55 protein-coding genes and 1 tRNA gene (1 of these 56 cut by a window edge) are annotated in these 56923 nt (G+C 60.5%); 40 read left to right on the top strand and 16 right to left on the bottom strand.

The annotated features are described in order from the left end of the window. A protein-coding gene (locus QKE19_RS08070) for a DUF2505 domain-containing protein (protein WP_049189515.1) crosses the window boundary here: on the bottom strand, positions 1 to 192 show its start. The gene continues 306 nt to the left of window position 1, outside the view; 192 of the gene's 498 nt are visible here — the first part of the coding sequence; it begins with the start codon at positions 190 to 192; the stop codon falls past the left edge of the window. Positions 193 to 277: 85 nt separating this feature from the next. Here QKE19_RS08070 and QKE19_RS08065 point away from each other — a divergent pair, with 85 nt between their 5' ends. After that, positions 278 to 1453, top strand: a complete 1176-nt coding sequence (locus tag QKE19_RS08065; RefSeq protein ID WP_347890770.1) for a UDP-N-acetylmuramate dehydrogenase — start codon at positions 278 to 280, stop codon at positions 1451 to 1453. Between the two features lie 304 nt (positions 1454 to 1757). Here the strand turns inward: QKE19_RS08065 and QKE19_RS08060 are convergent, their stop codons facing one another. After that, positions 1758 to 3593, bottom strand: coding sequence for a long-chain-fatty-acid--CoA ligase (locus tag QKE19_RS08060; RefSeq protein ID WP_347890762.1), 1836 nt, complete (start codon positions 3591 to 3593; stop codon positions 1758 to 1760). 259 nt (positions 3594 to 3852) lie between these two features. Between QKE19_RS08060 and mshA the strand changes: the two genes are divergently transcribed. The 5 genes from mshA to QKE19_RS08035 all read left to right on the top strand — a co-directional run bounded on the left by mshA (position 3853) and on the right by QKE19_RS08035 (position 8614). Beyond that, a complete protein-coding gene (mshA, locus tag QKE19_RS08055) occupies positions 3853 to 5115 on the top strand; it encodes a D-inositol-3-phosphate glycosyltransferase (protein ID WP_172620248.1) in 1263 nt (420 codons plus the stop codon). A 59-nt stretch (positions 5116 to 5174) separates the two neighbouring features. Next, the gene (locus tag QKE19_RS08050) at positions 5175 to 5660 is read left to right on the top strand and encodes a YbjN domain-containing protein (RefSeq protein WP_049172367.1); all 486 of its coding nucleotides are present in this window, start codon (positions 5175 to 5177) and stop codon (positions 5658 to 5660) included. A 70-nt stretch (positions 5661 to 5730) separates the two neighbouring features. After that, entirely contained in the window at positions 5731 to 6477 is a 747-nt protein-coding gene (locus QKE19_RS08045) for a phosphoglyceromutase (protein WP_016421977.1), read from the top strand. A 130-nt stretch (positions 6478 to 6607) separates the two neighbouring features. Beyond that, the gene (locus QKE19_RS08040; protein WP_016421978.1) at positions 6608 to 7915 is read left to right on the top strand and encodes an ATP-binding protein; all 1308 of its coding nucleotides are present in this window, start codon (positions 6608 to 6610) and stop codon (positions 7913 to 7915) included. Between the two features lie 3 nt (positions 7916 to 7918). Further along, positions 7919 to 8614 carry a response regulator transcription factor gene (locus QKE19_RS08035; RefSeq protein ID WP_016421979.1) on the top strand — a complete coding sequence of 232 codons (696 nt, stop codon included), beginning with the start codon at positions 7919 to 7921 and terminating at the stop codon, positions 8612 to 8614. 51 nt (positions 8615 to 8665) lie between these two features. On the opposite strand, the gene QKE19_RS08030 is transcribed toward QKE19_RS08035, so the two are convergent. Next, a complete protein-coding gene (locus tag QKE19_RS08030) occupies positions 8666 to 9598 on the bottom strand; it encodes a hypothetical protein (protein WP_016421980.1) in 933 nt (310 codons plus the stop codon). A 34-nt stretch (positions 9599 to 9632) separates the two neighbouring features. Here QKE19_RS08030 and QKE19_RS08025 point away from each other — a divergent pair, with 34 nt between their 5' ends. The 5 genes from QKE19_RS08025 (at position 9633) to QKE19_RS08005 (ending at position 13687) form a co-directional block, all read left to right on the top strand. Then, complete coding sequence (locus tag QKE19_RS08025) at positions 9633 to 10571, top strand: Ppx/GppA phosphatase family protein (RefSeq protein ID WP_161798518.1); 939 nt, start codon at positions 9633 to 9635, stop codon at positions 10569 to 10571. A 1-nt stretch (position 10572) separates the two neighbouring features. After that, on the top strand, positions 10573 to 11976 hold the full coding sequence (locus tag QKE19_RS08020) for a hypothetical protein (RefSeq protein WP_016421982.1): 1404 nt from the start codon (positions 10573 to 10575) through the stop codon (positions 11974 to 11976). 102 nt (positions 11977 to 12078) lie between these two features. Further along, on the top strand, positions 12079 to 12888 hold the full coding sequence (proC, locus tag QKE19_RS08015; RefSeq protein WP_016421983.1) for a pyrroline-5-carboxylate reductase: 810 nt from the start codon (positions 12079 to 12081) through the stop codon (positions 12886 to 12888). Between the two features lie 263 nt (positions 12889 to 13151). Next, positions 13152 to 13343 carry a helix-turn-helix domain-containing protein gene (locus tag QKE19_RS08010; RefSeq protein ID WP_005509751.1) on the top strand — a complete coding sequence of 64 codons (192 nt, stop codon included), beginning with the start codon at positions 13152 to 13154 and terminating at the stop codon, positions 13341 to 13343. A gap of 242 nt (positions 13344 to 13585) precedes the next feature. Further along, positions 13586 to 13687: an AURKAIP1/COX24 domain-containing protein gene (locus QKE19_RS08005; RefSeq protein WP_003855542.1), complete on the top strand. Its 102-nt coding sequence runs from the start codon at positions 13586 to 13588 to the stop codon at positions 13685 to 13687. Between the two features lie 238 nt (positions 13688 to 13925). Here QKE19_RS08005 and QKE19_RS08000 read toward each other — a convergent pair whose 3' ends face one another. Beyond that, entirely contained in the window at positions 13926 to 15050 is a 1125-nt protein-coding gene (locus tag QKE19_RS08000; protein ID WP_016421984.1) for an HAD-IB family hydrolase, read from the bottom strand. Positions 15051 to 15214: 164 nt separating this feature from the next. Here QKE19_RS08000 and QKE19_RS07995 point away from each other — a divergent pair, with 164 nt between their 5' ends. The 17 genes from QKE19_RS07995 (at position 15215) to rfbA (ending at position 33990) form a co-directional block, all read left to right on the top strand. Continuing rightward, complete coding sequence (locus tag QKE19_RS07995; RefSeq protein WP_016421985.1) at positions 15215 to 15457, top strand: glutaredoxin family protein; 243 nt, start codon at positions 15215 to 15217, stop codon at positions 15455 to 15457. 224 nt (positions 15458 to 15681) lie between these two features. Further along, positions 15682 to 17124 carry a glutamyl-tRNA reductase gene (locus QKE19_RS07990; RefSeq protein WP_042388369.1) on the top strand — a complete coding sequence of 481 codons (1443 nt, stop codon included), beginning with the start codon at positions 15682 to 15684 and terminating at the stop codon, positions 17122 to 17124. Positions 17125 to 17139: 15 nt separating this feature from the next. Next, positions 17140 to 18072 carry a hydroxymethylbilane synthase gene (gene hemC, locus QKE19_RS07985; RefSeq protein WP_049190547.1) on the top strand — a complete coding sequence of 311 codons (933 nt, stop codon included), beginning with the start codon at positions 17140 to 17142 and terminating at the stop codon, positions 18070 to 18072. Between the two features lie 204 nt (positions 18073 to 18276). Continuing rightward, positions 18277 to 19944 (top strand): bifunctional uroporphyrinogen-III C-methyltransferase/uroporphyrinogen-III synthase, encoded by a 1668-nt coding sequence (locus tag QKE19_RS07980; RefSeq protein WP_347890761.1) that lies wholly within the window; start codon positions 18277 to 18279, stop codon positions 19942 to 19944. A 47-nt stretch (positions 19945 to 19991) separates the two neighbouring features. After that, a complete protein-coding gene (gene hemB / locus QKE19_RS07975; protein ID WP_016421989.1) occupies positions 19992 to 21050 on the top strand; it encodes a porphobilinogen synthase in 1059 nt (352 codons plus the stop codon). Positions 21051 to 21095: 45 nt separating this feature from the next. Then, positions 21096 to 21740, top strand: a complete 645-nt coding sequence (locus QKE19_RS07970) for a hypothetical protein (RefSeq protein ID WP_016421990.1) — start codon at positions 21096 to 21098, stop codon at positions 21738 to 21740. Further along, on the top strand, positions 21737 to 22117 hold the full coding sequence (locus QKE19_RS07965) for a hypothetical protein (protein WP_070858388.1): 381 nt from the start codon (positions 21737 to 21739) through the stop codon (positions 22115 to 22117). Before QKE19_RS07970 ends, QKE19_RS07965 begins: the two co-directional genes overlap by 4 nt. Positions 22118 to 22136: 19 nt before the next feature. Next, complete coding sequence (locus tag QKE19_RS07960; protein WP_069359109.1) at positions 22137 to 24728, top strand: HAD family hydrolase; 2592 nt, start codon at positions 22137 to 22139, stop codon at positions 24726 to 24728. Between the two features lie 35 nt (positions 24729 to 24763). Then, positions 24764 to 26110 (top strand): glutamate-1-semialdehyde 2,1-aminomutase, encoded by a 1347-nt coding sequence (gene hemL, locus QKE19_RS07955; RefSeq protein ID WP_049190552.1) that lies wholly within the window; start codon positions 24764 to 24766, stop codon positions 26108 to 26110. 7 nt (positions 26111 to 26117) lie between these two features. Beyond that, on the top strand, positions 26118 to 26816 hold the full coding sequence (locus tag QKE19_RS07950; protein WP_076772585.1) for a histidine phosphatase family protein: 699 nt from the start codon (positions 26118 to 26120) through the stop codon (positions 26814 to 26816). 55 nt (positions 26817 to 26871) lie between these two features. Continuing rightward, a complete protein-coding gene (locus QKE19_RS07945) occupies positions 26872 to 27486 on the top strand; it encodes a TlpA disulfide reductase family protein (protein ID WP_016421995.1) in 615 nt (204 codons plus the stop codon). Between the two features lie 23 nt (positions 27487 to 27509). After that, positions 27510 to 28370: a cytochrome c biogenesis CcdA family protein gene (locus QKE19_RS07940; protein ID WP_042389096.1), complete on the top strand. Its 861-nt coding sequence runs from the start codon at positions 27510 to 27512 to the stop codon at positions 28368 to 28370. A 15-nt stretch (positions 28371 to 28385) separates the two neighbouring features. Continuing rightward, positions 28386 to 30074, top strand: a complete 1689-nt coding sequence (locus QKE19_RS07935) for a cytochrome c biogenesis protein ResB (RefSeq protein WP_016421997.1) — start codon at positions 28386 to 28388, stop codon at positions 30072 to 30074. Positions 30075 to 30246: 172 nt separating this feature from the next. Continuing rightward, entirely contained in the window at positions 30247 to 31257 is a 1011-nt protein-coding gene (gene ccsB / locus QKE19_RS07930) for a c-type cytochrome biogenesis protein CcsB (RefSeq protein ID WP_016421998.1), read from the top strand. A 52-nt stretch (positions 31258 to 31309) separates the two neighbouring features. After that, the gene (rfbB, locus tag QKE19_RS07925) at positions 31310 to 32302 is read left to right on the top strand and encodes a dTDP-glucose 4,6-dehydratase (protein ID WP_016421999.1); all 993 of its coding nucleotides are present in this window, start codon (positions 31310 to 31312) and stop codon (positions 32300 to 32302) included. Between the two features lie 102 nt (positions 32303 to 32404). Beyond that, a complete protein-coding gene (locus QKE19_RS07920) occupies positions 32405 to 33094 on the top strand; it encodes a dTDP-4-dehydrorhamnose 3,5-epimerase family protein (RefSeq protein WP_016422000.1) in 690 nt (229 codons plus the stop codon). A gap of 20 nt (positions 33095 to 33114) precedes the next feature. Then, entirely contained in the window at positions 33115 to 33990 is an 876-nt protein-coding gene (gene rfbA / locus QKE19_RS07915; protein WP_070603557.1) for a glucose-1-phosphate thymidylyltransferase RfbA, read from the top strand. Here the strand turns inward: rfbA and QKE19_RS07910 are convergent. Beyond that, positions 33987 to 34253 carry a hypothetical protein gene (locus tag QKE19_RS07910; RefSeq protein ID WP_070429274.1) on the bottom strand — a complete coding sequence of 89 codons (267 nt, stop codon included), beginning with the start codon at positions 34251 to 34253 and terminating at the stop codon, positions 33987 to 33989. The two genes, rfbA and QKE19_RS07910, sit on opposite strands and share 4 nt — an antisense overlap. 176 nt (positions 34254 to 34429) lie before the next feature. On the opposite strand from QKE19_RS07910, the gene QKE19_RS07905 reads away from it, so the two are divergent. Further along, positions 34430 to 34789 (top strand): DUF4229 domain-containing protein, encoded by a 360-nt coding sequence (locus QKE19_RS07905; protein ID WP_070429275.1) that lies wholly within the window; start codon positions 34430 to 34432, stop codon positions 34787 to 34789. Between the two features lie 26 nt (positions 34790 to 34815). On the opposite strand, the gene QKE19_RS07900 is transcribed toward QKE19_RS07905, so the two are convergent. The 3 genes from QKE19_RS07900 to menE form a co-directional block, all read right to left on the bottom strand. Then, a complete protein-coding gene (locus QKE19_RS07900; RefSeq protein WP_347890757.1) occupies positions 34816 to 35997 on the bottom strand; it encodes an alpha/beta hydrolase in 1182 nt (393 codons plus the stop codon). A 9-nt stretch (positions 35998 to 36006) separates the two neighbouring features. Beyond that, a complete protein-coding gene (locus QKE19_RS07895) occupies positions 36007 to 36903 on the bottom strand; it encodes a 1,4-dihydroxy-2-naphthoate polyprenyltransferase (protein WP_347890755.1) in 897 nt (298 codons plus the stop codon). A gap of 78 nt (positions 36904 to 36981) precedes the next feature. Continuing rightward, positions 36982 to 38148 (bottom strand): o-succinylbenzoate--CoA ligase, encoded by a 1167-nt coding sequence (menE, locus tag QKE19_RS07890; RefSeq protein ID WP_070856770.1) that lies wholly within the window; start codon positions 38146 to 38148, stop codon positions 36982 to 36984. Positions 38149 to 38285: 137 nt separating this feature from the next. Here menE and msrA point away from each other — a divergent pair, with 137 nt between their 5' ends. Both msrA and QKE19_RS07880 read left to right on the top strand, forming a co-directional pair. Continuing rightward, a complete protein-coding gene (msrA, locus tag QKE19_RS07885) occupies positions 38286 to 38942 on the top strand; it encodes a peptide-methionine (S)-S-oxide reductase MsrA (protein WP_070653441.1) in 657 nt (218 codons plus the stop codon). A 99-nt stretch (positions 38943 to 39041) separates the two neighbouring features. Beyond that, on the top strand, positions 39042 to 40220 hold the full coding sequence (locus tag QKE19_RS07880; protein ID WP_347890753.1) for a hypothetical protein: 1179 nt from the start codon (positions 39042 to 39044) through the stop codon (positions 40218 to 40220). Positions 40221 to 40246: 26 nt separating this feature from the next. Here the strand turns inward: QKE19_RS07880 and QKE19_RS07875 are convergent, their stop codons facing one another. The 6 genes from QKE19_RS07875 to QKE19_RS07850 all read right to left on the bottom strand — a co-directional run bounded on the left by QKE19_RS07875 (position 40247) and on the right by QKE19_RS07850 (position 46021). Beyond that, positions 40247 to 41680: a hypothetical protein gene (locus QKE19_RS07875; RefSeq protein ID WP_347890752.1), complete on the bottom strand. Its 1434-nt coding sequence runs from the start codon at positions 41678 to 41680 to the stop codon at positions 40247 to 40249. Beyond that, positions 41677 to 42420: an ATP-binding cassette domain-containing protein gene (locus QKE19_RS07870; protein WP_049190568.1), complete on the bottom strand. Its 744-nt coding sequence runs from the start codon at positions 42418 to 42420 to the stop codon at positions 41677 to 41679. The genes QKE19_RS07875 and QKE19_RS07870 overlap by 4 nt, the downstream gene beginning before the upstream one ends. Before the next feature lie 98 nt (positions 42421 to 42518). Continuing rightward, positions 42519 to 43226, bottom strand: coding sequence for a response regulator transcription factor (locus QKE19_RS07865; protein ID WP_347890750.1), 708 nt, complete (start codon positions 43224 to 43226; stop codon positions 42519 to 42521). 52 nt (positions 43227 to 43278) lie between these two features. Continuing rightward, positions 43279 to 44508: a histidine kinase gene (locus QKE19_RS07860; RefSeq protein WP_347890749.1), complete on the bottom strand. Its 1230-nt coding sequence runs from the start codon at positions 44506 to 44508 to the stop codon at positions 43279 to 43281. Positions 44509 to 44541: 33 nt separating this feature from the next. Next, entirely contained in the window at positions 44542 to 45222 is a 681-nt protein-coding gene (locus QKE19_RS07855; RefSeq protein WP_070546371.1) for an alpha-ketoglutarate-dependent dioxygenase AlkB, read from the bottom strand. A 16-nt stretch (positions 45223 to 45238) separates the two neighbouring features. Then, a complete protein-coding gene (locus tag QKE19_RS07850) occupies positions 45239 to 46021 on the bottom strand; it encodes an SDR family oxidoreductase (RefSeq protein WP_070546372.1) in 783 nt (260 codons plus the stop codon). A gap of 139 nt (positions 46022 to 46160) precedes the next feature. On the opposite strand from QKE19_RS07850, the gene arfB reads away from it, so the two are divergent. Beyond that, entirely contained in the window at positions 46161 to 46604 is a 444-nt protein-coding gene (gene arfB / locus QKE19_RS07845; protein ID WP_070858377.1) for an alternative ribosome rescue aminoacyl-tRNA hydrolase ArfB, read from the top strand. A 40-nt stretch (positions 46605 to 46644) separates the two neighbouring features. Then, positions 46645 to 47571, top strand: a complete 927-nt coding sequence (gene pdxY / locus QKE19_RS07840; protein WP_232250834.1) for a pyridoxal kinase PdxY — start codon at positions 46645 to 46647, stop codon at positions 47569 to 47571. Positions 47572 to 47574: 3 nt separating this feature from the next. On the opposite strand, the gene QKE19_RS07835 is transcribed toward pdxY, so the two are convergent. Beyond that, entirely contained in the window at positions 47575 to 48543 is a 969-nt protein-coding gene (locus tag QKE19_RS07835) for a 1,4-dihydroxy-2-naphthoyl-CoA synthase (protein ID WP_042389125.1), read from the bottom strand. Positions 48544 to 48568: 25 nt separating this feature from the next. On the opposite strand from QKE19_RS07835, the gene QKE19_RS07830 reads away from it, so the two are divergent. The 5 genes from QKE19_RS07830 to QKE19_RS07810 all read left to right on the top strand — a co-directional run bounded on the left by QKE19_RS07830 (position 48569) and on the right by QKE19_RS07810 (position 54003). Then, entirely contained in the window at positions 48569 to 49594 is a 1026-nt protein-coding gene (locus tag QKE19_RS07830) for an o-succinylbenzoate synthase (RefSeq protein ID WP_347890747.1), read from the top strand. Between the two features lie 191 nt (positions 49595 to 49785). Continuing rightward, positions 49786 to 51528, top strand: a complete 1743-nt coding sequence (gene menD / locus QKE19_RS07825) for a 2-succinyl-5-enolpyruvyl-6-hydroxy-3-cyclohexene-1-carboxylic-acid synthase (protein WP_347890769.1) — start codon at positions 49786 to 49788, stop codon at positions 51526 to 51528. Positions 51529 to 51595: 67 nt separating this feature from the next. After that, positions 51596 to 52087, top strand: a complete 492-nt coding sequence (locus QKE19_RS07820) for a DUF3592 domain-containing protein (RefSeq protein WP_049192993.1) — start codon at positions 51596 to 51598, stop codon at positions 52085 to 52087. A gap of 4 nt (positions 52088 to 52091) precedes the next feature. Beyond that, positions 52092 to 53300, top strand: a complete 1209-nt coding sequence (locus QKE19_RS07815; RefSeq protein WP_016422034.1) for a glycosyltransferase family 1 protein — start codon at positions 52092 to 52094, stop codon at positions 53298 to 53300. A 10-nt stretch (positions 53301 to 53310) separates the two neighbouring features. After that, a complete protein-coding gene (locus tag QKE19_RS07810) occupies positions 53311 to 54003 on the top strand; it encodes a demethylmenaquinone methyltransferase (protein ID WP_042388380.1) in 693 nt (230 codons plus the stop codon). A 51-nt stretch (positions 54004 to 54054) separates the two neighbouring features. Here the strand turns inward: QKE19_RS07810 and QKE19_RS07805 are convergent, their stop codons facing one another. Continuing rightward, positions 54055 to 55407 carry a geranylgeranyl reductase family protein gene (locus QKE19_RS07805; protein WP_347890745.1) on the bottom strand — a complete coding sequence of 451 codons (1353 nt, stop codon included), beginning with the start codon at positions 55405 to 55407 and terminating at the stop codon, positions 54055 to 54057. Positions 55408 to 55525: 118 nt separating this feature from the next. Here QKE19_RS07805 and QKE19_RS07800 point away from each other — a divergent pair, with 118 nt between their 5' ends. Both QKE19_RS07800 and QKE19_RS07795 read left to right on the top strand, forming a co-directional pair. Then, positions 55526 to 56581 (top strand): polyprenyl synthetase family protein, encoded by a 1056-nt coding sequence (locus QKE19_RS07800; RefSeq protein ID WP_049172333.1) that lies wholly within the window; start codon positions 55526 to 55528, stop codon positions 56579 to 56581. 180 nt (positions 56582 to 56761) lie between these two features. Then, a tRNA-Tyr gene (locus tag QKE19_RS07795) sits at positions 56762 to 56843 on the top strand. Positions 56844 to 56923: the final 80 nt, after the last annotated feature.

Here is a 56923-nt window from a genome sequence, read left to right as displayed (position 1 = left end):
CTTGTCAGCAGAGACGGTCTGGCGAATCACGACGGTGGTGCCAGCGTCGGTGGTCTCGAACTTTTCCACCTTGCCGTCAGCTGCCGAGAAACGGTTTGCGACCTTCTCCCAGAAACCGGCGTCGGTGAGGGCCTCGTAAACCTTCTCAATCGGCTGGTCGAAGTTGACGGTGTGCGTGTTAGTCGTAGTCATGCGCTTGATGATACGTAATTTGCACTACGCTAGGGGCGTGGAAAATCTCGACCAATCGCCGAACCCAATTCACCTGACCTCCGACATGGAAGAAGCCATCGATGGGCTTGCGGGGCTAGAGGGGGTGGAGCTCAGCACGCATACCGCTTTCGCGGATTTGACGACGCTCCGCCTCGGCGGGGTGCCGCGTGCCGTCGTCCGGTGTAGCACGACGGACGCTGTGGTCGATGTTGTACGCACGCTTGACGACGCTAACGTGCCCCTCCTCATCGTGGGAGGCGGATCCAACCTGGTGGTAGCCGATGAACTCGAGCCGCTGGTGGCCGTGGTAATCGAGGCCGACAACGTGACCATGAGCACTCGCGGACACGGGCTGGAGTCCGTGTCGGCAATCGTGGAGGCCGAGGCCGGTGCGGTTTGGGACGAGGTCGTGGAGATGAGTGTCGACGCAGGTTTTGGCGGCCTTGAATGCCTGTCGGGTATTCCGGGATCGGCCGGAGCCACTCCGGTGCAAAACGTGGGCGCCTACGGTGCTGAGGTGTCGCAGGTCCTGGACGCGGTGCAGCTTTACGACCGCGCAACCGGCTCGGTCGAGTGGGTGGAACCGGAGTCTCTCGACCTTTCCTACCGCTACTCGAACCTGAAGTTCACCGCACGGGCAGTGGTGCTGGCCGTGCGGTTCGAGCTCAGTGTGGATGGCATGTCCGCGCCACTTCGCTATGGCGAACTGGCGCGGCGCCTGGGCGTCGACGAGGCCGAGGCTGCGGCTGGCGAGATTCGCAGGCCGGCTGAGTTGGTGCGCGAAAAGGTGCTTGAGCTGCGCCGGGGCAAGGGCATGGTGCTCGAAGATGCTGACCGCGATACCTGGTCGGCGGGTTCTTTCTTTACCAACCCGATTATTCCGGAGAACTCGGTGGAGGCCGTGCGTGCAAAGGTTGCCGCGCTGCGTGGGGCCGATGAGGCCGCGAATATGCCCGCATTCCCCGCTGGCCCCGGCCACGAGGGAGCCGTGAAGCTCTCGGCGGCGTGGCTTATCGAGCGCGCCGGGTTCCCCAAGGGCTACCCCGGTGACGGTGCGCCCGCGCGACTGTCGACTAAGCACACTCTTGCCCTGACCAACCGCGGGGAGTCCGGCGACGGTACGCCTACGACCGCCGCCGACTTGGTGGCTTTGGCGCGCGATGTGCGCGCTGGCGTGGAAAAGGCCTTCGGCGTGACCCTGGTGCCCGAGCCGGTGTGGATCGGCGTGAGCATCGACTAGGCCCGCGGCGGGTGGCTGATGGCCAGTGGGGGCGGACTGGAGAGGCTGGCGGGACTGCTGGGGCTGACCGGGGCGCTGGGGCTAATAGAACCGCCGGGTAGTCCTCAGTTTGCGCTCCCGGGCCTTCTCCCAATGGCGGGGATAGAGAAAGTGACTAGGTTTATGACATGTGAATAGTATTCACCCTCAGTTTTTTGTCATAAACCTAGTCACTAAGTCTGGGGGGGGGGAGCCGGGGTCCGCCTTAAAGGGATAGGAGCCCGCTCTACTCAGGCCCCTATCCCAACTACAAAACCACCCTGAACTAATGGGACTTGCGGTGGGAAAGCGAATCCACGCTTTGGCCCTTCTGCTCCAGCTGTGTGAGCAGCACGTCGCGGACATCGCGGCGGCGGACCTTGCCCATCTGGTCGCGAGGAAGTTCCTCCAGGTGGAAGAATGCGCGCGGCACCTTGTACCGGGTCAGGTTGTCGTAGCAGTGGTCGCGGTAGGCGTCAGAATCCAGTCGGGCGTAGTCAGCAAGGGTGATCGCGGCTACGACCATCTCGGAGCCGTCGCTCTTCGGCAGGCCGACGACCGTGGCATCGGTGATGTCCGGGTGAGAGAGCAGTACTTCCTCGACTTCGGCCGGGTAGACATTGAAGCCACCTGTGATGATGACCTCCTTGATGCGGGCAACCAGCTTGATGAAGCCGTCCGACTCCATGACTCCGACATCGCCGGTGCGGTACCAACGATCGCCAGCGGGAAGCTCAGCAGGCCCATCGGTGAAGGACTTCTCCGTTGCCTCCGGGAGGTTGAGATAACCGGCGAAAACCTGTGGGCCTCGGACGATGACCTCGCCCTCCTCGCCGTCAGCGCGGAGCTTGGTGGGATCTTCGGGGTCAACGATGGCGACCTCGGTGTCCGGGAATGGCAGGCCAACGTAGCCGGGGCGGCGGTTACCGTCCATCGGGTTGCCGACGATGATCGGTGACGTTTCGGTGAGGCCGTAGCCCTCGACAAGGCGCCCGCCAGTGAGTTTCTCCCACTTCTGCACAAGGGAAACCGGCAGGGTAGCAGCACCGCAGAAGGCGAACTTCACGCCGGAGAGGTCGACATTATCGCGCTCGGCGGCTTCGACAATCTTCTCGTAGAGAGTCGGCACACCAGGCACCCATGTCGGGCGATTGTTCTTCATCACCTTCATAATCAGCGGAATCTCCGGTGCCGGCACCAGCACCAGTTCAGCGCCAATCAGCATGGACAAGTTGGTGACAATGGTCAGGCCGTAGGCATGGAACATTGGCAGGATGCCGAGGGAGATTTCCCGCTCCTTGCCAAGGCCCGGCACCCAGGCCTTGCCCTGCAGAATGTTGGCGACCAGCCCGCGGTGGCTCAGCTGCGCGCCCTTTGGCGAGCCCGTGGTGCCAGAGGTGTACATCATCACTGCAGTGTCATCGGCAATGATGGATTCATCGGCCTGGAGGTCGTGGCCGTCTCCGCCGACGGCGTCGTGAAGCAAAGCGTCAAAACCCATGACCTGCGGTGCGGAGGAGTGCAGCTTAGCGCGGGCGGCGCGGAGTTTCGGCAGCGGGATCGACAGGGCGGTGCGCATGACAAACGGCAGGTCCTGCAGCATATTGACCGCGATGATGGTCTCGAGCGGGGTGTTGTTGCGGAGGTCTTCAAGTACGGGGACGATCTTGTCCCAGCAGATGGCAAAGCGGGCGCCGTGGTCGTTGAATGGGTGGCGCAGTTCGTGGGCGGTGTAGAGGGGGTTGTGCTCTACGGCAACAGCGCCGAGGTGCAGAACTGCCCAGTAGGCGATGACGTGCTGCGGGCAGTTCGGCATGAGCAGTGCCACGCGATCGCCTTTGCGTACGCCAAGTGCGCGCAGGCCGGCGGCAACGCTGCGAACCTTGGCATCCAGCTCGGCGTAGGAGGTGGAGCGACCGAAGAAGGTCAATGCCTTGCGGCGCGGGTGGTTGCTCAGAGTGTGGCGGTAGACGTCTAGGAGGGTGTCGAAGTTGTAGTCGATGTGGGGTGGGGTCCACTCCGGATACAGGTTCAGCCAGGCCTTGGAGGCCGCAGCGTTGGGTGTGGAACCGTGAGCTGGGGCAGAGTCATTTGCAGCGTGTGAGCTGGATGTATCGGCCATGGGGTCCTCCTAAATTTTTGTTTAGCACCTGAATATGTCGTGAGGTGATAATAACCTACGACGTAGTAGGTATCGACCTCTATTGTGCCGTACGTCGCACTGCGATGCCGGAATTCCAATACACGTATTTGAGGTACTCATTTGCGGGGTTGCCCCTGGCGTAGGCACTCTGGGCAGTATGAGCGAAACATTTCCGGCGGCAACGGCGGGCGCAGACGCGGCCGCCTCTAACACCCCGGCGTGGCCGAACCGCATCGCGATGATCTCCATGCACACCTCTCCGCTGGAGCAACCGGGCATCGGTGACGCTGGTGGCATGAATGTCTACGTGCTGCGCACCTGCGAGGAGCTGGCACGACGCGGTGTGAAGGTGGATGTTTTCACCCGCGCCACGCGTTCCAGCGATGGGCCGGTGATTCAGGTCAGTGAGAACTTCCGCGTCATCAACATTGTGGCTGGTCCCTATGAGGGGTTAGAGAAGTCAGACCTGGCTACGCAGATGCCGGCCTTTGCCGGTGGGGTCATTGAATTCGCCCGCAAACAGGGGATTGAATACGACCTGATCCATTCGCACTACTGGCTCTCTGGCCAGGTGGGGTGGCTGCTGTCGGATTTGCTTGACATTCCGTTTGTGCACACGGCGCACACGCTGGCGGCAGTGAAGAATCTCCATCTGGCGGAGGGAGATACGCCGGAGCCGGAGTCTCGGCGTATCTGTGAGCAGCAGATTGTGGACAATGCGTGCCGGCTCATCGTCAACACCGATGCCGAGGCTAAGCAGCTCGCGGATCTCCACGATGCCGACCCGTGGCGCATCAATGTCGTGCCGCCCGGGGTGGACGTGGAGCTCTTTTCGCCGGGCAGTGATCGTGCCACCGAGCGGTCCCGTCGTGAGCTGGGCATCCCGTTGCACACTAAGGTCATTTTGTTCGTCGGTAGGCTGCAGCGGCTGAAAGGCCCGCAGGTATTGCTGCGGGGTGTCGGTGAGCTCATGCGTCGCCATCCCGCCACTAATGTCCGAGTGATTATCTGCGGTGGACTTTCCGGTTCTGGGCTGCACGCGCCCGACGAATTCACCAATCTCGCCGCGGAAGAGGGGATCGACCACCTGGTCCGGTTCATGCCCCCGCGCCCGCCGCAGGACCTGGCGAAGCTCTACCAGGCCGCAGATATTGTCGCCGTGCCCAGTTACAACGAAACTTTCGGGTTGGTGGCGATGGAGGCTCAGGCCACCGGTACTCCCGTTGTCGCGGCGAATGTCGGCGGACTCTCCATCGCTGTCGACGATGGGGTCAGCGGTTTGCTTGTCGACGGTCACGAGCCCGCAGCCTGGGCCGATGCCCTCGGTCGCCTGGTGGAGGACGACGAGCTACGCATTAAATTGGCCACCCAGGCACGCGAGCACTCCCTGGAGTTTTCCTGGCAAAAGACCGTGGATCGGTTGGCCGATGTCTATCATCGAACCGAACTCCAAAAGGAAAATTGTCCCGGCTCTATCCGGGATGCGGGCGGCTCCCGGTAGGTTTCGTTAGCTTCAGTACCGCCAGAGCCGTAGCCACAAAAGCAGGGAGATGATTCACGATGAGCACGGACATCCAAGTACAGCTGAAATCCCTCGGTGAGCAGCTGGAACGCCTCGGTGTCGAGCATGGTATTGCAGACAATGCCGCCGTGGTGGTCCTGCCTGGTAAGAAGAAGCTCAAGACTGTCGTCGGCCTCATCCCGGCACCGGACTCCCTGCGTGTTGAAGCCTTCGTCTGTCGCGCGGTCGAAGAAAACCACGAGGCCGTTTACAAGTGGTTGCTACAGCGCAACCGTCGTCTGTTCGGCATCGGTTACACCATCGACGCCGCCGGCGACATCTACCTGGTCGGTCAACTGCCCGCTGAGCTTTCCGACGATGACCTCGACCGCCTCCTCGGTCAGCTGCTCGAGACGGCCGATGGGGACTTCAACCAGATCCTCGAACGCGGCTTTGCATCGGCAATTAAGCGCGAGTGGGAGTGGCGGGTTGACCGTGGGGAAAACCTGGCCAATCTGGAGCAGTTCCGCCACATGGTTGAGTAGCCGGGGGTAGCAACCCACATAGCGGGGCAACGAACGGCGGGCTTTCCCGTTTTGGGGCACAATTAGGGGTATGAGCAATGGAAAACTGATTCTTGTCCGTCATGGCCAGAGTGAGTGGAACGCATCCAACCAGTTCACGGGCTGGGTCGACGTTGCACTGACCGACAAGGGCCGCGCTGAGGCAGTACGTGCCGGTGAGATGCTCGTAGAGGCAGGCCTGAAGCCGCAGGTTCTCTACACGTCGCTGCTGCGTCGCGCAATTAACACCGCACACATTGCCCTGGATACCGCTGACCTGTTGTGGATTCCGGTTATCCGTGACTGGCGTCTGAACGAGCGCCACTACGGTGCTCTGCAGGGTCTGAACAAGGCAGAGACCAAGGAGAAGTACGGCGAGGACCAGTTCATGTCCTGGCGTCGCTCCTACGACACTCCGCCGCCGGAGCTGTCGGATGACAGCGAGTTCTCGCAGGCTAATGACCCGCGTTACGCCAACCTGGATGAGGTTCCGCGCACGGAGTGCCTCCTGGACGTCGTGAAGCGTTTCATTCCTTACTTTGAAGAGGAAATCCTGCCGCGTCTGAAGGCCGGTGAGACTGTCATGGTGGCAGCTCACGGTAACTCCCTGCGTGCACTGGTCAAGCACCTGGACAACATCTCGGACGAGGACATTGCCGCTCTGAACATCCCGACCGGTATCCCGCTGGTTTACGACTTTGATGCTGAGGGCAAGGTTTTGAACCCGGGTGGCACCTACCTGGATCCGGAAGCTGCAGCTGCAGGTGCTGCTGCTGTTGCTGCTCAGGGCAACAAGTAAAAATGTAGGTGTTTGATAGGCCGATAAGGGGCGCAGCCAAGTGGGGCTGTGCTCCTTGGTCTATTTAGAGCTAGCTAGCGCACTGATTTTCAGCGCGCGCGGATTGTGAAAAGAGCTTAGGGTAAGACCCGTGTCAAAAATCATTATCGCCGCTCTATTAGGTGCTGCGGTTATGGCAGCTGTGCTGATTCTTGGTGGAGTTGTCTCGGGTGCCTATAACGCCGCTCGGCGTCAGAAGAGCGACGAGGAAAGTTCAATAACCACCATGGCGCAGGTCATGCACCTGGCCATTCAGAAGTCTCCGACGGGTGTGGTGGTCGTTGACATCTCACGTGATTTGATTTTGTCGAACTCCATGGCGCACAAGTTAGGGCTGGTCTATGAGCGCCGCCTCAATGACGTGGGCTGGGAAGCTGCGCTCAAGGTCTTTGACTCGCAGGAGGACCAGGAGCTAACGCTGGTGCTGCCGTCGCGCCGGGCGGGGGCGCCGGACACAATTGTCCGCTGTCAGCTAACTCCGTTGTCACTGGTGGACGACCGTTTTGTGGTGATTTATGCGGCGGATGTCTCCGAACAGGCCCGTATGGAGGCCGCGCGACGTGACTTTGTGGCTAACGTTTCCCACGAGCTCAAGACTCCGGTGGGGGCCATCAGCCTCTTGGTCGAGGCGCTGAATGAAGCTACCGACGACCCGGTTGCCGTGCGTCACTTTAGTGAGAGCCTGACGCAGGAGTCCAAGCGGATGTCGACCATGATTACGGAACTCATCTCGCTGTCGAAGCTGCAGGGGGCAGAGCCGCTGCCGGACATGTCTCCCGTGAAGGTTGAAGAGATTGTCCAAGGAGCTGTGCGTCGTAACCAGATGCTCTCGGAGCAGGCGGGTATTGAAATCACCGTTGACTGTGAGCCGGATTTGGTGGTTGAAGGTGAACGCAGCCTGCTGATCACCGCGGTGTCCAACCTGATTTCAAATGCGATCAACTACTCGCCAGAGGCCACGCCTGTATCTGTGACTGCGGTCAAGGAGGATAACGACACCGTCGCTATCCGCGTCACTGACCGCGGTATCGGCATTTCCCAGGCGAATCAGAAGCGTATCTTCGAGCGCTTCTTCCGTGCGGATAAGGCACGCTCGCGGGCGACAGGCGGTACCGGTCTGGGCTTGGCAATTGTTAAGCACGTCGCAGCGAATCACAAGGGAACCGTGAAGCTGTGGAGTCGGCTGGGCACAGGATCGACCTTCACCATTGAGCTCCCGCTGATGGAAAAGAACGGTTCCGCGTCGAATGATGGCGATGTATCTGCACGTTTGCCAATCGGCCACACCCAGCCTGCGGGTAAAATTGCGGCTAAGAAAAACGCGCAGCGCGGTACGGGCAAAACCCGTGGCAAGGATAAGGATTCCCAGAACAAGGATTCCAAGGAAGGAATGAAGTAATCCGTGACTGAGGTACTTATTGTCGAAGACGAGACGGCTTTGGCGGAGCCGCTTGCGTTTCTGCTGCAGCGCGAAGGATTCGAGGTGCGGATGGCCGCTGACGGCCAGGAAGCACTTGCAGAATTCTCCAAGGCAGAACCGGACATTGTGCTGCTGGACCTCATGCTGCCAGGTATGAGTGGCACCGAGGTCTGCAAAAACATCCGCTTAAAGTCCTCTGTCCCAGTGATTATGGTGACCGCCCGTGACACTGAGATTGACAAGGTCGTCGGCCTCGAAATTGGTGCGGATGACTATGTGACCAAGCCGTATTCCTCTCGGGAACTTATTGCCCGTATCCGGGCTGTGCTGCGCCGCGGTCGCCACGACGACTCCGACGATGTCGAGGATATCTACGAGGAGGTCTTGCGCGGCGGCCCGGTCGTGCTGGACGTCGAGCGCCATGTAGTCACCGTTGACGGCGATGATGTCGCAATGCCGCTCAAGGAATTCGACCTGCTGGAGTACTTGCTGCGCAACCGTGGTCGTGTGCTAACCCGTGGCCAACTCATCGACCGCGTCTGGGGCTCCGACTACGTCGGCGACACCAAGACGCTGGACGTACACATCAAGCGCCTGCGCTCCAAGATCGAGCGCAATCCTTCCTCGCCGGAGTTCCTGGTCACCGTTCGCGGCTTGGGTTACAAGTTCGAGGACTAGCTCAGCAGACTGCTGCCGACAATCTCCGCCGTCGGTCTGAGAAACCCCGACTTAAACCTCGTCCGGCGCCAGCCCCTCGGCCGCTGCGCGTGTGGCCGGGTGAATCGCCAGCAGTGGGTAGCCACTCGGCCCGAAAGCCTTGGCCGCGCCCGCTATTTCTCGGGCACGGCAGTGCTCCGCCAGAATTTCGTAGCACTCTTCGCCGATGAGCTCTATTAGCTCGGACTTGTGCGTGCGCCACACCGGCTCGCCACCGGTATGTGTGGCCGGCGCGCCCGTGCAGAACCATTCAAAGTCCTCGCCGCCATCGCCCCAGGCACGACGATCGTATTCGGTAATGGTCGTGCGCAGAATCTCCTGGCCGTCCGGGCGTTCCTCCCAGTCCTCCAGTCGGCGCAGCGGCACCTGCCAACACACATCCGGCTTGACCTTCACGGGGTCAATGTCGTTGGCCATCGCCCATTGGTGGATGGCACAGCCCGCACCATTGCGCCATCCGTCACGGTTGGCAAAAATGCAGGCATTCTTCACGACCTTCGTTTTCAGAGCAGGCTCAGGCTCTCCGTTTTCGTCGTCAAGCTCGTCCCACACTAACCACGGTTCCAACGGTTCGGAGGGGTCGGTTTCGTAGGTTTCAAGCCACTTCAGAGTTTGTTCGGGGCGGTTCTGCCACCACTGGGGCTCTGCGGAGTCGCCTTCCATTCGCTTTACGACGTCAATAACCCTCTCGCGGTCTTCTTCGTCGGTGATAAAGGCGCCATGGCCACAGCATCCGACATCCGCGTTCGCGGAGTCGATGCCCTGGCAAGCGGAGGTGCCGAAAGCGCATTGATAGGAGCTCATCAACCAGGTTAGGTCGCAGGTGATGATATGTTCTGGGTCCTCCGGGTGGGCGAACTCGAACCACTCGCGGGGAAAGTCATAGGCGACTTCAGCGGGAGACGGTTGCGGTCCACGACCGGGGCGGGGGTGGGGTTGATTCACACCAATACACCGTAGACCGTCTAACCTACTAAGAGTGAGATTAGGTGTATTAGATGTAGGTAGTAATACCGTCCACTTGGTGATGGTGGACGCCCGCCGGGGCGGACATCCGACTCCGATGAGCGATTCCAAGTCGACGATGAAGCTGGTCGAGTACCTGGATAAGGACAACAACCTGTCCAAGAAGGGCATTGACAAGCTGACGGGCTACGTCGCTGAATCCAAGGAATTGGTTGAGCAGATGAAGTGCGAAGAGATGATTAGCTTCGCCACTTCAGCTGTTCGCGATGCCACGAATGCGGACGAGGTTCTCGCCCACGTTGAGAAAGAAACTGGCATTAAGCTGCAGATTCTCTCCGGTGAGGATGAGGCTCGTCTGACCTTTTTGGCAGTACGGCGCTGGTACGGCTGGTCTGCTGGTCGTCTAATCAACCTGGATATCGGTGGCGGTTCTCTTGAGCTGACGTCGGGTACTGATGAAGATCCGGAGGCCGCGTACTCGCTGCTGCTCGGTGCGGGACGGTTGACCCACGAGTGGTTCGAGACCGATCCGCCGGAGCGCAAGAAGATTGACCTGCTGCGCGATTACATTGATGCTGAGCTCGCTGAGCCAGCTCGTCATCTGCGTACGCTTGGTGAGCCGGACTTGGCTGTCGCCACCTCGAAGACTTTCCGCACTCTCGCTCGCCTGACCGGTGCGGCGCCTTCCGCTGCTGGTCCCCGGGTTAAGCGCACTCTGACTGCCGCTGGTTTGCGCCAGTTGATTGCGTTTATTTCCCGCATGACGGCGGCTGACCGTGCTGAACTTGAGGGTGTTAGTGCGAATCGTTCTCACCAAATTGTCGCAGGTGCTCTCGTTGCAGAGGCTAGTATGCGAGCATTGGGATTAGAGAAGGTCGAGATTTGTCCTTGGGCGCTGCGTGAGGGCATTATCTTCCGACGACTGGACAGTGACCTATACGGAAAGGGTTGAGATGAGCGAGGAAAAGCTCACCGTTGCCGAACTGCTGGCGCGGCGGCAGAAGGAGGGAGCCCCCTCTGAACCACCGCGGCGCCGCCGTCGACGCAGCCTTGAAGAAGGCGGTGTGTCTGTTCAGGAGCTCACCGGCTCAATCCCTCGTGTAAAGGCCGACGAACCGCGACGTGGTGCTCACGCTCTTTCCAACGCAGACGACGATCAGACGACTACGAGTGATTTGCTTGCCGACGAAGCTGCGGCCAACGCCGCCGAAGAAGCGCAGGCAACCGAACCGGAGGTAGAAGCTCCGGAGCACTCGGAGGCTGTCGCTGAGCCAGTGGTAGTTGCTGAAGGGGCGGATTCGTCGGAGCATGAGGTTCAAGCTGAGGCCGAGGCTGAAGCTGCTGATCAGGAAGAAGAGGAGTCGGAATTAGCTGAGGCTGACGCCGAAGTAGCTGACGCCGAGGTCGCTGAGGCCGAAGCTGACGAGGTTGCCGAAGTTGCTGAAGAACCGGTTGCACCGGTTGCACCGGCAGCTCCGCAGCAGGAGCAAGCCGCGCAGAGCACACCAACTGCGCAGCCAGCAGCCCCTGCGGTGCCATTGGCAATTCCGATGGAACCCCGTCCGGTCATGGTCAACTCCGAGCGTTCGGAGATTACCTACACCTTCACCGAACTGCGTGACATGGCAGACGAGTCGCAGCAGCTTGGGGAGCCGGGGCCAGTCGCTCGTGCGGTACTCACCGGTTCCAACGCTTACGACGACCGTCCGACTGCCTCCATTCCGGTTGTCCAGGACAATGTCGACGAAGAGTCCGAGGCATCCGCTGAATCGGATGACGTCGACGGTGAACAATTTGCTGAGGCTGAAGCTGCTCAGGAAACCGCTACCTTCGAGGCTGCCGACGCTGACGCCGATACCGGTGCCGCTTCCAAGGCGGCAGTGGCAGCCGCTGTCGCTCCTGAAGTTGCACAGGCAGAAGACGCACAGGCCGATATCGAGCAGGCCGAGGACGCCCCCACTGAGGCTGCACAGGTCGAGACCACACCGACCCAGGCCGCAGCTGACGAGAAGCAGGCGGAGCCCCGGGACGTCGTTAAGCGTGAAGAATCCAAGAGCTCCAAGGGCAAGGCCGTCGCGCGCGATGGCTACGCCGAGGACAATTCCCTCTCGGTGCCGTTGCTGCTAATCCAGGTCTTCGTGGGTCTGATTGCTGGTGCATTGGTGTTCCTGGGCTTCACCATGGCCTGGTCGTCGCTGCCAAAGATTGTGGTTGTCATCATGGCTCTCGTGGTCGCTGGTGGCTTCGCGGGAATGGCGAACTACCTGCGCCGTGAGAAGGACAAACTGACACCGATTCTCGCAGGACTTGTCGGTTTGGCGCTGACATTTGGCCCCTGGATTCTCTTCCAGTTGTAGTGGGGTCAACAGAATAATCATCACCTGATGCAGGGGTCGGAAGCGTAGTTTTCCGGTCCCTGCATTCGCATGTGTGGGCCAGTTTTGGCACACTTAGCGTCCATGACAAGAATTGCTGTAATTGGTGGCGGAAAGATTGGTAGCGCACTCGTCGGTGGTCTCATCGACGGTGGTGTCTCGCCCTCCTCGATTTATGTGGTGGGGCGCACCAAGGAGAGCCTGGCCGGTCTGAAGGAGACCTACGGCATTGTCGATGCCGACGACCCAGTAGGGGCCGTCGACGGTGCCGACGTGGTGTTCTTGTGCGTAAAACCGTACTTGATTATCGACATGCTCGAGCAGATTGCCGACGTGCTCGATGACTCTGAGGTCGACACCATTGTGGTGTCGATGGCGGCTGGCATCACGCTGGACAAGATGGAAAGCGTCTGTGCTGTCGGTACTCCGGTGATCCGCGTCATGCCGAATACCCCGATGCTGGTGGGCAAGGGGGTCTGTGCAGTCGCGCCGGGCCGCTTTGTCACGGAGAGCCAGACCGACGAGGTTGTCGAACTGTTGAAGAAGGTCGGCAGCGTTGAGGTTGTCGATGAGTCGCTGATGTCTGCAGTCACTGCAGTCTCGGGCTCCGGTCCGGCTTACTTCTTCCAGTTCGTCGAGGCGATGACCGACGCGGGTGTGAATCTGGGCCTCAAGCGTGATCAGGCTAAGCGTCTGGCGTCGGCTACGGCTGCTGGTGCAGCCGAGATGATGATGCAGGAAGGCGCGGACCCGACTGCGTTGCGTGCCGATGTCACCTCTCCGGGCGGTACAACCGCTGCGGCCACCCGAGTTTTCGAGGAAGAAGGCATTCGTCGCGCGGTGCATCGTGCGCTGCAGGCTTGCTATGACAAGGCCAACGAGATGGGTAAATAAGCATTTCGCCGAGTAGAGGCGGGTGTACAAGTAACCCCAATATTTGGGGCATTGGAAATGGTCAGCGGCAGTAGCTAATCCGATACGCAGGGACGATGGGTTAGTCACAACTGTCACACCATTCGCCAATGCCCCTATTTTTTATCAAAAATCGCACCGGCACCTTGCCTACCGGTAGGATATGAAAAGCACGTGCGTGTCACGATTTTCTGCAGGAGGGGAAGCCTGCAGCGCGTCGCGTGCGCTGAAGGGAATATTTACTAATGCAGAATGCAGATAAAGGCACCTTTCTGACCGTTGCAGAAGTTGCTGACATCATGCGCGTATCCAAGATGACCGTCTACCGCCTGGTTCACGCTGGCGAGCTGCCGGCAGTGCGCGTTGGCCGTTCTTTCCGCGTCCATGAGTCCGCAGTCAAGGAATACCTGGACTCCTCCTTCTACAACGCGGGTTAATTTTTTCTGCCTTTAAGCGGGGCTGTTTGACCTGAACGCATATGTCCCCGCTATGATTAATCCGATTAGTACATGGTGCTGTGCTGCGCCCCTGTTTCCTATCGTCTTCAAGTCATGAAGTATCTAGCTGTGAAGGCGGAAGGAAAAAGGGCGTGACATCTCGGCGGTTGTAAGGCCGCATTGAGTACGCCGCCATTGTGCAAGAAAAGAAATTTCCGTCAACGAATAGCGAGGTCGAGCCGATGGGTTCCGTCATTAAGAAGCGTCGCAAGCGCATGTCGAAGAAGAAGCACCGCAAGATGCTTCGCCGTACCCGCGTGCAGCGTCGTAAGCTCGGCAAGTAAGCCAGCATTCCTGCCGTTATCGCAGGAGCGCGCGTGCTGCGTCGCGTACACGTTTTAAAAGCAGAACCCGCCCGGTCTCGTTGAGATAGGGCGGGTTTTGTCGTTGGGGGCTAATCACGGGCTGCCGATTACGGGCTGCAAATGTGAAACTGTAGGAGTTTATGACACTTTCATGCCATTTTTCGAGCCATTTTTGTCATAAACGCAGTCACTAACTCTCGAGTGCGCCTAGCAGCGTTTAACTTTCCTTGTTCGCGTCCCACAGTCGCTTGCCGACGAGTCCCGCGCCCCCGACAGCTCCTGCCAGCAGTGCTCCGATCGAGAGCCACCGCATCGTGGCGAAGGTTGCGGAGCGAAAGTGGCGATAGTCGTAGATAGTCCACCCCATCTTCTGGGCGTAATTCCGCAACTTGCGGTCCGGGTTGATGGCCACGGCGGTGCCCACCATGGACAGCATGGGAATGTCGTTGGCGGAATCTGAGTATGCCGTGCAGCGAGACATGTCCAACCCGGAAGAGGCTGCCAGAGCTGCCACCGCGTGCTTCTTACCCGGGCCGTGGAGAATATCGCCTACCAGGCGGCCAGTGAACTTGCCATCTTTGACCTCGGCGACCGTGCCAAGGGCGCCGGTCAGTCCGATGTGCTTAGCGATAACCTGGGCCAGCTGCACCGGGGTGGCGGTGACCAGCCAGACCTCTTGGCCAGCCTGGATATGTAGTTCCGCCAGATCGCGGGTGCCCTGGTAAACGCGGTCGCTGATCTTTTCTTCAAAGATTTCTTCGCCGAGTTTGACCATTTCATTCACATCGTGGCCGGCGAAAAACTCCAATGCCTGTTCACGGGCCTTAGCTACGTCGGCAGCGTTTTCCGCGCCTGAGATTCGGAATTTCAGCTGCTTCCAAATCATGCCGGCCAAATCACGCTTCTTGATGAAGCCGCGCTCGACCAAACCCATGGCAAAGAGGAAGATTGATGCGCCTTGGACAAGCGTGTTGTCCACATCGAAGAAAGCGGCTGCGCCCTGATCGCGTTCGACACCTGGAATGGGCTGCGAGAGCACACGGGCACCGCCAGCGGCATCTTCGGCACCAGCTACACTGCGAAATCCCGTAGCCAGTTCTTCGCCGCCGACGTCGTAGACTTCGCCGAGAGCTTCCAGTGCATTGGCAGCCGCTGCAGCACCAGCTTCCTCCTGTGCTTCGTCATTGAGCGGAGCGAGAACTACCTGCTCGAGGAAGTTGCGGACGTTACCCTGCGAGGACGCAAGGTCACCCAGCATGTCGATGGGGAAGGGGGAGCGGTTGTCGGCACTGAACTCACTCACGGCACGAAAATCTCTTTCCACGGTGTATGCAACCGACATCCGTTATCGGAAGCTCTTGTTGAATAGTATCCGGTCTTTAGGCAAAGCTGCGCGCTGAGATTCAAGGAGCGGATGGGGCAAGGATAAGAAGAGTCACTTTTGCAGGGGAAGTGTGGGGAGGGGGACGTCGTAAAGCGAAACAGTCGACCTTTAGACTGGCCGTTATGGTGACTGTGACGGTGATGAGTAGGAAGACGTGCGGTTCGTGCGCCCGAGTGATTGCGCAGATTGAGCCGCTAGTTCGGGACCAAAATGCGCAGTTCCAGGTGGAAGACGTCGATACCGATCCGAACTTGGCCATGGAATTTGGCGATCGCGTGCCGGTGATTCTGGTCAATGATGAGGAAATCGCTTGCTGGGAAATCGATGATGATGAACTCCTGGAAGCGATAGCGGAGGCCGAATAAGTTCGGGAGACAACTCTGCCGAACTGCTAGGAGCTGCGGAGACATGGCAGAATGTGGAGTAGCGGCAAAGAAGTAGGGGAGTGCTGCGAACATCGAGGTAGAGACTAAGTAAAGTATGCCTTTGTTGTGACGAGATGGCAGAGTTGTCTAGCGTTAACAGTCATAGCTGTGTGAAAAAGCCCGTAGCGGGGCCTGTGAAGGAGCAATAGAGCGGTGATTGAGCGGTGAGTGTGCTTCTCGTCGGAATGTCGTACCGGTCTGCACCGGTGACCCTTCTTGAAAAGGTCTCCGTCGGTGAAACTGAGCGAGAGGCCATTTTGGCTCGGCTGGTCGCGGATGAAGCGATCAGCGAAGCGATGCTGTTGTCGACCTGTAACCGCGTTGAGTACTACGTGGTGGCCAACGGCTTCCACTCTGGCCTATCGGCCGTGGTCCGTGAAATTGTCGGTCGTACTGGGCTCGAACTCGATGAACTGACACCGCACCTCTATGTGCGGTACGCACAGGCCGCAGCGGAGCATGCCTTCTCGGTGTGTGCTGGTCTTGACTCGATGGTGCTGGGGGAACAGCAGATTATCGGTCAGCTTCGCAATGCTTACCAGGAAGCGGACGAAGCCGGCACCGTCGGTCGCATGCTGCATGACTTGGCGCAGAAGGCGCTGCACACAGGCAAGCGAGTCCACAGCGAAACACTGATTGATAATGCGGGCGCATCGATGGTCTCCGTGGCCATCGACGAGGCGATTGCTGCGCTGCATCCTGGGTTCAACTCTGGTGTTGACGTCGCTGAGGGTACCGATATTCTGGCCGGACGTTCGGCCCTTATCCTCGGCGCCGGTGCGATGAGTTCGCTGGCCGCCAGTTACCTGGGGCGCTGCGGCATTGATCGTCTGATTATTGCCAACCGCACCGTTGACCGGGCGCAGAACCTGGCTAACCACTCGATCGAAGCGGGCATCCCCGCTACTGCTATTGCGTTGCATGATTTCGCTGATGTCCTCGATGATGTGGACATTCTCGTCAGTGCCACCGGAGCCATGACTCCAGTGGTCTCAGCTGCAGATGTTGTCGACCACGGCCCGCTCGCCATCGTCGATTTGTCTATGCCTCGCGACGTCGCGGAGGATGTCTCCGGGCTTGAGGGGATCGCACTCTTCAACATCGAATTGCTGCAGATGACTCGCACGGAGGTTCCGGGTCGTGATGATGAGGCTGCAGCGCGCGACATTGTGGCCGAAGAGTTGGAGTCCTACCTCACGGCGCAGCGCGCAAGCGAGGTAGCACCGACTGTTCGCGCTCTGCGTGAGCGCGCGGCGGATGTGGCGGCGGCTGAGCTCGCTCGCCTGGAGGCGAAGACACCGGGTCTTACTCAAAAGGAACGTCGCGAGGTCGAGTCCACGGTTCGCCGCGTCGTCGATAAGCTCTTGCACGCGCCAACGGTTCAGGTCAAGAAGCTTTCTAGCCAGCAGGGTGGTGGCAACTACGCGCTTGCCCTGCAGAAGCTCTTCGACCTGCCCCTATCCACCCCCTCTGGCCTGTATGCTGACACCGATATCCCCGCAGATCTCATGGTAGAGGGCCGAATTGGGCGGATGCAGGGATTTGAGCAGTATGGTCTTGACAGTAGTGCCATCATTGAAGGCGTTGCTGAAACCACCAAGAATTAACACCCGGAGGGAAACATGCCTGACCCAGCGACTATTCGTATCGGTACCAGGGGCTCGGAACTGGCCACGACACAGGCCGGTCACGTCCGTGATGCACTGATTGAGCTGGGGCAGCCTGCAGAGCTGGTGATTGTGAAGACCGCCGGTGACCATAACCGCCACGACCCGGTGGAAAAGATTGGCATCGGTGTCTTCACCCAGGCGCTGCGTCATGCACTCCGCGAGGGGGTGTGCGATATTATCGTGCACTCGTTTAAGGACTTGCCGACGTTGCCGGAAGACGACATGATGGTCGCAGCCGTGCCGGAGCGCGTCGATCCGCGAGAAGCGCTGATTTCCCGTGATGCTACGCCGCTGATGGACCTGCCTGAGGGTGCTCGAGTGGGTACCTCCGCGCCGCGTCGTGTCTCTCAGTTGCGTGCGCTGCGCTCCGACCTGGAACTTGTACCACTGCGTGGAAACATCGAAACCCGCATGGGGCGCGTCTCTGAGGACTTGGACGCTGTCATTCTGGCTCGCGCCGGACTGGAGCGCACGGGTCGCCTCGGAGAGATTGCGGAATCCCTGGACGTGGACGTCCTCATGCCGGCCCCGGCTCAGGGCGCCCTGGCGCTGGAGTGCCGCACTGCTGACCGCGAAATTGTGGATATTCTGCGCAAGATTGACCACCCGGTGTCCCATGCCCGCGCTGTCGCTGAGCGCGCGGTACTCAATGAGCTGGAAGCGGGCTGCACCGCTCCGGTCGCGGCCTACTCAACCGTGAGCGACAGTGGTGAACTCACCCTGCAGGCGGGGGTGTTCGCACTCGACGGTTCGCGTCAGTTGCTCGAGACCGCTACCGCAAACGTGGATAAGGCCGATGAGCTTGGCCGGAAGGTTGCGGCGGCCCTGCTCGAACGGGGTGCTCATGAGGTAATGGGCGATACCCTGCGGGAATCTCAAAAGTAGCCGGTTAGTTAATTTGGCTCAAACCCTTTATGCTAATAGGCCTGTATGCATGCCGTTGGGATAAGGGTTTCCTTCGTGTGCTCGCATGTGAGATTCAGGTGTCCACCTGCCACTCACATGCGTTGGCGCATGTCCGCTTTCTTCCTTCAAGACTCATCGGCACGAAAAGTGAACAACCAATAGAAAAGAAATCACTCCGCAACGATGAACACCTCCCTCCCCTCAGCAACGGGACGCATCCTGTTCGTCGGCGCTGGTCCTGGAAATCCCGACCTGCTGACGCTTCGCGCCCGTGAGATTCTCGCAGACACCGCTATCGCCTACGTCGACGCCGATGTCATGCCGGGGGTTCGAGAGCTCGTCGCAACCGATGTGCCTGTTCCTCCCGAGCTGCTGAAGGAAGCCGAGGAAGAGTACGAGCGCATGTGCGCCGCAGCCAAGGCCAAGGGATCTCGTCGTAAGCCGCCGCGTCCGGCACCACCGACCGCCGCAGATCTGCGCACGCCTATCGACGATCCCAAGAAGATGGCCAACCTGCTGGTCGAAGAAGCCGCTAAAGGCAATGACGTGGTGCGTTTGGTGGCAGGCAATCCGCTGACCAACGATTCGCTGCTGGCCGAAATCAACGAGGTCTCGCACGCCGATGTTGAGTTCCAGATTGTCCCTGGCATGTCCGTGCCCTCCACCGTCCCGGCATTTGCCGGTATCGCGTTGGGCTCGACGTACACGGAGACCGATCTCGGTCGCGCCGATGTGGACTGGGACGAGCTGGCCCAGGCACCACAGCCGCTGGTACTGCAGGCCGTGCAGGACGACCTGTCCGCCATTGCAACTGAGCTCGGCGAACGCGGCCTGCCGTCGTCGTTGCCGGTGTCGGTGACTGTCAACGGTACGACTCGTCTGCAGCGCACCTACGACGTCACGCTGGGCACCTTGGCGCAGCTCTCGGGTGACCTGGCCGGTCCGCTGGTGGTCACGCTTGGCAAGGGTGTGGACAATCGTTCGAAGTACTCATGGTGGGAAAACCGCGCTCTCTACGGATGGAAGGTGCTGGTCCCACGTGCCAAGGCGCAGGCAGGGCCGATGAGTGCCCGTCTCGTTGCGCACGGCGCCATCCCGATTGAGGTCCCGACCATCTCAATCGAGCCACCGCGCAGCCCGGCGCAGATGGAACGCGCCATCAAGGGGCTTGTCGACGGCCGTTACCAGTGGGTTGTCTTCACTTCCGTCAACGCCGTCACCGCAGTGTGGGAGAAGTTCCAGGAATTCGGTTTGGACGCGCGCTCCTTCGCCGGGGTCCGCATCGCAGCAGTCGGCCATCGCACCGCCGCTGCCATCCGCGATCTCGGCATCACTCCGGAGCTGCTTCCGGATGACACTCGTCAAAATGCCGCGGGCATTGTCGACGTGTTCCCGGAGTACATCGAGGATCTCGATCCGGTCAACCGCGTGCTGCTGCCGCGCGCCGATATCGGCACTGACGTGCTTGTCGACGGTCTGATTGATCTGGGCTGGGAAGTTGATGATGTGGTCGCTTACCGTACCGTGCGGGCAGCGCCACCGAGTGCGGATATCCGCGACATGATTAAGTCCGGTGGCTTCGACGCAGTGTGCTTTACCTCGGGGTCGACGGTGAAGAACCTGGTCGGTATCGCGGGTAAGCCGCATGCTCGCACCATCATTGCCTGCATCGGGCCGATGGCCGCAGCCACGGCTCGCGAGTACGGCCTGCGGGTAGATGTCGTGCCGGAGCGCGCAAGCATCCCGGAGCTGGTGGATGCGCTGGCAGAGCATGTTGCGCAACTGCGGGCGGCAGGGCAGCTGCCACCACCGCGCAAGAAGCGTCGTCGTTCGCGTAAAACCAAGGCCTGAGCAGGGGCGTACCGGAGCGAGTTCGCGTTTTGATTAAGGTTGTCTTTATGACTACATCTGGAGCTTCTGAATCATCCCGCGAAATCGATCTCGAACAGTTTGGATTTCCTCTCCCGATTCGTCGCCCACGCAGGCTGCGCACCAACCCGGTGATGCGTGCGATGACGGCGGAGACGACACTGACTCCGAAAAATCTCATCCTGCCCATGTTTGTTGCAGATGGTATTGATGAGCCGAAGCCCATCAGCTCCCTGCCCGGGGTAGTGCAGCATACCGAGGACTCCCTGGTAGAAGCTGTGCGCGAGGCTGTTGAGGCAGGTATCTCGGCAGTTGACCTCTTCGGTGTCCCGCTGGATGCGGACAAGGACGGCGAGGGCTCTGAGTCCTGGAATCCGGAGGGCGTACTCAACCGTGCCCTGCGTCGTCTCCGCGACGAGTTCGGGAATGACATTTTGATCATGGCCGACACCTGCCTGGATGAGTTCACTGACCACGGCCACTGTGGTGTGCTGGGCACGGATCGCTTCGGCAACACGGTCGTTGAGAATGACCGCACGCTGATTAACTACATCAAGATGGCCGTTGCGCAGGCCGACGCCGGTGCACATATCGTGTCCCCTTCGGGCATGATGGACGGCCAGATTGCCGCCATTCGCGAGGGCTTGGATGCCGCTGGCCATGAGGATGTCTCCATCATGGCGTACTCGGCAAAGTACGCCTCCGCCTTCTACGGTCCATTCCGTGAAGCTGTGGGCAGCTCGCTGCAGGGTGATCGCCGTACCTACCAGCAGGATCCTGCAAACCGTCGTGAGTCCCTGCTTGAAGTGCAGCTCGATGTTGACGAAGGTGCGGACATGGTGATGGTCAAGCCGGCCATGAGCTACCTGGACATTCTGCGCGAGGTCGCGGATATGTCGCCGGTGCCGGTTGCCGCTTACCAGGTCTCTGGTGAGTACGCGATGATTCACGCCGCTGCCGCCAACGGGTGGATTGACCTGGATGCTGCGATGATGGAGGCAGTTCTGAGCATTCGCCGTGCCGGTGCGGAGCAGATTTTGACCTACGCAGCGGTGGACTTGGCGAAGAAGCTGCGCGCCCAGTTCTAATTCGCTCGGGTGAACGTGCAGTAGTAAATATCGAGAAGTGGACGGATGACTAAAGAAGAGAAGAAGCCCGCAATTCCCGAGCAGGTCGAGGGAGCTAGGCAGGCGTGGCGGGTTACGGCCGTGTTGCAGCTGCTCGTCGCTGCGGTAGCTACGGTGACCTACTGGCTGCATCCGGAAATGCTGATGAGCCCCTCAACCGCTAAGGAGAATTTCCCGGGTTTCAGCGAGGGCCAGATTGATGCTGCCATGAAGGCGACTATCGTTATCGCGTTCTTTTTCGCAGTGGGGCTTTGCATCGCGTTCTTCGCCATTATCGAGCGAATGCGCAAGGGGAGCGAAGGTGCTCGCACCGTGCTGGTTATCGGCTCGCTTTACCTGGCACTGTCGGCGCTGATGTCCTTCTTCTCTTCTACGGCTTCAGAATCGGGAGTGCCGGCATCCCTCGTTCTTATCAGCGGAATTGTGCGAATCGCCTCGGCCACTGCCGCGGTAGCGGGCCTAGTGCTCGCCGCTTCGAAGGAATCCAAGGACTACTTCGATCATCAGCGCCCGTCGAAACCGTGGACGCCGTCCGCTCCGGAATCGCATCTGCCGAGAGCGTCGAAGCATGGCGCTGATCCAAAGCGGCAACAGCAGCTGGGCCAGTCACAGCCCAAGCAATCCAAGCAGCCTGAGGAGTCCAAGCGATGATGTCCCTGCCGAGTCGGCCCTGGCAGTGGGTGCTTTTTGTCGCGCTCATCGCCCAGATTGTCCTGAGCTTGATACTGGTCACCGGCGACTATTCGCAGGCTCCCGCCGCCGTTGGCCGCGATATCTACATCGTCGCCGGTGTGACGCTGGGCTGCTCGCTTATTGGTAGCGGCTGCTTGCCGACGGCCACTGAGTTCAAACTCTCCCGGAACTGCCTGCTCATCATGGTGATTATCACGGCTCTCGCCATGTTCTTTGCCATTATGGCTGGAGCGCTGACTGTATGGGTTATCGCGCCCAGCCTGGCGATGGCGTGTGGACTACTGTTGCTCTATCGTGAATTAGCGCTCACGCGCGCCAACCAGCCACAGGATTAGACGGAAAGTTTCAAAGGCTATGAGTGACACCGGTGAGTTTGATTTCTCTCTGGACAATCGCGTTGAACAAGCGATTGTGGATGCCAAGGTCGCTGCTCGTAAGGCATTGCCACGAAGCCGTCAGGACATCGACGAAGAAAGTGCCCATCAGCGGCTTGCACACCGCAGAGGCCAGTCCAACACAGCTTTCGCACTCATCCTGGAAAACTTGGAAAACGCCGAGAGTGCTGAGCGTGCTGAGCATGTTTTGGAATCCTTTCCAGATGTGACGGCCTCTGTGGTCTACAAGCCCGGACGCGCGTGGATTACAGCGCCCGATACCATCGATCCGAATCAGTTCATCGAAGCTCTCCGCGAAATTGGGGTCGAGTCGTACCTCACGCGCAGCACGCTTCGGCGTCGTGCAACTCGGCTGGATGTGTCACAACATCGCCGTCCCGCTGTTCCGGCTGCTGCTCAACAGAATGAGGAGGAGCGCATTCGCCGTCGTGAAGCGGCCTTGCGCCGAAGCGGCGGCGGCGCGGAAGTACTGTTCACGGCGCGTGAACTGGTGACCAAGCAGCGCTTTTGGGGCAGCCTGTTCCTATCGATTCCGGTGCTGGTGACGTCGTTGAACGTCAACTGGCAGTTCCCGGGTTGGCAGTGGATGTGTCTTGTACTGACCACGATTGTGGTGTGGTGGGGTGGCTGGCCGTTCCACCGTGCAATGGCGGCGTCTCTGCGTCGGCGGATGTCGGCGCTGGATGGGGCGAGCTCCATTGCCATCCTGCTGGCGTGGCTGTGGTCGCTGGCGCAGCTTATTTTTGGCCCCGCGGGACAGATTGGATATACCACTGCGCCCACGTGGTTTGCTTTCAACTACCGGGAAAGCGCCTCGGCAGAGGTGTTTTTCGACGTTGCCTGCGGTCTGACCGTGTTGTTGCTAACAGGTCGCATGTTTACGCGCTACAACAAGGTTCGTACTGGACAAATCTTGCGCAACCTGCGCATTCCAGCTGAGCGAAACGTGACAGTCGTGCGCAAGAGCGCTAAATCCGCGGAGCCGAAACGGGTGGAGGTGACGGTCGCGGAGCTCAATATCGGTGATGACATCGTGGTTCCACCGCACTCGGTGATTCCGGTCGATGGCTCGGTTATCGGTGGAGCCTCCACGATGGATGCGCAGCTACTCGGGATCGGCGTTGAACCGCAGAAGGTCAAGGTCAATTCCAAGGTTTGGGCCGGCGCAATCAACCTGGATTCGGAGCTCAAGGTGCGTGTGGAGCGCACTGGTTTCAAGACCCGGGCGTCATCGATAGCGCGTTGGCTGCGTCAAGCGGTTCGAGAAGAAACGGTGATGCACCAGACCGCAGTGCACTCGGCATCAGAGCTGGTGCCATGGACGCTGTCGTTGGCGGGCGTGGCTTTTTGCGGTTGGTGGCTGGCGACGGGCACGATGAGCGGTGCTCTCGCGGTGGCGCTGGCTATGCTCTCGGGCATCGCGCCGGTGGCATTGGCAATGTCTACGTCAACCGTGCAGCGTATCGGGATTCTGGCCGGTGCTAGTAACGGAATCTTGATTCGTGGCAATGAGACTTTCCGAAAGCTGGCCGCTGCCGATGTGGTGATTTTTAACCGAGTTGGAACGCTGACCGAGGGTGACACCCACGTGCTCGGTGTCGCCGCTGAGCGCAATGAAAATCCGGATCTGGTTCTGCGTGTGGCGGGCGCTCTCATGATGGAGAGCAACCATCCGGCATCGGCGGCAATCGTGCGCGCGTGCCGTGCATCCCGCGACGCCGGTTCCGGCGGTGGCGAGGTGCCGCACTGGATTGAGACCGTACACGTCGCAATTGCGGAAGATGGTGCGTTCGTTGGCCAGGTAGAGATTCCGGTGAAGGACTCCGACGACAAGTTAGAGATGCGCTTTGTTGAGGGGCGTGTTTGGCGTCCGCGTGATCTCACTGCACTCAGCGAGAAAATGGCCGTGGCTGCGCTCAGTGGCGGTACTCCGATGGTGGTGTCGTGGCGTGGCAAGGTCCGTGGTGTCATCACCATTGGTGAGGACATTAAGCCCGATGCGGTCGAGAGCATTGACCAGCTTGAGGATATGGGCGTGGACACCATGATGATCACGCGAGATCCGTATCCAGTAGCCCGTCGTTTTGCTGACCGGCTGAATATCTCACGAGTATTCGCGGGCATCATTGCCTCCCGCAAGGCCATTGCGGTGCGTTCGGTCCACAGTGACGGCGAGACTGTCGTGATGGTTGGCGACAAGGACATCCGGGACTCTCTGCGTGCCGCTGACGTGGGTGTTTTGATGGACAACACCGAAGGCAATCAGAATCTTGATGTTGATTACGCCGATGTCGTGGCACTGCGGAACAACGTGTTGTCGATTCCGGAGGCCATTGAAATCGCACGTGCTGTGGTGCGGATGATGGACTCCAACATCTACTTTGCGTGGTTCTACAACGTTGCGGTCATCCTGCTGGGTATGACCGGTATGATTCACCCGCTGCTGGCATCGCTTTTGATGATTTTCTCCAGCTTGTGGATCGACTGGCGATCCCGTCGAGTGTCCTCTCGCCGCAAGCATCTATTCAGGGTGAAGCTGGGACGTTGGTAGGGCAGGGTAGCCCTTCATCCGAGTGGCCGTCTACGATGGTCACCGTGACTCAAGACATTAATGCTCCTCATGTCCCAGAAAACGTTGAGCTCACCGATCGTTCGGCAGAGTTCTTTACGCAGGCTCAGGCAGTGACGCCGGGTGGCGTGAACTCGCCGGTCCGCGCCTTCGGTTCCGTCGGTGGCACCCCACGTTTCATTGACCACGCCGCGGGCTCTCGTCTCGTGGATGTTGATGGTAACGAATATGTGGACTTGGTCTGCTCGTGGGGTCCAATGATTCTGGGCCACGCGCACCCGGCAGTGGTGGAGGCCGTTCAGAGCGCCGCCACTCGCGGTTTGTCTTTCGGCGCTCCGACGACGGCTGAGACCGACCTGGCTCGTCACATCGTTGAGCGCACGTCGGTAGATGAGGTGCGTCTGGTCAACTCCGGCACTGAGGCCACTATGTCCGCAGTACGCCTGGCTCGCGGTTTCACTGGCCGTTCCAAGATCATCAAGTTCGCCGGCTGCTACCACGGTCACGTGGACGCGCTGCTGGCATCGGCCGGTTCCGGTGTCGCTACTTTTGGTCTGCCGGATTCGCCGGGTGTCACCGGTGCATCGGCTGCCGACACCATTGTTGTTCCTTATAACGACATTGAGGCCGTCAAGGCCGCATTCGCTGAGAACCCGGGCGAGATTGCCTGTGTCATCACTGAGGCGGCAGCGGGCAACATGGGTACCGTCGCACCGCAGGACAACTTCAACGCGAAGTTGAAGGAAGTCTGCCACGCAGACGGCGCACTGCTGATTCTCGATGAGGTCATGACTGGCTTCCGCGCTTCCTACAACGGCTGGTACGGCATTGATGGTGTGGCCGGTGACCTGACCACCTTCGGCAAGGTCGTCTCCGGTGGTCTGCCGGCAGCTGCCTTCGGTGGTCGCCGCGACGTCATGGAGTACTTGGCTCCGAACGGTCCGGTGTACCAGGCAGGCACACTCTCCGGTAACCCGGTCGCTATGGCAGCTGGCCTGGCCAACCTGGAGAATGCCACGAAGGATGTCTATGACACCGTCGCAGCCAATGCAGATCGCCTGGCCACGATTCTGTCCGACGCCCTGACCAAGCAGGGCGTGGCCCACCACATTCAGCGTGCGGGCACGATGCTCTCGCCACGCTTCGCCGAGGGCGAGGGCCATAACTTTGAGCAGATGCAGGCAGCGGATACTTTCCGCTACCCGGCTTTCTTCCACGCCCTACTGGCCAATGGTGTCTACCCGCCGGCTTCTTGCTACGAGACCTGGTTCGTCTCCGCTGCGCTGACCGACGCCGACTTCGAGATTATCGAGCGTGCAGCAGCCCGCGCGGCCGAGGCGGCGGCAACCGCCAAGCCGGAGTAGGTGACACGTGCCGAACAAGACCAATTCGCAGGCAGCACAGCAGGAATCGCAGCCGACACAGCCGGAAAACCAGGCGTCTAAGCGTGCAACAAAGCACGCCAAGACCACGGTCGTACATCTCGTCCGCCACGGCGAGGTTTATAACCCGGATAAGATTCTCTACGGTCGCCTGCCCGGCTGGCACTTGTCTGAGCGCGGTCAGCGTCAGGCAGCGGCCACGGCCTCGTCCTTCGAAGGCCACGACATCCGCTACTTCGCCTGTTCCCCGCTACAGCGCACGCAGGAAACCTCACGGCCCTTCACCGAGATAATCGGCATGAAGCCGACCCTGGATGAAGATTTGCTGGAGGCTGGCAACTCCTTTGAGGGTTTGCACATCAAGGGCATTGACTCCGCACTGTGGAATCCGAAGTACTGGCCACGGCTGCGTCGTCCGAGCGTGCCCAGTTGGGGCGAGCCCTACGAGGAGATCGCGGACCGTATGTTCCACGCCATCGAGCGAGCCCGCGAGGCCGCCGAAGGAGCGGAAGCGGTGCTGGTGACGCACCAGCTGTGCATCATTGCAGCTCAGCGTCGTGCGCGGTACTTGAAGCTCGCCCACAACCCGGCAACTAGGCAGTGCGATCTGGCCAGCGTGACCTCCTTGGTCTTCGTCGGCGACACCATTGTCGACGTGCGCTACAGTGAACCGGCCGGTCACCTGTAAGGTGAATAAATAGTTTTGTTGAAGTTTCACTGACCCCCGGAAGGTGGCACCCCAAGTGGCCAAGGTCTCATCGTCCCGAATTGCAGCAACGCTAGCGGCAGCAACTCTGTCTCTGTCGCTCGCAGCATGTAACCCCGGAGATTCAGTGGGACACGATGCCGTTGCCGTCGGCGGTCAGTTCGAGTTTGTTTCTCCAGGGGGTCAGCAGATCATTGACTACGCACCCGAGGAGCGCAAACCGGTCGGCAAGGTGTTCGGTCCTTCTCTAGAGGACGACGACAAGAAAATCTCCCTCGATGACTTCAAGGACCAGATTGTGGTCCTAAACGCCTGGGGGCAGTGGTGCGCACCGTGCCGATCCGAATCGGATGACCTGCAGTATGTCCAGGAACAGATGGAAGAGCAAGGTATCGGCACCGTTCTCGGCATCAACGTCCGCGACAATGTCCGCCAGGCTCCCATCGACTTTGTGAAGGACAACGGCATCACCTACCCGTCCATCTATGACCCGGCCTTCGTCAACGCCAGCGCACTCGGCGGCATCCCGGCTTCGGTGATTCCGACAACCATCATTCTGGACAAGCAGCACCGCCCGGCCAAGGTCTTCCTCCGCGAGGTCGATCACACCATGCTGATGAAGGCTGTTAATGAAGTGAAGGCGGAGGGCTAGGCCCCAGCATGGGAACTCTTGCCATGGACACGATTTATCTTGCCGATGGCATCGGCCAGCAGTTCGCCGACGCCGCCACCGGCGGTCCCATCCTATTAGGCCTGCTCGCTGCTGCGCTGGCTGGTCTCGTCTCGTTTGCCAGCCCGTGCGTCATTCCGCTCGTGCCCGGTTACGTCTCGTATCTCACCGGTATTTCCGGAGCATCGGGGGCGCAGGGCCAGGGCTTGACGACGGGCACTGCGGACGCAACCGCCGTCGATAAGCGTGACGGCGATGGAGGGCGTGGCAAGCGTTCCGCAACTGCCCGCGTCGGCCTGGCTGCGTTGCTGTTCGTGCTGGGCTTCACTGTCATTTTCGTGCTGGGGTCGGCCTCAATTTTCGGGCTCGTGTCCACGCTGCGTCTGCAGGCGCGCACGCTGACGATTGTCGGTGGCGTGGTGACCATCGTGATGGGACTCGCCTTCATGGGCATGGTGCCGGCGCTGCAGAAGGACACCCGCATGGCGCCGAAGCGCTGGACCACGTGGCTGGGAGCGCCACTGCTTGGCGCGGTGTTCGCGCTGGGGTGGACGCCGTGTCTGGGCCCGACGCTGACTGCAATTATTTCGGTGTCCGCGGGCACGCAGGGTATGACCGCGGCCAGGGGAGTGGCGCTGATTATCGCTTACTGCCTGGGGCTGGGGCTGCCGTTCATTTTGGTGGCGCTGGGGTCGGCACGCGCGATGCGTGGAGTGGACTTCCTGCGTAAGCACTCGCGAACTATTCAGCTCATCGGTGGTGTGGCGCTGGTGCTGGTCGGAATTGCCCTGGTCACGGGACTGTGGGATGTTTTTGTTGCCTGGGTTCAGGCCGCTTTTATTACTGATACGGTAACGCCAATTTAGTGAAAGATTTTTTCAATGTCGGTGAATTGGAATAAGGTACGACAGCCCTTCCAGCAGGTCTGGAATTGGTTGACCAGCATGCGCACGGCGCTGATTCTGCTGTTCATCCTCGCTTTCGCAGCGGTTCCGGGTGCCCTGTTGCCGCAGCGCTCGCTGAATAAGGACAAGGTCGACCAGTATCTTGCCGCCAACGGCAAGACCGCCGAGATCATGGATAAGCTGCAGCTTTTCGATGTCTTCTCGTCCGTCTGGTTCGTCGCCATCGTGGCATTGCTGCTGATTTCCCTGGTTGGCTGCATTATTCCGCGCACCATCGACCACTACAAGGCCATGAAGACGCCACCGGCCAAGGCGCCGAAACGGTTGGCGCGTCTTCCGCTTCACGACGAAGCCGTGGTCGATGCCTCTGCGGATGAAGTTTCTAAGCGGGTGCGTGAGCGCCTGAACAAGTGGGCGTTGACCGAGACTCCAGCAGATGAAGATCGCGCTGGGGCACGATCCTTTTCCGCGGAGAAGGGATACCTGCGTGAGTTTGGCAACCTGGTGTTCCACCTGGGCATTGCGCTGCTGATTATCATCGTCGGCTTGGGCCGCATGATCTATTACGAGGGTCAGGTCATTTTGCTGACCAACACCGGCACCGAGATTTCTGACGACAACGTCAATAGCGCGGTGGGCGTTCCGTTCTGTAACACCGCTGCTGCGAACTATGACTCGCTGCGTGCTGGCAACACCTTCGACGGTACAACTCTGAACCCGTTCTGTATTCAGGTCGATGACTTCTTCGCCGATTACCTGCCGAACGGTCAGGCCAAGATGTTTACCTCTCATATCCGATTCGCAGAAGAAGAGGATATGCGCAAGCCGGTCGATGAGTGGGAAAAGACCACGCTGCAGGTCAACCATCCGCTGCGCGTCGCCGGTGACCGTGTGTACCTGCAGGGGCACGGCTTTGCCCCGGCCTTTAAGGTGACCTGGCCGAATGGCGAGTCGCGTACGTCGATTGTCCAGTTCCGTCCGGATGATCCGACCTTCTTCCTGTCCTCTGGTGCGCTGCGCTTCGACCCACCAGCAGGCATGTACCCGGACTTGTTCGAGCGCCGCCAGAACCAGATTGCAATCGAGGGACTGTTCGCTCCGACCGCGGAGTTTACTGGTGAAAAGGGTGCTCTGCTGCAGTCCTCTTACCCGGCGATGCAAGACCCGGCCGTGGCTGTCGACATCTACCGCGGCGACGCGGGCTTGGACACCGGTCGTTCGCAGGGGCTGTTTTCCCTCGACCGCGATCTGATGCACTCGGGTCAGCTGGCTAAGGAAGCCCGCGTCAACCTCAAGCAGGGCGAATCCACCGAGCTTGCCGACGGCACCAAGATTGAATTCCTCGGTGCGAAGGAATTCGTCAACTTGCAGGTTTCGCACGATCCCACGCAGTTCTGGGTGCTGGTGGCAACTGTGGCCGCACTGGCGGGCATGGTTCTTTCGTTGGGCATTAAGCGCCGACGTGTTTGGGTGCGCATGTTCCCGCTGGAAGATGGCCGCACTCGCGTTGAGTTCGGTGGCCTTGCCCGCACCGACAAGGCAGGTTGGGGCGAGGAGTTCCAGTACATCGTAGATGACATCCTGGAACGTGACAGTGATGACGAGGATGCTGCTGACAACAATGCTGCGACCGACGAGAGCGCGGACGACAAGGACAAAAGCTAACTGACCACTAAGTCTGGTCCATCATTACTGCAGGGTGAATGCGCGGGGGCGAGAATTGCGCCTCCGCGCATTTTTGCGTCCCCCGTGTCCCCGGTCCCCTTTTGCTTAGTCCTGCTTTAGTACTAGGGTTTGAAGAAGTATTCCGCTAATTCCACACTTTGGAGCCAAGTACATGCTCGTCAATAAGACACTGGCGCAGTTTTCGGACTGGTCGTACTTCACGGCCTTCGCCTTTTATCTTGTGGCCTTTGTTATTTCCATTGCCTACTACAGTCGTCGTATCGCGGCCGCTGAAGCGAAAAGCCAGGTTGCGGAACGCGAGCTGGTAGCCGCCGGTGCGGGTGAGGGAGCTACCACCGCTAGTGTTGCTGACTCGGGGGAGTCGGCGACGAAGTCGTCGGCAAGCGAGCCTAAGAACCAGGTGCTGACGAACCGACTCGGCGTTGTGACGGAAATGCTGATTTACGTCGGGGTGGCCGTGCACTTTGCATCGGTGCTGCTGCGTGGCCTGGCCGTGCAGCGTTTCCCGTGGGGCAACCTCTACGAGTACGTATCAGTTTCAATCCTCTTTGCTATGGCAATTGCAGCTGGCGTACTGCATCGTGAAACCATGCGTGTGTTCTGGCCGTGGCTGTTGGCTCCGATTCTGGCGCTGATGTTTTACGGTGGTAAGAACCTATATGTTGAGGCTGCTCCGGTGGTGCCGGCACTGCAGTCGATTTGGATTCCGGTTCACGTCTCGATTATTTCTATCGGGTGCAGTATCGCACTGATTTCCGGTGTTGCCTCGATTCTCTACATGCTGCGGATGTACAACCGCGAGGGCAAGGAAAAGGGCTTCCTGGGCAAACTGGTCGCGCCGCTGCCGGATGCTCAAAAGCTGGATGCGATTGCTTACCGCACCGCTATTTGGTCCTTCCCACTGTTCGGTCTGGGCATTGTGCTGGGCGCTATCTGGGCCGAGTCCGCATGGGGTCGTTACTGGGGCTGGGACCCGAAGGAGACCACGGCGCTGATTACCTGGATTATCTACGCCCTGTACCTGCACGCTCGCGCGACTTCGGGTTGGCGTAATACCAAGGCCGCGTGGATCAACATCTTCGGTTTTGCCACCATGGTGTTCAACCTCTTCTTCATCAACCAGGTGGTTTCGGGCCTGCACTCCTACGCTGGTCTGAACTAAGTCTTCACACTTGTACAAAGCCGGCATCGCCGGGTGAACTAGAATCGCTTCCATGCGCGTTCTCGTCACCGGTGGTGCCGGCTTTATTGGTTCCAACTTCGTTCTCCGCACTCTGGCTACACGGCCCGATGTGAATGTCACGGTGCTGGACGCTTTCACCTATGCCGCGAACCCTGCGAGCTTGGATGGCGCGGACTGTGAAATCATCCGCGGCGATGTTCGTGACGCGGAGCTGATCGATCGCCTCGTGCCCCGCTTCGACGTGGTCGTCCACTTCGCCGCAGAGAGCCATAACGACAATTCGCTGGTGGATGCCGATCCCTTCGTCACCACTAATGTCATGGGCACCGTGAATCTGGCCAAGGCTTGCGCCACCCACGACGTCCGCCTTCACCACATCTCCACCGACGAGGTCTTCGGCGATCTCGCTCTCGACGATCCAGCACGCTTTACGACGGCCACCGCGTACAAACCCTCCAGCCCCTACTCGGCCTCCAAGGCTTCAGCGGATCACTTTGTCCGGGCGTGGGTGCGCAGCTTCGGGTTGGTTGCGACGATTAGTAACTGCTCGAACAACTACGGGCCGAGGCAGCATCCGGAGAAGCTGATTCCCCGCCAGATCTGTGGTCTGTTGCGCGGTCGTAGCCCTCGCGTGTACGGCACTGGCGAGAATGTTCGGGACTGGATTCACGTCGATGACCACAACGACGCGGTCTGGGCAATCTTGGATTCTGGCGAGGTGGGGGAGACCTACCTGATTGGTGCCGATGGCGAGCGTTCCAACCTCGACGTGGTCGGAGACATCCTGGAGGGCTTCGGTCGTGAGCGGTCCGACTTTGTCCATGTCACTGACCGCCCGGGGCATGACCGTCGTTATGCGATTGACCCCGCATCCATCCGCAGCCTTGGCTGGCAGCCGCGCTACCAAGACTTTTCCGCGGGGCTCGCCGAGACCATCGACTGGTATCGCGCCAACGAGTCCTGGTGGGCGGCGGCCTACGATGCCGCTGAGGCTGGCTACGCGGAGCGCGAGCAGGAGTTGTAGTTCGCTGCTGGGGCATGCCTAGCGAACCCTCAACGCACACTCAGTGCACACTCAACGCGTGCCACAGCCTCAGCCCGGGCGCCCCGTCTACACTTGTTACCCATGAGCCCTAAGAGCACATTCCAGCCCACTTCTATCGACGGCGTTTTCACCTTCGAACCGGTCATCCACGGCGACAGCCGCGGTAGTTTCCACGAGTGGTATCGCCTCGACGCATTCGCCGAGGCCACGGGCTACCCGTTCTTCCCGGAGCAGGCCAACATGAGTGTCTCCGCCGCAGGCGTTGTCCGTGGCCTGCACTTCGCTGACGTCAGCACCGCGCCAGATGGCCACCCCGGCCAGGCGAAGCTGGTTACTTGTCCCGCGGGCCACATCCTCGACATTGCGGTTGACCTGCGTCGCGGCTCCGATACCTTCGGCAAGGTCGAGGTTTTCGAGCTCGACAGCAAGACCCGCCGAGTGGTCTATCTGCCCAACGGCATCGGACATGGCTTCGTCTCGCTTGCCGACGACTCTGTGCTCACTTACCTCACTTCCACCGGTTACAACCCGGAGGCAGAGCGTGCTGTTAGCATCCAGGACCCGACTCTCGGAATTGACCTGGCTGCGCTGCTGGCCAAGGGTGGTCTCACCGACGCGGACATGATTCTCTCCGAGCGCGATCAGAAGGCTCCGACTATCGAGCAGTTCGAGGCCGAGGGCAATAAGCTCCCCAGTGAGTTTGACTGCAAGGATCTTGAGAACATGGCTCGCGACGAGTGGGCAATCGCCAACGAAGCGGCCGGGCAGTAAGGCAGAAAGGCGCGAGCACTATGAAGGGCATCATCCTCGCAGGTGGTACGGGCTCTCGGCTGTTTCCCATCACACTTGGCGTAAGCAAGCAGCTGGTTCCCGTCTATGACAAGCCGATGATCTACTACCCGCTGAGCACGCTGATGCTAGCGGGAATCAGGGACATCCTCGTCATCACCACGCCACATGATGCCCCGCAGTTTGAACGCTTGCTTGGCGACGGCTCGCAGTGGGGCCTCAACCTCACCTTTGCCACCCAAGACGAGCCCCGTGGTCTCGCTGAAGCGTTCATCATCGGTGCGGACCACATCGGCGATGACTCCGTTGCGCTCATCCTCGGCGACAACATCTTTTACGGTGCTGGCTTGGGCACGCAGCTGCGCCGCTTCCATGACGTCGATGGCGGAGCGATCTTCGCCTACTGGGTCGCAGATCCCACAGCCTATGGAGTCGTGGACTTCGACCAAAGCGGCAAAGCCGTGGCGATCCAGGAGAAACCGAAGAAACCACGCAGCCATTTCGCGGTGCCTGGTTTGTACTTTTATGACGCCGAGGTTGTTGAGATAGCTCGCTCGCTGCAACCGTCGTCACGCGGCGAATTGGAAATCACGGATGTTAACCGCGCCTACTTGGAGCGCGGGAAACTGCAGGTAGAGGTGCTGCCGCGCGGCACGGCATGGCTGGACACGGGCACGGTGGACAATCTGATGGCCGCGGGTGATTTCGTGCGCACGATTGAGCAGCGGCAGGGGCTAAAGATTGGCTCGCCGGAAGAGGTGGCGTGGCGCATGGGATTCATTGACGATGCTGCGCTTAGCGCGCGTGCCGACGCCCTCAGCGCCAGTGGCTACGGGGAATATCTACAGCAGTTGTTGCTGCGTGGCAAGGACGTTTAGTCAGTTTCGCCGGGATTATCGAGGTTGTCGTCCTGCTCCCGTTCGCGCCGCTCCTGTAGCTCCTGCTCACGTTTACGGCGATCGAATTCGGCCTTCTTGAGCTTCCAGAGGAACTCCGGATCATCGTCGGGAGCGAGCGGACGGGGTTCCGGTTGCGGAGCGGAAATACGTCGCATGCCGTTGCCGCGACTGCCGGGACCAAATGCCTTCCACAGCATGACTACGACAAGGATGATGAACAGCAGCAGAATGAGCCGACCCATGTAATAGCTAACCTCCTGGATTTACCGACTAGAATACGCAACGAGTCCCGTAGTGCCCACGAGGGGTATCGCACTGCATGCGGTACGGCGTACAGAGTTCGTTAGGGTACAAAGGAACGTTGGACACGAACAACGTCGGGCACAGCACAGGCGTAACACGTAGAGGTGAGGGTTTAATGACCAATCCAGCAGAGCAGGACAAGTTGGCTTCTGAGGCTCAGATGCCAGCAGCTCCGGTGACCAAGAATGCTGGTCGCGGCAATGCCATGAAGGGGCTGTTCTGGTACGGCCTTGCTCGTCTGCTGCTATTCCTAGTGCTGTTCTTCGTTCTGCTCGTGATTATTTACTTCGTTAATGTGCAGATTCCGGCTGCAATTACGGCTGTGTTCGCACTGATTATTGCGATGCCGCTGTCGGTTTTTGTGTTTCCGAAGCTGCGCGTTCAGGCCAATGAGTCTGTTGCAGTGTGGTCGGAGAACCGCCGCGCGCATAAGGAATACATTGCGCAGCAGATTAAGGACCGCGAGGAAAACTAGGGCACTAGTCAGCTATCGTTGCCGCTCTAGCTTCTTTTCTGAACTTTTTCCAGCACCCGCTCGATTGCCCGGTTCACCGCATCCGGAGCCTCCAGCGGCAACATGTGGCCGGCCCCGTCGACTTCAACTAGCTCGGCGTCCGGCCACTTTTCCATAATTAGGTCTGCTTGCTTGCGGGGAGTGACATCGTCCTTCGTGCCCACCAGTACCGCTCCCGGCAGACCCCCTAAGTGAGGTCCGGCCGCGAACTCGTCATGGTCCTGCAGGTCGTCGAGGTATCCCACGAAAGTTTCCAGCGGTGTTTCATTAATCATGGCCGCGTGGAACTCGATGATCTCGTAGTCCGTGCGCCGGGCGAACACCGCAACTGCCAACGACGGCGCCATCAGTGACGCGATTGCCTCGCGGAACTTGCGGATCTCCTTCGGCGAGGACTCAATCGCATTGCGCGCCGCATCCGCCACCGGGGACGCGAGAATCTGCGGTACCCCCTGGGCGGCAAGCTTGTCGATAGACGTGGAAATCAGCACTACGCCTGCGATCCGACGGCGAATACTTTCCTCGGCAGCGCGCACCATGTGCAGTGCGATCAAACCGCCCAGTGAATGCCCAACCACGATGAGTTTTCCGGTCGCGGCGCGCTCCGCAATCACGGCCAGCGCATCGGCCGCAGCACCTTCGACCGTGCAGAGTGAAGCCGGAACCGCGCCGGTCTGGCCGTGGCCGCGTAGATCCATGGTGAGCAGGCGTGCTTCCGGGTGTGACTTCCGCAGCGCGTTGAACTGCCGGTACCAGGACTCGCCAGCCAGGGTGAAGCCGTGGATAAAGACGATGGTCACGGGGTCGTTGGCGGGAGCACTAGGGGGACTCTCAGGCTCAACCTCGTACCAGTGCACCGGAATATCGGTGGTGACAGCATCCGGTTTGTCGCTGGCCTTTCGCTCGTCATCCTTGGCCGCAATGTCGGCTGTGACCGGTGCGGTCTTGATATGTACTACACCGGTGGCCGTAAGATCCGTCAGGCCCGGTTCACGGGTCTGTGAATGCAGCGCGCCGTGCTCCAGTGCCAGTCGTCGACGTCCCGAACTGGTCAAACGCAGAGCAGCGCTGCGGGCGAAAGCTGGAGCCTTGGCTGCTGTGTCGCCAACTCGGGTTGCGGCCTCCTGGACGTCGTCAAGCGCCTTGTGCGTCAGTGTGCGGAAGTCCATCGGTACCCCCTAGCTGAGCGCGAGTGCGAGTGCCGTAATGACGGACCAGGCAAGCATCATCTTGCCGGTAAGCCCCAGTACCGGGATGAGCTCCTTTCCCTTTCTATGCGTGCGGATTGGCTCGGAGGCCTTTACCCACAGCGGCACGATGAGCAGACCCACCAGCGCCCATGGGCGCCAGAAAGCGATAAAGATGCTGGCCAGCACGGGCATGAGGGAGAGAATCTGCCAGACGATGCGGGTGCGGAAGTCGCCCAGGCGAACTGCCAACGTGATCTTGCCGGTGGCGGCGTCGGTGGGGATGTCGCGCAAGTTGTTCGCCAGGTTCACGGCAGAAGACACCGAACCAATACCAATTGCGCAGGCCAGGCCGACCCAAGACAGCGAGCCCGTCTGGGTGAATTCCGTGCCGAGCACCGCGACGAGACCGAAGAAGACGAAGACCGAGACCTCGCCAAGTCCGCGATAACCGTAGGGATTTTTACCGCCGGTGTAGAACCACGCCGCCGCGATGCACAGCGCGCCGACCAGAATGAGCCACCACGCGCTCATCAGAGACAGCGCCACACCGGCAAGACCCGCGACACCAAAAGCGCCGAACGCCGCGTACTTCACGACCTTCGGCTCCACCAGCCCAGAACCAGTCAGGCGCAGCGGGCCTGAGCGGTCATCGTCAGTGCCGCGGATGCCGTCGGAATAGTCGTTGGCGAAGTTCACGCCCACAATCAGCGCCCACGCGACAACCAGCGCGAGCACCGCGCGTCCCCAGATAATCGGCGCGTGCGTCGATGCTGCTCCGACACCGACGATGACCGGCGCAAACGCATTCGCCCAGGTATGGGGGCGCGCGCCTTCCAGCCAATCGCTTAACGACGCCGTTGCAGGACTCTTTGGTGCTTCAGACATGAATTAATAATAGGACGTGACACCAAATGCCTTGAACTAATGCGGGTTCGAGTGGCTTAAAGGCTGGAAGGTAAAAGATTAAAAGAGCGCCGCGACTTTCTTCCGGTCGACCTTGCCCGGCCCAATCAGTGGCAGGGCCTCCACGCGACGCAGATCCTTCGGAATCATCCAGTGATTGATGCGCCCGGCGTCTTCAGAATCGCCGAGGCCGTCCATGACATCGCCGAGCTCAGCGGTTCCTTCATACGCTGCGACAATGGCGTGGCCGAGCCGTGGGTGTGGCACGCCGACCACGCAGGCTCCCGTAACGCCGTCGATGGCGAGCAGTTCACGCTCGAGGACTTCGGGGTGCAGTTTCAGCCCGCCGGAGTCGATGATGGTGTCCAAGCGTCCCGTAATGATGAGCCGACCGCCGCGGATCTCGCCCGCATCGGAGGTGGCGAACCAACCAGGTTTGGAAAAGGCCTCGTGACCGGGCGCATTGCGGTAACCGTGTGCGATCATCGGCCCGCCGAGCCAGACGCGACCATTTTCGATGGCGACCTGTGCACCTTCGATGGGCTGCCCGTCATAGACGCAGCCGCCGGCCGTCTCGGAAGAACCATAGGTGGTCACGACGTTAATGCCGAGCTCTTCCGCGCGTGCTGCCACCTGTGGGTTCAAGGCCGCGCCGCCGACGAGGATGGCGTCGAAGAGACGCAGGGCTGCCACGCCAAAGGGTTCTTCCATGGCCTTCGCCAGCTGCATGGGAGCCAGCGAAGTGTAGGCGCGGTCGCCGGCACCGGCACCGGCACCAGTGAGGGCCTCGGCGCCGTCGGCGAATGCGGCTACATCAAAACCGTCGGTCACATCCACACACACCGGATCCGTGCCCGCGAGCAGCGAACGGATGAGGACCTGCAGGCCAGCGATATGGTAGGCCGGCATCGCCAGCAGCCACTGTCCTTCACCGCCGAGCCACTGATGTGTAGCCGTCGCGGACGATACCAAGTTATCCACCGTCAGCTGTGCACCCTTCGGTGTGCCGGTGGAACCGGAAGTGCCGACAACAAGTGCGATGGACTCATCAATTGGCTCACCTGCGCGTTGCGAGTTCCGCAAGATTGAGGCTCGCGTGCCGTCGTGAAGCGGAACGGGAAGCAGCGAGACCTCGCCGTCCAGCGCGGCACGGAGATCGGGCAGGATAGCGGTCGGGTCGTGGGGATTGACGGAAAGCAGGCTGAGCGTACGCACAATCCAAACCATAGCCCGTGTTGTGCCGTAGTTTCTGGTGACGAGGCGTGTGAAACGTGAGTGTGGCGGTGGTGACAGGGGGCGGAACAATCGTGACCGCGGACGCGTTGCGCAGAGCATAGGAAGTCGTAGATAGAAAGGCATCGAAGATGGGTTGGATTTTTGGTAGGTCGGCGGAGCTTGTGCCGGAAGGTGAGGCGCTAAAGGGCGGTTCACACCCGGTGTTGGAGAATCCGAAGCCGCATGCGGTGCTCGGCACGCCTATTACCGGCCCATGGGAGGATGGCCAGGAGGTTGTCTACATCGGTATCGGCTGCTACTGGGGTGCTGAGAAGCTGTTTTGGGAAACCCCGGGCGTGCTCAGTACGTCGGTCGGGTTCGCCGGTGGCGTGACGCCAAATCCCACTTACCGTGAGTCCTGCACTGGGCGGACCAACCACACCGAGATTGTGGAGGTCGTCTACGACCCGGAGCAGATTAGCTTCGACCAGCTGATCGCGAAGGCCTTCGAGGCCCACGATCCCACGCAGGGCTACCGTCAGGGTAATGACGTCGGCACGCAGTACCGTTCCGCGATTTACACGACGACGCCCGAGCAGGCGCGCCGGGCGCAGGAAATCGCCGATGCGTACGCGCCGAAGCTTGCCGACGCTGGCCTGGGCCCCATCACCACGGAGATTAAGCCACTGTCGGAGACTCCGGCAGGGGAGTACTACCGAGCCGAGGACGAGCACCAGCAGTACTTGTTTAAGAATCCGAACGGCTACTGCCCGGTGCATTCGACCGGCGTGGCCTGCGGGATTTAAAGGCGAAATTTCGTAGAACGCTTAATCGCGATTAGTAAAACGCACTGAGAAAAGTAAGGTGGTTATATCAATCAGATAGTTGAATAGGAGTGAACCCTTGTGGTGAAGCAAGTACTGCGCGTTGCATTTGCTTTCGTCGGCGTAGTCGTCGGCGCGGGCTTTGCGACGGGTCAGGAAATCATGCAATACTTCGTCGCCTTTGGCATCGATGGTGTCTGGGGTGCCGTTCTCTCAGCGGTGATCATGAGCCTGATGGCGATGATCATTTTGCAGCTGGGAAGCTATTTCCAGGCCAGCGAGCACGGTGAAGTATTCCGACGCGTATCGCATCCCATCTTTTCGCGAGTACTGGACATCGGCGTGATTATCACGCTCTTCGCCACGGGGTTCGTTATGTTCGCCGGTGCCGGTGCCAACATGGAGCAGCAGTGGGGCATCCCCGTGTGGATTGGTGCCGTGATGATGGTGCTAGTGACCATCGCAGCCGGTTTCCTCGACGTCGATCGCGTGACCACTGTGATCGGTTCCATCACGCCGTTTATCGTTGGCTTTATCCTGCTGGCCAGTATTTATACGCTGGCGTTCACCGATGCCACCCCAGCCGCGGAGCAGGCAGCTGCCATCGCAGAAGTCCCGACTACTCTGCCGAACTGGGTTGTCGCCGCAGTGAACTATGTCGGTTTTAACCTGATGGTTGCGGTCTCCATGGCGATTGTTATTGGCGGCAACTTGTTCAATCCCCGCGCCGCAGGTGCCGGTGGTTTCGTTGGCGGTTTGGTGTACTCCGCAATGCTGCTGATTACCACCATCACGCTGTTCCACACCGTTGGTACTGTCGCAACCGATGCCGTGCCAATGCTCACCGTTATTAACCGCTTGCACCCGTGGCTTGGTCAGGCAATGGCCGTGGTTATTCTCGGTATGATTTTCAACACGGCACTTGGCATGTTCTACGCACTGGGGCGTCGCGTCACCGCAAATCACCCGGAAAAGTTCAAGATTGTCTACGTCGGCCTGGTTCTCCTCGGTTTCGCCTTGAGCTTCATGGGCTTCCAGAACCTAATCGGTTGGGTCTACCCAATCCTGGGCTACATCGGGCTGCTGCTCATTACCGTCATGCTCATTGCCTGGCTGCGCGGCCGCGAGCGCATCAGTGAAGAGACTTCCCGCCGCAAGCGCATCTTCCGTCTGGTCCGCCGTGGCCGGAACAAGGAGGCCCGCGAGGAGATTGAAGACTCCAACCTCAGTGTCGAAGAGGTTCGCGAGGCGATCGAGTAGTAGGTGGGCTGCTCGTAGCGCCGCCGTCAGTCTTGGGATCGGATCGCCTTCAATGATGTCGCCCGAGCCCAAGCCACGAACGCCGCCATCACAATGGCGGACACGAGAACCATCACTGGCCACCGATCGGGGTAATCACGGACTACCCAAGTCCATCCCCATTCCGAGGTCCACCACAGCGGTGAGGCGCTGAGGACATCACCGCCAACCATCACCGCCCAACCGCCGAGCGCCACCGAGACAAAGATTGCGGCCGCCACACTTCGACGCGCAAGTAAGCCGGTCACGGCCACAATCATCGCGGCCACAAGAGACGCGATTACCGCCTGGTACGGCCAGGGGTTAATGCCGGTCTGGCTATTGGTCTCGCCGCCTGCACCACTGATAACCACCGCAACCACGAGCACCGGTACGAGAAACGCCATATCCAAGGCAAACAGTCGGAGCGTGATGCTGCGTCGCGCACGCCGATACATCAGTGCTGGCCAGGCATCGGCTTGCGAAGTCCATGTCATGATGGCCACCATGGTTGCGGCCGTCGGCACGCAGACGAAACTCAGCAGCCCCAGCGCATACTCCGGGTTCCACACCACACGCACGACCGCAAGTCCGGCAAGCATCAGCGCTGCGAGACTCCACCAGGTGCGCCAGGGAAGGGTCGCGCTCATGCCATGGCTTAACGACGAAGTGCTGCGTTCCCGGCCCGTCGGCAAGCTGAGAGGTTTTCCGTGCGCAAGCAACGCGATGGCAAAGAAGCCTAGCCCGAGGAGCAAGTGCAGCAGTGTGGGCGGCAGGATGGCGATGTCCCAGATCTCGCTGTCTGCGGGAGCCGAGATGGAATTAGCCTGCACTCCGTGGATAGGTAACGTTGGGCGGATTGCCCAGGTCCACGGGAGAATTTGCCAGTTTGGGCTCATGGCATCCAGTGTTCCTGCGATGGCCCAAGCGATGGCAGCCAGTGGAGCAAAGAAGAGAGCTGCGCGTGGCACAAGGCGCCATAGGGCAAGGCCGAATGCCCAGAACACGAAGAATGACAAAGTGTTGAAGATCGTGAATTGCAATGCGGTGCTCACGCTCCGGGCAAGGAGAGTGGCCATCAGTGCGTGGCCGAGGGCCGCGGAGGCGATGACAGTAGCGGCGCGCGCGAGGAGCACTCGAGTGCTCGAGATATTGCACCAGATTAGGCCGCCTTGGCGGAGCTTTTCTTCACGGTTTTGGCCGACGACGGCCGTAACAGCAGCCAGGGGAGGAAGCAGGATAAGCGAGTAGATGTGGGCGCTCGCCATGGCGGTGGCGTCAACACCTGTAGAGAAGACCATGCTGACCAGCGCGATTGCCACCATGATGATGGGCAGAAACATGGTGAGCGACCACTTCGCCCGCAGTAGCTCGGCGCGGAAGTAGCGGCGAGTAGGAACGGTGCGCGTGTTAAGAGTGCGCGTGTGCGGTTGAGTGCTCATCGGGCAACACCTACTGCGGTGAAGAAAGCTTGCTCGAGGGATTGACCAGAGGCCGCAAAGTCAGTCAGCGGGCCTTCGTAGACCAGTCGGCCACCGGCGAGGACACCAAGGTGGTCAACGCTCTTTTCGACTTCTCCGAGTTGATGGGAGGACACCACGACGGCCTTGCCACTAGCGGCAAGATGTCGCAACAAGGTGCGCAGGCCCACGATAGCTTCGGGGTCGAGGCCGTTGGTGGGCTCGTCGAGAAGCACAATGTCGGGGTCGGTGAGCAGCGCCATCGCCAGGGAAAGACGAACCTTCATGCCCGTTGAGAAAGCGCGGGCACGCTTGTTACCAGCATGAAGCCCGACCAAGTCGAGGACTTCGGCGATACGGCTCTTGCCCGTGCCGGTCAGATGTGCGTGCACTTTGAGATTGTCGGTGGCTGAGAGCTGTGGGTAGAACGCCGGGCCATTGATGGAGGCGCCGATGCGGTCCAGGTCGACAACGGACCACGGGTGTCCCGCGATGCTGATTTCACCGGAGTAGGGAATTAGCCCAAGCACCGTGCTCATCAACGTGGATTTACCTGCGCCGTTGAGTCCCAATAGTCCGTAGACCTCGCCGGCGCGGACGTTCATATCGAGGCCGTTCAGGACAGGTTCGTTCTTGCCGTAGGAGACAGTGATGCCGCGCAGCTGGAGGAGGGGAGCGGCGGCGTCTGCGGAAGGGCCTGAGGTGGGGGTTGGTGCGTTCATGCCTTAAGTAATAGGAGTGTTTGGCACGGTTCGCGCCCTCCCTGAGGATGAGGTGGCGGAAATATCCTCCCTAGGGAGGAGGCGATAGCGAGGAGAAGCTACAGCAGCCCGTTTTTCGCAGCCCAAATGACAAGATCCACGCGACTGCGTGAGCCCGTCTTGGTCAACAGGGATTTCACATGGGTTTTCACTGTCGTCGTGGCGACAACCAACCTGCGAGCAATTTCGTCATTGGAAAGCCCTTGGCAGACGAGGTTCAAAATCTCCTGTTCGCGGGGTGTGAATTGGGTTCCTGTGTGAGTGGGGTCTGAGTCAGCGCCATGCGTCGAGAACGCTCTCGCTGGCCGCCCTGAGTGCGGTGCGCGCGGTGAAACATGCCGCAACACCATCGGCGTCACCTTCGGATCGATGACTCCTTCACCACGGTGGATACGCATGATGGCCGAAAGCAGCTCACGGGGATTGGAGTCTTTGAGCAAAAAGCCTGCGGCCCCAGCTTCTAAAGCGCCGAGCACCAGGTCTTCTTCGCGGAAAGTGGTCAGTACCAAGACTTTTGGAGTGGAAGCGCGAGCCGCACCTCCGGACGGCACGCCTTGCACAATCTGTCGTGTGGCCTCGATACCGTCCATCACGGGCATTCGAATGTCCATGACGACCACATCGGCTCCGGAGGCAAGACGCACAGCCTCGGTGCCGTCGCCCACGGCACCAATGACTTTCATCTGCGGGTGGGCATCAATAAGCTGCGCGAAAGACTGCCGAATCAAAGCCTGATCTTCAGCCACTAATACTCGAATTACATCCATTGCTCGTCTTTCTCAACAGGATTGACAGTCAGCCCTGCTTCGGTCGAACCGCTTACAGCCGAATACTGACGCGGAACATGCCGTCGCTTTCACCATAAGTCATCTCGCCACCGAGCTGAGCCACGCGTTCATCCAGACCAATCAGGCCAGCGCCAGCTCGCTTCCTGGGTTCCAAAGTTTCGCTCTCAGCCCGGTTTGCAGTCACCAAATGAACCCGCGCCGGGCTGTCATCAGCATCGGCAGGTGGATCGATTACCAGTGCCAGCTGACCAGCGCCCGATGAGTGCTTGGCCATATTCGCGGCCAACTCCGTCACTGCCCGCACCAAAGTCAAACGCTTCGCGAGTGGCCAATCCGCCAGGTCTCCATAAGACTCCGGCAGAGTCACCGAAACATCGCGACCCGGCGGACAAACTGCCGCAACCAGACGCGGAATCTCATTCGGGTCAGCGCTAATCTCGCCGCCATCACGTAGCGCATCGACAAGCGCATGCACATCCCGCAACGATTGGTCTGCGGTCTGGGCAATACCTTCCAGCGTGGTCTTTTCAGCAGCGGATTCCGCTCGTGAGCCATCCATCTCCGCCAGGTACAGAGCGGTTTGGGCCTGAACCTTAATAGAGGTGAGTCCGTGCCCCACGACGTCGTGAAGCTCCCTGGACAACTCCAGCTTGTTGAGCGCCACGACGTTCTCCAACTCCGCGGCATGTTCCTCGGCGTTGATGCGCAGCCATAGTGGCACTGCGTACGCGCTCGCCGTGATAAGCACCGCCGGTAGTCCGAAGACCAATAGTCGTTCCGGGGTAAAGCCGAAGGCAGGAACTGCCGGGTTGAGGAAGCTGCCAATCAACCCTAAAAACAGCCCAACGATGCCCCAGGTGCGATTCGGTTCCCACCTGGTCACAGCCCATAGAGATAGTGGGGCAGCAACAATAATGGGGTCTAGCCCAAGGTTCACTGGGGATAGCCACACCAGCAAGGCGAGACCCGCTAGGGCACTGTACGTAACCACAAACGATGCACGCACTGCTTTACGACGAAACGCTGCGGCCCCGGCAATCATCGCGGACAGAATCACATTGGTGACATAAGTAAAGCTCGGGCCATAAGTAAGTAGCGGCGTCATGCTCAACCAGCAGCACAGCAGGAAAGCAGTCGCAATAGCGAGATCGGCAGTTGGGAACGAGCCGACAAAGAAACGTACCCGGCTGCGCCAGTCGAGTGGGGCAGGGGTCTGCGCGGTGGCAGGCTGTGCGTGCATGGAGGAAGCGGTGCGCTGCATGTGTCTAGGCTAGCGGTCGGTGGCTTGCGCGGTTTAGTGTGAGTTTTCCACTTGCCGGAATGTGATGTTGATGCGGCCCTCTTTAAGCCCGCACCCTTCCGGCAGCGTGCCCGGACGAGTCTTGGGCACACCATGAAACGCAAGCCGCTTCGGACCACCAAACACAATCACATCCCCGCTGGCGAGAGTCACGTCATCCCAGGGTTTGTTGCGGTTTTCAGTCCCGCCAATGCGGAACAGAGCCTCATCGCCGATAGAGAGTGACACAATCGGGGCAGGGTAGTTTTCGTTTCGATCCTGGTGCATCCCCATGGTGGCCCCGGGCGGGTAGTAGTTGACCAACGCCATGTCGGGCCGAAAAGTGGTGGGCCACTGGCTGAGGGATTCGTCGTAAAGCGCGGCAGCGCCGAGTGCTTCGGTAGCGAGCTGTAGCAGGTTGTCAGGCACGGGCGGGACGCGAACGCCGCCTGCGTGCGTGACGTAGCGGTAGGGATTGGTGGCCCACATGCGGCCGAGATGCAGCATAAAGACCTGCATCTGACCACTTTTGAGCTGCGGGCGAGTCATGGCCAGGGGAGTGCCGGCAACGTCGCGGGCGATGTCGCGGAGTTGCGTGATGATGCCCGCCTGCCGGTCCAGGGGAAGCCATCCCGGCAAATGAACAACTCCCGGCGTGATGCGGGCATCGTCGCGCGGGAGTTGATCGAAGAGCATAGGTCTAGTTTGCCTCTTAACCCGCGATGATTGCGTTAACCGGGCGGGAAAGGAACTGCGGACCAATCTTGCCCAGGTAGCGCAGGATAAAGTCTGCCGCCGACACCGAGTAGAAGTGACGCTGGCGCTCAATGAAGTTCTGCGGGTGCGTTGCCTTCCACACAGCATCAGCGACTTGGTTCGGCGTAATGCGCACGCCAAGACGACGGGTGGAACCGGCGGAAACGTCCGCCAGCTTGGTCTTCGCCCACAGCGGCATGATTGCGACGACGCGGATCTTGTCCTTGCGCCACTCCAGATCCAGAGCCTGCGTCAGACCAGAGACGTAGAACTTCGACGCGGAGTACGGCGCGATGTGCGGCTGGCCGTAAATGCCCGAAGCCGAACCCATGTTGACCAGGTGAGACCCCTTAGTGCGCTTCAGGTACGGGTGCGCCGCCTTCGCGCCCAGTGTCAGGCCGGTGCAGTTGATGTCCACCTGCGCGCGGATAATCTCCGGTGACTGGTCAGTGATATCGCCATCGCCGATGATGCCCGCGTTATTGTCCAGCACCGTCAGCTTGCCGCCGGTGTGGGAGGTGAAGTCCGCAAGCGCGTCCTCCCACTGCTTAAAGTCCGTCACGTCCAGCTTGCCGACGATTACCTCCGGGCGCTCAGCCTTGAGCTTCGCCAGGGCATCCTCATTGATGTCGTAGACGCCGACGGTCCAGCCTGCAGCCAGGAACTTCTCGGCCACCGCGCGGCCAATGCCCTGCGCGCCGCCGGAGATGAAAATGGACGGGGAATCAGAAGTGGCCATGGTGTCTCAATCCTGCCTTTTCTTGCTGTTTTTATAAGTGGATAAATGTTATTTGCCAGCTTAGGTGAGTATTTGTTGTTTAACCGCGGATTAGAGGAAACGCGCCCTGATTACAAACGCGCCCTCTACACTGGCCACCATGAAACCCCTGAACATCCCACCAGGTCCCGGCATCCCAAAGGGCCTCGTCATCCCCGCGGCGGAGCTCACCGAACGCTTCGCGCGCTCCGGAGGGCCGGGCGGTCAGGGCGTTAACACCACGGATTCCAAGGTGCAGCTATCGGTCGATATCGCCGAGCTCAGCGTGCTTTCCGACGTCTACCGCCGCCGCGCTCTCCAGAATCTCAGCCACCGACTCGACGGCACGACACTCACCGTGTCCGTCACCACGCAGCGCTCCCAAGTGCGCAACCGCGCGGAAGCCCGGCGTCGCTTGGCGAATCTCATTCGGGAAGCCGTGCAGCCACCGCCTCCGAGGCGCCGGCGGACTCGGCCGAGTCGGGCCTCGATTGCGCGTCGTAAAGCGCAGAAGCAACGCCGCTCCGAGCTCAAAGCCAGCCGACGTCGCCCCAGCGCCTACTAGGGGATATGGGATTTTCGTGCATCCGTTGCAATATAGAGGAATGAACGAAAATCAGGTCCCTACCGAAAAGGCAGCTGAAGCCGTCGCGGAGTTCAACCGCGTGCCCTCGATCCTGTCCATCCAGTCGCATGTGAGCTACGGCCATGTGGGTAACTCCGCTGCCGTTTTCCCGCTGCAGCGCGCAGGTTTTGAAGTGTGGCCGGTCCACACCGTCGATTTCTCCAACCACACCGGCTACGGCCAGTGGCGCGGCCCGATGATTCCGGCCACGGATGTGCGCGAGGTTATCAAGGGTATCGATGAGCTGGGCAAGCTTGACGACGTCGACGCGATTATCTCCGGTTACCAGGGCGGTAGCGATATTGCGGATGTCATCATCGAGGCCGTGGCGATGGCCAAGCAGCGCAACCCGAAGGCCATTTACTCGTGTGACCCGGTGATGGGAAATGCCAAGAGCGGCTGCCACGTCTCGGATGACATTCCGCCGCTGCTGCGCGACAAGGTTGTGCCGGTGGCAGACGTGATTACGCCGAACCAGTTTGAGCTGGGATACCTGACGGGCCGCGAGGTCAACGACCTGGAGTCCACCATTGCGGCAGCCCATGCTGCTCGTGAGATGGGCCCGGAGGCCGTGCTGGTCACCAGCGTGCTGCGTCCGGAGCGCAAGGAGGGCGAGATTGAGATGCTCGCCGTCAACGGCTCGGGCGCATGGCTGGTGGCGACGCCATACTTGCCGCTAAAGCGCAACGGCTCCGGCGATGTCACGGCTGCGCTGTTTGCGGGCAACCTGCTGCGCGGTCGCGGTATTGACGGTGACCTGTCGGTCGCGTTGGGCAACACCGCGGCCAGCATCTTTGAGCTGCTGAAGGTCACGCACGAGTCCGGCTCTGGCGAGCTGGAGCTCGTGCGCGCGCAGGAGGCCTACGTTCACCCGGAGCAGCGCTTCGAGGTTACGAAGGTTCAGTAACCCCTAGTAGTAGAACGGGAACTCGTCCCAGTTCGGGTCGCGCTTTTCCAGGAACGCTTCCTTGCCCTCGACGGCCTCGTCGGTCATGTACGCCAGGCGAGTAGCCTCACCCGCGAAGACCTGCTGACCCATCAGGCCATCATCGGTCAGGTTGAAGGCGAACTTCAGCATGCGCTGCGCTGTCGGGGACTTACCGTTGATCATGCGACCCCACTCGACCGCGACATCTTCCAGCTCAGCGTGGTCCGCGACCTCGTTGACAGCACCCATGCGGTGCATGGTCTCAGCGTCGTAGGAGCGGCCGAGGAAGAAAATTTCGCGGGCAAACTTCTGACCAACCTGCTTCGCCAGGTAGGCCGAGCCATAGCCGGCATCGAAAGATCCCACGTCAGCGTCGGTCTGCTTAAAGCGAGCCTCCTGGCGTGATGCCAGCGTCAGGTCACACACCACGTGCAGGGAGTGTCCGCCACCTGCGGCCCAGCCATTGACCACAGCAATAACAACCTTCGGCATAGTGCGAATCAGGCGCTGCACCTCCAGGATGTGCAGGCGACCTCCCTCGACCTTGGCGCGCGCGGTATCGATGGTGGATGCGTCCGCGGTAGCGTCGTCATGCTCGTGGGACGTCGCGTACTGGTAGCCGGAACGACCGCGAATGCGCTGGTCACCACCCGAACAGAATGCCCAGCCACCGTCCTTGGTGCTCGGGCCGTTACCGGTCAGCAGCACTACGCCGACATCCGGGGTGCGGCGCGCGTGGTCGAGCGCGCGGTAGAGCTCATCGACGGTATGCGGGCGGAATGCGTTACGAACCTCCGGGCGATCAAACGCAATACGCACAATGCCGTTCTCGCGGCCCTCGCCGACGTGCCGGTGGTAGGTGATGTCGGTCAAATCCTCAAAACCATCAACCGTCTTCCACTGCTCGGGGCGGAAGGGGTTATCGGTCGAGTACTTCGCGGTATCAGTCATGGCTTCCAGCATAAAGGTCTCTAGCATGAGGGGTATGTCTGTGTCCGCTGCGCCCAACATCCAGCTTCCGCCCATCGATGACATCCTCGACCGCGCCCACGTCGTCGCGCTGCCCATGGCAGTGAAATTCCGTGGCGTCACCACCCGCGAGGCACTCCTCATCGACGGCCCCGTCACCTGGGGCGAGTTCGCTCCCTTCCTGGAATACGAGGCGTCCGAGGCCGCCGCGTGGCTGCGCTCGGCCATCGAATGCGCATACGTCGGCCTGCCCATCCCGAAGCGCGAGTTTGTCGAGGTCAACGCCACCATCCCCGCCGTCACACCCGACCAGGTGCCGGAGGTCGTGGCGCGCTACCCCGGGTGCCGCACGTTTAAGATCAAGGTCGCAGAGAGCGGCCAATCGCTTAACGACGACATCGAGCGCGTAGCCGCCGTCCGCACCGCGGTGGCCGAAGCTTATGGCTATGAACCTGTCGTGCGGGTCGATGCGAACCGTGGCTGGTCGGTGGAGCAGGCAATCCGCGCCGCTCATGAGTTGGGGCCGCTGGAGTACATGGAGCAGCCCGTTGCGACTGTCGCCGAGCTCCGCGCGGTCCGCGACGCAGTGGGGGAGTTTTGTCCGATTGCTGCCGATGAGTCGATTCGCAAGGCCGAGGATCCGTATTTGGTTGCGCGCGAGCAGGCTGCTGACGCGGGCGTAATGAAGGTTGCGCCGCTTGGCGGGCCACGCCGTTTGCTTCGGTTGGCCGAGGAACTGGAGATGAAGGTGACCGTCGCCAGCGCCTTGGATACCGGCGTTGGTATGGCCGCCGGTTTGTTCACGGCGGCGGCCCTGCCTGCTACCGAGCTGCAGCCGGAGCCGAACGCGGCGGGTTTGGCCACGTCCTCGCTGTTTATCGAGGACGTCATCGAGCCCCGGCCACTTATCGATGGCCGACTGCCCGTCACCAACCCCGCGCCCGACCCTTCCCGCCTGGCCGAGCTCGCCGCGCCGGGCCCCCGCCGCGATTGGTGGTTCGACCGCCTCCGCGCGGCGTACACCCATCTATAACGCCAAGAAAGTGACTAGGTTTATGACACTTTGAGCCCGAAAAACGGCTTCCAAACTGACATAAACCTAGTCAGTAACTCCCGGCAAGTAGCCTATTGAGTGTGAACAATAACCAGGACACCTCTCAAGACCCGGACACCGGCGCGGTCGAAACCACTCACGCCGTCCAGTCCACACAAGCCCCATCCGCAGTGGTAGCGGGCCTCATCGTCGATGAGCTGCTGCGTCTCGGCATGGTCGATGCCGTGGTGTGCCCGGGTTCCCGGTCCGCCCCGCTCGCCCGCGCTCTGGTCCAGGCCGCCGACGCGGCGAAGGTTCGCCTCCACGTACGTATCGATGAACGCTCCGCCGCCTTCCTCGCCCTCGGCCTGGCCTCGCGCACCCGCAAGGTGACCCCGGTAATTACAACGTCCGGCACAGCAGTGGCGAACCTCGTGCCCGCCATGGTGGAAGCCACCGCGTCGGGCATTCCGCTGCTGGCACTGACCGCCGACCGCCCCGCGCATTATCGAGGCACTGGCGCGAACCAGACCATCGTCCAGGACCGCCTGTTCGCTGATGCCTCCGTCGTCGAGTTCGATCTGGACGGCACCGCCCCGGTCATGAAGGCCACCGCCGCGCAGATTCGCGCTCGCATTGATCGCGTTGTCGCCGCCATGGCATCCGGCGCCGGCCACCTCAACGTCCGTTTTGTCGAACCGCTCGTGCCTGACGACGACTCCGTCGCCGACATCCCCGAGGGCCGCGCCGATGGCGGCCCCTGGACCACGATTGCGCCTACCAACAGCAACAACGTCGCCGCGGCCGCCATCGCAGCCAACTCGGCCACCGCAACCGGCCCGGCCAACGCGGCTAGCACAGCCACAATTGACATCAGCCGCCGCACACTCGTGATTGCGGGTTCGAATGCCTCGCACCTGCCAGAACTGGAGGATCTGCCAACCATCGCTGAGCCGAATGCATATGCGCCGGCGCACCCGGTTCACCCGCTCGCGGCGGGTACTTTTGCGCAGATTCTGCCGGAGCAGATTGTGTTAGTCGGCAGGCCGACGCTGCACCGAGGTATCTCTAAGCTGCTGGCCAATCCGGATATCGAGCTGACCGTTGTCTCCGAAGCGGAAAACCACGGTTTTGGGGTGGAGTTCCCGGATGTGACGGCGAACGCAAGGGCCGTCGTTAGGCATGTGCAGACTGTGGGGGAGCAGGACCCGCAGTGGACGAAAATCTGTGAGGCTGCCAGCGAATTGGCGGTGAAGTCCGTGCGAGAGACGCTTACCGAGTCGATTGAAGCGGAGGAACCGCTGACCGGATTTCATGTGGCGGCGGCGCTGACGGATAGCCTGCGCACGGGTGACAACGTGGTGCTGGGCGCGTCGAACCCGGTGCGCGATGCGTCGTACACGGGCCTGCCTTTCCCGGGTGTGAACACGTATGCGGGACGAGGTGCCGCGGGCATCGACGGCACGGTGGCGACGGCAATCGGTATTGCGCTGGCGTCCGACCGTGAGCATGCCGACGAGATTCGCCCGCCGCGGACGATTGCACTTATGGGTGACCTGACGTTCCAGCACGACTCCGCAGCGTTGGCAATTGGGCCGCTGGAGCCGAGGCCGGAAAACCTCACCATCGTGGTGGCCAATGATGCCGGTGGCGGTATTTTCGAGACGCTGGAGGCGGGCAGCCCGGCTCTGCGGGGAAGCTTTGAGCGCATCTTCGGCACGCCGCAGGACGTGGACTTTGAGGGCATCTGCCAGGCTTACGGAGTCGAGCACGTGCGTGTCGACCGCCTCCCAGATCTGCTCGCGCAGCTGCACCCGGATACCGATGTCGACGGCATCCGCGTCATCGAGGTGGCGACCACACGTGCGACGCGTCGGCAGTTGCACCACAAGCTGGCATACAATGCGGAGATTGGGGTGCTGGACAAGCACTAGCCGGCCGGCAGCATCCAATCAGAGCTGGAAACAATCAGGGACAGAAAAATAGGAGGTCGCGACCGCCATGCAGTGGAAAACTGCCCTGGCCAATTGGCCGCGCTTCCTTCGTCAGGTACTGCTCTTTGTGATGATTTGCCTGTTGCTGTCGTGTCTGGCCATGGTGGTTGGCTGCTTCATTAATGACCGCAATATCGAGTCGAACATGGGGCAGTCCGTAGCCAATGTGCGCTCGGTCGAGCTCCTTCGCACCACGGTTGATTTCGTCGACGAGAATGGCGATTTTCAGTCGCCACCAACCGGTTTGCTCTATCCCGTTGGTCTGGAAGAGGGGCAGCGCGTCCGCGTCGAATACGACCGCACTGATCCCAATGTCGTCCGCGTCGCCGGGCGCACATGGACGCTGTCACTTCTCCCGGCGACCAGTATCGCTGTGGTTACATTTCTCGTCGTCGCGCCGTTGTGGTGGTTGTCGTTGCGCGCAACCCGTCGTTTACAAAGAGATCCCCAAAAGGTAAACAGAGGGTCACTTTCGCTTTCCGACGAGATGGAAAACTAGCACCATGCGCGTTGCCATCATTGCTGAAAGCTTCTTGCCCAACATCAATGGAGTGACAAACTCCGTGCTGCGGGTGTTGGAACACTTACGCCGTGAAGGACACGAGGCGCTGGTGATTGCGCCGGGTGCTCGGGACTGGCAGGAAGAGGCAGAGTTCTACTGCGACTACCGCATTGAGCGTGTGCCCACTGTGATGGTGCCGTTGATTGATTCGCTACCGATTGGTGTGCCGAACCGTCGGGTAGCGTCGGCGCTGACGCAGTTTAAGCCGGATGTTGTCCACTTGGCTTCGCCATTTGTGCTCGGTGGTGCGGGCGCGCTGACTGCCAAGGCACTGGGCATCCCGGCTGTGGCCATCTATCAGACGGACGTTGCGGGTTTTGCCAAGAACTACAAGTTGGCGGGGCTCTCCACGGCCGCATGGTTGTGGACGCGCGTGATTCACAACTCCTGCGCCCGAACGCTGGCGCCGTCGTCGCCGACTATTGAGGACCTGCAGGATCACAAGATTCGTGATGTCTACCGCTGGGGCCGCGGTGTTGATGCGGTTCGCTTTACTCCGACAAAGCGTAGTGAAGAGCTCAGGAAGCAGTGGAGCCCGGAGGGCAAGCCGATTGTTGGTTATGTCGGCAGGCTCGCGGCGGAGAAGTCTGTGGAGCGGCTGGCAGCGCTGAACGGCCGCGATGATATCCAGGTGGTCATTGTCGGCAATGGCCCGGAGCTGCAGAAGCTGCAGAAGCAGATGCCGAATGCCGTCTTTACCGGACAGCTCACCGGCGATAAGTTGGCAGCGGCATTCGCCAGTCTGGACGTGTTCGTCCACACCGGTGACTTTGAAACCTTCTGCCAGGCGGTACAGGAAGCCCACGCCTCCGGTGTGCCGGCCATCGCTCCGAACGCAGGCGGCCCGCGCGACCTGATTACCAACGACGTCAACGGCTACCTGCTGGAACCCAAGACTTTCACCCGCGATTTGGCTGAGGCGGTCGACAAGCTGCTGCTCGTTGACGATGAGCTGGCACGTAAGCAGCTGCGCAACCGCTGCCGCGACACCGTGACCGAGCGCACCTGGGAAGCACTGTGTGCAGACCTGGTTCGCCACTACGAGGAGGTTTCTGGGGTTTCCGCGGCCGAGACGTCAAGCAAGGTCGCAGCAGATGCGATTGATGCCTCCCATGCAGGTGCTGCTACGCGTCAGAAGTCGGTCGCGTAATCTGGACATCGTGTCTAGGGCTGATTTAACGAAAAATCCCAGCGAAGTCGCCTCGATGTTCGATGGCGTGGGGAAGAATTACGACATCACTAATACCGTGCTCACCGGTGGCATTGACCACTACTGGCGCGTGCGCACGGCAAAGCGCCTGAACCTGCAGCCTGGCCAGAAAGTCCTCGACCTGGCCGCCGGTACGGCTGTTTCATCAGTGGAGTTGGCAAAGTCTGGCGCATACGTCGTTGCCTGTGATTTCTCCCGAGGCATGCTCAAGGCCGGTGCACACCGCGATGTTCCCAAGGTCTGCGGTGACGGCATGAAGCTGCCATTCCCGGACAACACCTTCGACGCGGTGACCATCAGCTTCGGTCTGCGCAACATCGTGGACTACAAGGCGGGCCTCGCTGAGCTAGCTCGCGTGACCAAGCCCGGAGGCCAGCTAACAGTCTGCGAGTTCTCCACCCCCGTGATGCCGGTGTTCAGCACCTTCTACAAGGAATACCTGATGCGGGCACTGCCGCAGATCGCCAAGGTTGTCTCCTCGAACCCGGAGGCCTACGTGTACTTGGCGGAGTCGATTCGCGCCTGGCCAAACCAGCCGCAGCTTGCCCGCGACATCAATGCCTCTGGCTGGGAGGATGCCGGTTGGCAGAATCTCACCTTCGGTATCGCAGCGCTGCACTCGGCAACCAAGCCCGCACAGTAGCTCGCTAGCCCGCAGCAAAGCCCTGTCGCAGGGCCCGTCGTAAAGCGATTCCTACTGCCAGGGCTGGCGCCCGAACCACTTATCGGAGGCCAGCGCTGTCCTCCCCGAAGCGCGCCAGAGTCGCGCCACTACGTCGCGGTCGTGTTCCGTGACCAGGTTTCCCATCAGGCGTGCGGCAACACCCATGAGCTGGCTTCCCCACGGGGCGCCGATGGTCAGCGGGCCGACCGTGGGAAGGAAGCTCGGGTACGTCAGCGTCAGCGCCAACTTGCGAGCCAGCGAGAAGCCGGTGCCGTAGTGCTCGCGAAGGAGGGCGGGCCAGGAGTGCGTCAGCCCATCGCGGCCCGCACCAATCGAGCTAATCAGCTCCACCGCCAGCCGCGCCGACTCCATGCCGTAGTCAATGCCCTCACCGTTGAGCGGGTTGACCAAGCACGCAGCATCACCGAGCAACGCCCAGTTGGGCCCCGCCGCATTCGACACGGCACCGCCCATCGGCAGCAACGCCGACGTCACGTGCTCAGGCTCGCTCATCTGCCACTGATCGCGCACCTGTCCGTGGTACTCGCGCAGCAACTTCTTCACATTCGTGCGCGCCGGGCGTGCCGATGTCGCCAGCGCCCCACACCCCACATTCGCCCGGCCCTCGCCCAGGGGGAAGATCCAGCCATAGCCCGGGTGCGTCTGCCCATCGGAGCTGCGCAGTTCCAGGTGCGAGTGAATCCAGTCATCCGCTACGTCCGCGCTGTCGAAGCTGACATACGACCGTGTGGCCACGCCAAAGACGCTGTCTCGATGCCACGCACGCCCCAGCTGCTTGCCGACGGTACTGCGGACCCCATCGGCCACGAGCAACCAGCGGGCCGAGATGGTGTGTGGCTTGCCCTCGCGGTCGGAAAGCTCCACCTCGCGCACGCCATGACCCCGCGTGCCGCCAGTGTTCAGCGCTCCGAGAACCACCTTCCGCGCAGCGAGCCCATCAAAGACCTGCGCACCGGCATCAGCGGCGGCATTGAGCAAGAAAGTGTCGAGCTCAACTCGCGGCATCGCGGATCCGACAGCGGGAAAAGTGCCGGAGGCATCATCTGGCCAAGGTGCGGTGATGGAGCCGCCGAAGCCGTGCAGCTTGAGTCCGCGGTTGCGGTTGCGGCGCAGGAGCTCGTCGTCAAGCCCTAGACGACGTAGCTCAGCGATGGCGCGAGGAGTGAGCCCGTCGCCACAAGTTTTGTCGCGCGGGAAGCGCTGGGAGTCGACCACAGTGACCGAAAAACCGGCGCGGGCGGCGTGAATCGCGGCTGCGGAGCCGGTGGGGCCTGCGCCAACAATGAGCACGTCAGTGCTACTGGGTAGAGCGACGGTGCCGTCGAACGTGGGGGAAACTCGCGAAATCGGGCTTGAGGTCATTGCCCCAGCGTATAACGACGTTGAAACAAATATGGGAACTGGTCTGCTAGCCACTATGCTCGTAAGGTAGTTTATTTAGCAGTTTCTTATCTTTTATCGTCAGTTAGGCAGGTCTCGAATGCGTACTGGAGACTACTCCGGGCTTAGTTCCGGAAGTGCTCAGGGCACTGGTGAGCACACCGCCACTAGTTCTCACTTCGTTGATGAGGCGCTGGAAGCAACAATCACCGAGGGAATGCGCAAGAGCGAGGACCTCCTGATTACCGAGCTGGGGCGCGGCGAGGACTTCCTAGTCGAACGGGTTTCCCACCTAGCTCACGCTGGTGGTAAGCGCTTCCGCCCGATGTTTACCATGCTGGCCGCGCAGTTCGGTGAGAACCCGGAGAGCGATAAGGTCATCACCGCCGCGACGGTGCTGGAGCTGACGCACCTGGCGACGCTCTACCACGACGACGTCATGGATGAAGCGGATAAGCGCCGCGGCGTGCCCTCCGCAAACTCGCGCTGGGACAACACCGTCGCCATTCTGGCCGGTGACTACCTCTTCGCTGCTGCGTCCCGCCTGCTGGCAGAGCTCGGCTCCGAGAGCGTGGCTCACTTCGCTGAGACCTTCGGTGTTCTTGTCACAGGTCAGATGCGCGAGTGCCTCAACGACTTGGACCTGCCGATTGAAGAGCGCATCGAGCGCTACCTGAAGGTCATTGCCGAAAAGACCGGTGTGCTCATCGCATCGGCCGGTTATCTCGGCGCCTATCACGCCGGTGCGTCCGCCGAGATTTCCAACGCGCTGCGCCGCTATGGCGAACTAATCGGTATCGTTTTCCAGATTGTCGACGACATTATCGACATCTCCTCCAATACCGATCAGTCCGGCAAGACTCCGGGCACTGACTTGCGCGAGGGCGTCTTCACGCTGCCGGTTCTCTACGCGCTGCAGGAGGACACCCCAGCCGCTGACCGCCTCCGTGAGATTCTCGTCGGCCCAGTCTCCGACGACGCGCTTGTCGACGAGGCCCTCGAGCTCCTGGCTCAGACCAACGGTGTGGCTCGCGCGATGGAGAAGGTCAATGAACTGCTGGATGAGTCCGACCGCGTCATCGCTGACCTTCCTGACTGCGCGGCCAAGGAGGCCCTGCGTCACGTTGCTCGCTACACCGTGGAGCGCGTGGGGTAGTGGATTGAGCTCCATCGGCGAGATGGGCCTAGGGGCGAGCACTGCTCTGAGGTGAGCTCTCCTCTGGGCTGAGCTCTGCTGAGGGGTGAATCCAGGTAGGGAAATATCCTCTCGACCTGCCGATTTGTGTAAATGACAGAGTAGTGGGTAGCATTCCATTCGCACCGTTTAAGAGTGCACGCCAGATTGCCCGAGCGGCCAAAGGGAGCGGATTGTAAATCCGTCGGCATTGCCTTCGTTGGTTCGAATCCATCATCTGGCACAGTGAAATCACCGCGAGAACTTTCTCGCGGTGATTTTTTTGTAGGGGCCGTTGGTGGGGATGCGGGGCGGGGGTTTGGG

The sequence above is a fragment of the Corynebacterium sp. c8Ua_99 genome, assembly GCF_039907185.1.
Lineage (GTDB): Bacteria > Actinomycetota > Actinomycetes > Mycobacteriales > Mycobacteriaceae > Corynebacterium > Corynebacterium jeikeium_D.
Note: the sequence above shows the minus strand (reverse complement) of the source record. Positions and strands in the feature narration are given on the sequence as shown.

Coding starts and splice junctions, on each gene's coding strand:
- QKE19_RS07970 (WP_016421990.1), top strand. CDS start 21,096: ATGACTAAAGAAGAGAAGAAGCCCGCAATTCCCGAGCAGGTCGAGGGA.
- menE (WP_070856770.1), bottom strand. CDS start 38,148: ATGGTTTGGATTGTGCGTACGCTCAGCCTGCTTTCCGTCAATCCCCAC.
- QKE19_RS07815 (WP_016422034.1), top strand. CDS start 52,092: ATGCGCGTTGCCATCATTGCTGAAAGCTTCTTGCCCAACATCAATGGA.
- QKE19_RS07800 (WP_049172333.1), top strand. CDS start 55,526: ATGCGTACTGGAGACTACTCCGGGCTTAGTTCCGGAAGTGCTCAGGGC.
- QKE19_RS07855 (WP_070546371.1), bottom strand. CDS start 45,222: ATGCTCTTCGATCAACTCCCGCGCGACGATGCCCGCATCACGCCGGGA.
- QKE19_RS07900 (WP_347890757.1), bottom strand. CDS start 35,997: ATGGACTTCCGCACACTGACGCACAAGGCGCTTGACGACGTCCAGGAG.
- QKE19_RS08060 (WP_347890762.1), bottom strand. CDS start 3,593: ATGGCCGATACATCCAGCTCACACGCTGCAAATGACTCTGCCCCAGCT.
- QKE19_RS08045 (WP_016421977.1), top strand. CDS start 5,731: ATGAGCAATGGAAAACTGATTCTTGTCCGTCATGGCCAGAGTGAGTGG.
- hemL (WP_049190552.1), top strand. CDS start 24,764: ATGGTCACCGTGACTCAAGACATTAATGCTCCTCATGTCCCAGAAAAC.
- arfB (WP_070858377.1), top strand. CDS start 46,161: ATGAAACCCCTGAACATCCCACCAGGTCCCGGCATCCCAAAGGGCCTC.
- QKE19_RS07905 (WP_070429275.1), top strand. CDS start 34,430: ATGACCAATCCAGCAGAGCAGGACAAGTTGGCTTCTGAGGCTCAGATG.
- mshA (WP_172620248.1), top strand. CDS start 3,853: ATGATCTCCATGCACACCTCTCCGCTGGAGCAACCGGGCATCGGTGAC.
- msrA (WP_070653441.1), top strand. CDS start 38,286: ATGGGTTGGATTTTTGGTAGGTCGGCGGAGCTTGTGCCGGAAGGTGAG.
- QKE19_RS07965 (WP_070858388.1), top strand. CDS start 21,737: ATGATGTCCCTGCCGAGTCGGCCCTGGCAGTGGGTGCTTTTTGTCGCG.
- QKE19_RS07830 (WP_347890747.1), top strand. CDS start 48,569: ATGAGGGGTATGTCTGTGTCCGCTGCGCCCAACATCCAGCTTCCGCCC.
- QKE19_RS07960 (WP_069359109.1), top strand. CDS start 22,137: ATGAGTGACACCGGTGAGTTTGATTTCTCTCTGGACAATCGCGTTGAA.
- QKE19_RS07940 (WP_042389096.1), top strand. CDS start 27,510: ATGGACACGATTTATCTTGCCGATGGCATCGGCCAGCAGTTCGCCGAC.
- ccsB (WP_016421998.1), top strand. CDS start 30,247: ATGCTCGTCAATAAGACACTGGCGCAGTTTTCGGACTGGTCGTACTTC.
- QKE19_RS08005 (WP_003855542.1), top strand. CDS start 13,586: ATGGGTTCCGTCATTAAGAAGCGTCGCAAGCGCATGTCGAAGAAGAAG.
- QKE19_RS07875 (WP_347890752.1), bottom strand. CDS start 41,680: ATGAGCACTCAACCGCACACGCGCACTCTTAACACGCGCACCGTTCCT.
- QKE19_RS08010 (WP_005509751.1), top strand. CDS start 13,152: ATGCAGAATGCAGATAAAGGCACCTTTCTGACCGTTGCAGAAGTTGCT.
- QKE19_RS07995 (WP_016421985.1), top strand. CDS start 15,215: ATGGTGACTGTGACGGTGATGAGTAGGAAGACGTGCGGTTCGTGCGCC.
- QKE19_RS07910 (WP_070429274.1), bottom strand. CDS start 34,253: ATGGGTCGGCTCATTCTGCTGCTGTTCATCATCCTTGTCGTAGTCATG.
- QKE19_RS08020 (WP_016421982.1), top strand. CDS start 10,573: ATGAGCGAGGAAAAGCTCACCGTTGCCGAACTGCTGGCGCGGCGGCAG.
- QKE19_RS08050 (WP_049172367.1), top strand. CDS start 5,175: ATGAGCACGGACATCCAAGTACAGCTGAAATCCCTCGGTGAGCAGCTG.
- hemB (WP_016421989.1), top strand. CDS start 19,992: ATGACTACATCTGGAGCTTCTGAATCATCCCGCGAAATCGATCTCGAA.
- QKE19_RS07835 (WP_042389125.1), bottom strand. CDS start 48,543: ATGACTGATACCGCGAAGTACTCGACCGATAACCCCTTCCGCCCCGAG.
- rfbB (WP_016421999.1), top strand. CDS start 31,310: ATGCGCGTTCTCGTCACCGGTGGTGCCGGCTTTATTGGTTCCAACTTC.
- QKE19_RS07860 (WP_347890749.1), bottom strand. CDS start 44,508: ATGCAGCGCACCGCTTCCTCCATGCACGCACAGCCTGCCACCGCGCAG.
- QKE19_RS07920 (WP_016422000.1), top strand. CDS start 32,405: ATGAGCCCTAAGAGCACATTCCAGCCCACTTCTATCGACGGCGTTTTC.
- hemC (WP_049190547.1), top strand. CDS start 17,140: ATGCCTGACCCAGCGACTATTCGTATCGGTACCAGGGGCTCGGAACTG.
- QKE19_RS07805 (WP_347890745.1), bottom strand. CDS start 55,407: ATGACCTCAAGCCCGATTTCGCGAGTTTCCCCCACGTTCGACGGCACC.
- pdxY (WP_232250834.1), top strand. CDS start 46,645: ATGAACGAAAATCAGGTCCCTACCGAAAAGGCAGCTGAAGCCGTCGCG.
- QKE19_RS07895 (WP_347890755.1), bottom strand. CDS start 36,903: ATGTCTGAAGCACCAAAGAGTCCTGCAACGGCGTCGTTAAGCGATTGG.
- rfbA (WP_070603557.1), top strand. CDS start 33,115: ATGAAGGGCATCATCCTCGCAGGTGGTACGGGCTCTCGGCTGTTTCCC.
- QKE19_RS08000 (WP_016421984.1), bottom strand. CDS start 15,050: ATGTCGGTTGCATACACCGTGGAAAGAGATTTTCGTGCCGTGAGTGAG.
- QKE19_RS07935 (WP_016421997.1), top strand. CDS start 28,386: ATGTCGGTGAATTGGAATAAGGTACGACAGCCCTTCCAGCAGGTCTGG.
- QKE19_RS07850 (WP_070546372.1), bottom strand. CDS start 46,021: ATGGCCACTTCTGATTCCCCGTCCATTTTCATCTCCGGCGGCGCGCAG.
- QKE19_RS07820 (WP_049192993.1), top strand. CDS start 51,596: ATGCAGTGGAAAACTGCCCTGGCCAATTGGCCGCGCTTCCTTCGTCAG.
- QKE19_RS07980 (WP_347890761.1), top strand. CDS start 18,277: ATGAACACCTCCCTCCCCTCAGCAACGGGACGCATCCTGTTCGTCGGC.
- QKE19_RS07865 (WP_347890750.1), bottom strand. CDS start 43,226: ATGGATGTAATTCGAGTATTAGTGGCTGAAGATCAGGCTTTGATTCGG.
- QKE19_RS08065 (WP_347890770.1), top strand. CDS start 278: ATGGAAGAAGCCATCGATGGGCTTGCGGGGCTAGAGGGGGTGGAGCTC.
- QKE19_RS07870 (WP_049190568.1), bottom strand. CDS start 42,420: ATGAACGCACCAACCCCCACCTCAGGCCCTTCCGCAGACGCCGCCGCT.
- proC (WP_016421983.1), top strand. CDS start 12,079: ATGACAAGAATTGCTGTAATTGGTGGCGGAAAGATTGGTAGCGCACTC.